This is a genomic window from Streptomyces sp. NPDC032940 (genome assembly GCF_040636935.1).
Classification (GTDB): Bacteria; Actinomycetota; Actinomycetes; order Streptomycetales; family Streptomycetaceae; genus Streptomyces.
In genome coordinates, this window is the sequence record NZ_JBEZVJ010000037.1 from 1 (window position 1) to 50,881 (window position 50,881).

A 50,881-nucleotide genomic window follows, 5' to 3' on the forward strand; every position below is an offset into this window, starting at 1 on the left:
GGTTACATTCCGAACCCGGAAGCTAAGCCTTTCAGCGCCGATGGTACTGCAGGGGGGACCCTGTGGGAGAGTAGGACGCCGCCGAACAATTATTCAAAGGGTTGGACCCCGAACTTCGGTTCCGGGTCCAACCCTTTTTTGTTTTGCGTCACTTGACGTTCACGTACCGCGACGACCATCGTCGGCATGAGTACTGCTGCCATGCTCAGGGCCGCCGGCGTAGGCGTCGGAGACGAGGTCGTCGTGCCCGCCTTCGGGAACGCAGAGGTCGCTGAAACCGTGTCACTGGTCGGCGCGTTGCCGGTCTTCGCCGACATAGATCCGGCGACGTACTGCCTCGACGCGGCCGCCGTGGAAGCGGCGGTGACCTCCCGGACCGCGGCCGTCGTCGCCGTGCACCGCTTCGGCCGGCCGGCCGACATGGCGCGACTGCACGAGGTCGGGCAGCGGCACGGGCTGCTGGTCCTGGAGCACGGGGAGACCGCCGGGCCGTACGACGACATAGCGCGGCGCCGCGAGCGAGCGGCTTACCTCGACGGGAAGTTGAAGGGCGTGCGTACGCCCGACGGGGGCGACGGGCACACCTATCAGCAGTACGTGGTGAGGGTGCCGGGCAACGGGCGGCCCGACCGGGACGCGTTCGCCCGGGCTATACGGGGGAGGGGAGTCGACTGCCGGGTGCCGGTGCGGACACCCGTGCACCGGATGCCCGGGTTCCGGCGTTGCGTGTCCTTGCCGGAAACGGAGCGGGCCGCCGACGAGACGCTCGCGCTGCCGGTGGACGCCTCACTGACGAAGCGGGACATGCAGCGCATCGTGTCCGCGTGCAATGCGCTGGGCGGGCTGCTGCAACCCGCGCACTGAAAGCCGTGTTGGGAGCACACCCGTGTTCGGGGTATGATCTATTCCGTTGCCGCGAGGGAAACCTCGAAAAGGCGACAGGCCCCTATAGCTCAGTCGGTAGAGCGTCTCCATGGTAAGGAGAAGGTCAACGGTTCGATTCCGTTTGGGGGCTCCACCGAAGAAAGGCCCCGCCCAATGGGCGGGGCCTTTCTCATGCCCGGATCCGGTGGGTCAGTCCGCGTGCGGCTCCGGCACCCGCATCGCCAGGATCGCCATGTCGTCGGACGGCGCGTCCGACGCGAAGCGCTCCACCGCGCGCATGATGCGCGCCGCCACCGCGCCCGCCGTCAGGCCCGTGCAGGTGGTCAGCACATCGGCGAGGCCGTCGTCACCCAGCATGCGCGTGCCCTCGCGGCGTTCCGTGACGCCGTCCGTGACGCAGAGCAGGACATCGCCCGGGTCGAGGGTGACCGTCTGCTCGTAGAGCTCCAGGTCCTCCAGGACGCCGAGGAGCGGCTGGGGCTCGGCGGCCGGTTCCACCGTGCCGTCCTGGCGCAGCCGCAGAGGGAGCGGATGGCCGGCGCAGACGACCTTCAGCTCGGCGCTGCCGTCCTCCTGCGGGCGCATCTCGCCGTAGAGGAGGGTGAGGAAGCGGCTGCGGGCGCCCTCGTCGAGGATGGCCGAGTTGAGACGCTCCAGGACCGCGGGGCCGCTGAGACCCTCGCGGGCCAGCAGGCGCAGGGCGTGCCGGGCCAGGCCCGTGACGGCCGCCGCGTTCGGGCCCGTACCGCAGACGTCGCCGATGGCGAAGCCGTAGGCGCCGTCGCTGATGGGGAAGAGGTCGTAGAAGTCGCCGCCGACCTCGTTGCCCTCGCCGGCCGCGCGGTAGATGACCTCCACCTCGACGCCGTCGATCAGGGGGAGCTCCGGCGGCAGCAGGCTGCGCTGGAGGGACTGGCTGATGGCCGTGCGTTCCGAATACAGGCGGGCGTTGTCCAGGGCCAGGGCGGCTCGGCGGGACAGGTCCTCGGCGAGTTCCAGGATCTCCTGGCGGAAGTGCTCGTCGGTGGGCTTGCCGAGGGTGAGCATGCCGATGACGCGGTTGCGGGCGACCAGGGGCAGGACCACCGTCTCGCCGCCGACTGCGGAGGCCGTGGCCAGGGTCGGGCCGATGCCGGAGCTGACCTGCTGCACCGGGCCGCCGCTCAGGCCGAGGCTGCGCATGGAACTGCGCAGCGCCGCCTGGTGGGCGACCTCCGCGGGAGCCGTCCAGACGCGGGCGCCCGGAGTGGGCACCGGGTCCGGTGGGTCGATCTTGGAGAGGAGGGACTTGATGCCGTCGATCAGCTCCTCGTCCTCGTGCAGGACGTACGACAGGTACGGGTCCGAGGCCTGGTCGGCGATCGTGTAGACGGCGCACCAGGTGGCCAGGGTCGGGACCGTCATCTGTGCCATGAGGGCCAGCGTCTGGTCACGGTCCAGGGTGCCGGCGAGGAGGTCGGACGCCTCGACGAGGAAGCTGAGGGAGCCGCGGCGCAGCCGTTCCAGCTCGCCCAGGCGGGCCGACTCGACGGCCAGGGCGATGCGGTCGGCGGCGAACTGGAGCCGCAGCGCCTCCTCGTTGGAGTACCGGCCGGGAGACTCGGCCGCGACGCCGAGGGAGCCGGTGAGGCGGCCCTCGACCTTGAGGGGCACGGTGACGACGGAGCGCATGCCGGTGCCGTTCAGCAGGGGCACGGCGCCGGGAACCGCGGCGAGGTCGTCGTGGACGGCGGGCATGCGCGCCGAGCCGTAGCGGCCGGGGCCCGCCTCGACGGGGACGCGGGCGAAACGCTGGCGGGCGGAGGGCAGGCCGGTGGAGGCGCGGACCTCCAGCTCGGTCTCGTCGTCGGTGGCCAGCAGCAGGAAGGCGGCGTCGGCGTCGAGCATGTCGCGGGCGCGTTCGACCGTGCGCTGGAGGAGGCCGTCGAGGTCGTCCGGAGCGGGAGAGCCGATGAACACCTCGAAGGGGTCGGTGCTCTGGCCCTCGGTGGAACCGCCCGTGTCGGAGGCGGGCACGCGCAGCGGCGTCTGCAGCACGGCACGCTCGTTGTCCCGCACGAGGAGGCAGACCGTGGAGGGCTCGCCGCCGGCGTCCCGGACGCGGAGGTGGGAGGCGTAGACCGGGGTGACGCGGCCGTCGGCGCCCCGGATGCCGTAGCTGCCCTCCCAGCGGGAGAGCTGGAGCGCCTCGACGATGCCCGTGCCGGTGCCCGGGGTGTGCGGCCAGGCGGCGAGGTCGGTCAGCGGCTTGCCGGTGACCTGCTCGGCCGGGTAGCCGAAGAGTTCCTCGGCGTCCTCGTTCCAGGCGGTGACGGCGCCCGTGCGGTCGATCTGGACGACGGCGACGCGAACGCGGCCGTCGGCGACCGGCAGCAGCTCGGCCGGGAGGGCCGGGCCGGCGCTGCGGGTGCCGACCGCGCGGGCCGGCAGGTTGAGCTGGAACCAGACGTTCTTGTGCGTCGGCGTGTACTCGACGCCCCAGTGGCCGGCGAGGGCGGCACAGAGCTGGAGTCCGCGTCCGCCCTCGCGGTCGGGGCTGCCCATGTTGACGGCCGAGCCCTGGATGGGGACCTCGCGCTCGGGGTAGCGGTCGGCCACCTCGATGCGGACGCCGTCGTCGCTGCGCAGGCACACCACGTCGGCGGCGGTACCGGCGTGCACCACGGCGTTGGTCACCAGTTCGCTGGTGAGCACCACCGCGTCGTCGACGATGTCGGCGTGGCCCCAGCCCTGGAGCGTGTCGCGGACGAAGGAACGTGCGCTCGCCACCGATCGTCCGACGGGCTCGAAACTGGCGGCCGCGCGCGCGGTGATCACAGAACTCCTCGACCCTCTCTCCACGTCCACGTGCACATGGACGGCGTCCTGGCCGGCCGGCTCGTGCCGCTGCTGCGGCAGGCCGTCCGTCGGCCCGTGATCCGGAGGCTGCTCCCCCGGGATCAGTCCGGTGGTCATGTCTCCGGCCGCCCCTCCGATGCCCGCTCGTCTCGTGCCACCGCCCAGGCCGGACAGAACCGGCATGGCTGGACAGCCGCATGCAAGGTTACTTACCTTCCATGCCCCCGCGGATGCCGGTCTGCAGTGTTTCCGCCCAGAGGGTGTGCGGACGGTGTGCGAAGCTGCCGAACTGTTATGGCCTGGTTCGGCCGGGGTGAAACACTGGGCAAGCTTGTCGTGTGCGTCCGGGCAGGCCGAATGCCGAGCGGCCTGGATGGGCAGGGGCCCACTCAGCGGCCCGGTGAGCCGGGTCCGAACACCCGGCGGCACAGGAAGCACACGAGAGCAACCGGTCACCGTGGGGTGCACCGGGCACAGCAGTAATGGTCGACCCCTGCGGGAGGGACACAGTGGAGTCTGGCGCAGCGACGCGGGCCACGAAGACGCGCGCGAAAGGCGGACAGTCCCTGAGTAAGCAGGGCAAGACACGAGGCGGTACGACGACGGTCGACACGGCGGCGCTGAACCGGCTGCTCACGGCCCTGGTCGCCATGCGGGAGGGGAACTTCCGCAAGCGGCTCACGGTGTCCGGGGACGGCGTGATGTCGGAGATCGCGGCCGTCTTCAACGAGGTGGCCGACCGCAATCTGCACCTCACGGGCGAGCTGGCGCGGGTGCGGCGCATGGTCGGCCGTGAGGGGAAGCTCACCGAGCGCCTGGAGACGGGGGCCTGCGAAGGCTCCTGGGCGACCGCGATCGACAACTCCAACGCGCTCGTGGACGACCTCGTGCGCCCCGTCTCCGAGGTCAGCCGGGTGCTGTCGGCGGTGGCGGACGGTGACCTGTCGCCGCGCATGGAGCTGCGGACGCAGACCGTGGAGGGCGCCGGGCATCCGCTGCGCGGCGAGTTCCTGAAGGTCGGGCGGACCGTGAACAACCTGGTCGACCAGTTGTCGACGTTCACGGACGAGGTCACCCGCGTGGCCAGTGAGGTCGGTACCGAGGGCAAGCTGGGTGGACAGGCCCAGGTGCGCGGCATGTCCGGTTCGTGGAAGGACCTCACGGACTCCGTCAACACGATGGCCTACCGGCTCACCGCGCAGGTGCGGGACATCGCGCTGGTGACGACGGCGGTGGCGAAGGGCGACCTGTCGCGGAAGGTCACGGTCCACGTGGCCGGCGAGATGCTGGAGCTGAAGAACACCGTCAACACGATGGTGGACCAGCTCTCCGCGTTCTCCTCCGAGGTGACGCGCGTCGCCCGTGAGGTGGGTACCGAGGGCGCGCTGGGCGGTCAGGCGCAGGTGCCGGGCGTGGCCGGGGTGTGGAAGGAGCTCACCGACTCGGTCAACACCATGGCCGGGAACCTGACGGCGCAGGTGCGCGGGATCTCCGAGGTGACGACCGCGGTCGCCAACGGTGACCTGTCGCGGAAGGTGACCGTGCCGGCGCGCGGCGAGGTCGCGCAGCTGGCCGAGACGATCAACCAGATGACCGAGACGCTGCGGATCTTCGCGGACGAGGTCACGAGGGTGGCCAACGAGGTCGGCGGTGAGGGGCAGCTCGGCGGCCAGGCGAACGTGCCGGGTGCGGCGGGGATCTGGAAGGACCTGACCGACTCCGTCAACACCGTCTTCCGCAACCTGACGACCCAGGTGCGGGACATCGCCGCGGTGACCACGGCGGTGGCCAACGGTGACCTGTCGCAGAAGGTCACGGTCGACGTGGCCGGCGAGATGCTGGAGCTGAAGAACACCGTCAACACGATGGTGGACCAGCTGTCCTCCTTCGGTGCCGAGGTCACCCGGGTGGCCCGGGAGGTCGGTGTCGAGGGGGAGCTGGGCGGCCAGGCGCAGGTGCCGGGGGCGGCGGGTACGTGGAAGGACCTCACCGACTCCGTCAACACGGCGTTCCGCAACCTCACCGGTCAGGTGAGGAACATCGCGCAGGTGACGACGGCGGTGGCGAACGGTGACCTGTCGCAGAAGGTCACCGTGGACGTCTCCGGCGAGATGCTCCAGCTGAAGAACACCGTGAACACGATGGTGGACCAGCTCTCCAGCTTCGCCGACCAGGTGACCCGGATGGCGCGGGACGTGGGCACGGAGGGCCGCCTCGGCGGTCAGGCCCGGGTGGACGGTGTGTCGGGTACCTGGAAGGAGCTCACGGACTCCGTCAACTCGATGGCGGGGAACCTGACCTCACAGGTGCGCAACATCGCGCAGGTGACGACGGCGGTGGCCCGGGGTGACCTCTCCCAGAAGATCGACGTCGACGCGCGCGGGGAGATCCTCGAGCTGAAGAACACCATCAACACGATGGTGGACCAGCTCTCCAGCTTCGCCGAGCAGGTCACGCGGGTCGCCCGCGAGGTGGGCACGGAGGGCCGCCTCGGCGGTCAGGCGCAGGTGCCCGGGGTCGCCGGTGTGTGGCGGGACCTGACCGACTCGGTGAACGGCATGGCCGGCAACCTCACCGCGCAGGTCCGCAACATCGCGCAGGTCGCGACGGCGGTGGCCCGCGGTGACCTGTCCCAGAAGATCACCGTGGACGCGCGCGGGGAGATCCTGGAGCTCAAGAACACGCTGAACACGATGGTGGACCAGCTGTCGTCGTTCGCCCAGGAGGTCACGCGCGTCGCGCGCGAGGTGGGTACCGAGGGCATCCTCGGCGGCCAGGCCGAGGTGCAGGGCGTCTCCGGCACCTGGAAGGACCTCACGCAGTCCGTGAACGGCATGGCCAACAACCTGACCATGCAGGTGCGCAACATCGCCGAGGTCACCACCGCCGTGGCCAAGGGCGACCTGTCGAAGAAGATCACCGTCGACGCCAAGGGCGAGATCCTCGAGCTCGTCACCACCGTCAACACCATGGTCGACCAGCTGTCGTCCTTCGCCGAGCAGGTGACCCGGGTGGCGCGCGAGGTGGGTACCGAGGGCATCCTGGGCGGCCAGGCGCACGTGCCCGGTGTGGTGGGCATCTGGAAGGACCTCAGCGACAACGTCAACCTGATGGCGAAGAACCTCACCGTGCAGGTGAGGAACATCTCCCAGGTGGCCGCAGCCGTCGCCAACGGCGACCTGACGCGGACGGTGACGATCGAGGCGCGCGGTGAGGTCGCGCAGCTCGCCGAGACGTTCAACACCATGGTGAAGACGCTGAGCTCGTTCGCGGACCAGGTCACCAAGGTGGCCCGTGAGGTGGGTACGGACGGCATCCTCGGCGGTCAGGCGCACGTGCCGGGTGTGTCCGGTACGTGGAAGGACCTCACCGAGTCGGTGAACCAGATGGCGTCCAACCTGACCGGTCAGGTGCGCAACATCGCCATGGTCACGACGGCCATCGCCAAGGGCGACCTGACCAAGAAGATCGACATCGACGCGCGCGGGGAGATCCTCGAGCTGAAGACGACCATCAACACGATGGTCGACCAGCTGTCGTCCTTCGCCGAGGAGGTGACCCGGGTGGCCCGCGAGGTGGGCACGGAGGGCCAGCTCGGCGGGCAGGCCCGGGTGCGGGACGTGGACGGCACCTGGCGGGACCTGACGGAGTCCGTGAACGAGATGGCCGGGAATCTGACCCGGCAGGTGCGTGCCATCGCGCGCGTGGCGACCGCGGTGACCCGCGGTGACCTCAACCTGAAGATCGACGTGGACGCGTCCGGGGAGATCCAGGAGCTCCAGGACTACATCAACAAGATGATCGCCAACCTGCGCGACACCACGATCGCCAACAAGGAGCAGGACTGGCTCAAGGGCAACCTGGCCCGGATCTCCGGGCTGATGCAGGGCCGCCGTGACCTCCAGGACGTCGCTTCGCTGATCATGAGCGAGCTGACCCCCGTGGTCTCCGCTCAGCACGGCGCGTTCTTCCTCGCGATGCCCCTGGTCGACGGCCAGGAGCAGGCCGGCGCCGACGGCGACCGGTACGAGCTGCGGATGCTCGGGTCGTACGGCTATTCGATGGGGTCCATGCCGACCTCGTTCCGGCCGGGGGAGGCGCTGGTCGGCACGGCCGCCCAGGAGAAGCGCACGATCCTGGTCGAGAACGCGCCGAGCGGCTATCTGAAGATCTCCTCCGGGCTCGGCGAGGCACCGCCCGCGCAAGTGATCGTGTTGCCGGTGCTGTTCGAGGGGCAGGTGCTCGGTGTCATCGAGCTGGCGTCCTTCACGCCCTTCACGCAGATCCAGAAGGACTTCCTCAACCAGATCGCCGAGATGATCGCGACGAGCGTCAACACCATCTCCGTCAACACCAAGACGGAGGTGCTGCTGAAGCAGTCGCAGGAGCTGACCGAGCAACTGCGGGAACGGTCGGAGGAGTTGGAGCAACGGCAGAAGGCGCTGCAGTCCTCCAACGCCGAACTGGAGGAGAAGGCCGAGCTGCTGGCGCAGCAGAACCGCGACATCGAGGTGAAGAACACCGAGATCGAGGAGGCCCGGCAGGTCCTGGAGGAGCGCGCCGAGCAGCTCGCGGTCTCCATGCGCTACAAGAGCGAGTTCCTGGCCAACATGTCGCACGAGCTGCGTACGCCGCTCAACTCCCTGCTGATTCTCGCCAAGTTGCTCGCCGACAACGCCGACGCGAACCTGTCCCCGAAGCAGGTCGAGTTCGCGGAGACGATCCACGGTGCCGGCTCCGACCTGCTCCAGCTCATCAACGACATCCTCGATCTGTCGAAGGTCGAGGCGGGCAAGATGGACGTCTCCCCGACGCGCATCGCGCTCGTGCAGCTCGTCGATTACGTGGAGGCCACGTTCCGTCCGCTGACCGCGGAGAAGGGCCTCGACCTGTCGGTGCGGGTGTCGCCTGAGCTGCCCGCGACCCTGCACACGGATGAGCAGCGGCTGCTCCAGGTGCTGCGCAACCTGCTGTCGAACGCGGTGAAGTTCACCGATTCGGGAGCGGTCGAGCTGGTCATCCGGCCGGCCCGGGACGATGTGCCGCAGGCCATCCGGGAGCAGTTGCTGGAGGCCGGTTCGATGACCGACCCGGACGGGGAGCTGATCGCGTTCTCGGTGAGCGACACCGGTATCGGGATCGCGGCGAGCAAGATGCGGGTGATCTTCGAGGCGTTCAAGCAGGCCGACGGCACCACCAGCCGCAAGTACGGCGGCACGGGTCTCGGACTGTCCATCTCGCGGGAGATCGCGCAGCTGCTGGGCGGTGAGATCCACGCGCAGAGCGAGCCGGGCCGCGGCTCCACGTTCACCCTCTACCTGCCGCTGCACCCGAGCGAACTGCCGCCGAACGGCTACGGGCAGGCTCTGCCGTCCCTCGGGGCGGGCGAGCTGCTGTCCTCCGCGAGCGCCCCGGCCGAGCCGCAGGAGACCGAGGCCGAGACACCGGCCGAGGTGAAGTCGTACCAGGACTCGCAGAACGGTGCGGCCGCGCTGTTCCGGCGTCGCCGCAGGTCCCTGCCGGAGGCCGGGGAGCAGCTCGCGGCGCAGGAGCAGCGGCCTGCCGCCGAGCAGGACGCGGCGCCGCAGTCGCACCGGAACATCAGGTTCGGTGGCCAGAAGGTGCTGATCGTCGACGACGACATCCGCAACGTCTTCGCCCTCACCAGCGTCCTGGAGCAGCACGGCCTGTCCGTGCTGTACGCGGAGAACGGGCGGGAGGGCATCGAGGTGCTGGAGCAGCACGAGGACGTCGCGGTCGTCCTGATGGACATCATGATGCCCGAGATGGACGGGTACGCGACGACCACGGCGATCCGCCGGATGCCGCAGTTCGCCGGGTTGCCGATCATCGCGCTGACCGCCAAGGCGATGAAGGGCGACCGGGAGAAGGCGATCGAGTCGGGCGCCTCCGACTACGTGACGAAGCCGGTCGACCCCGACCATCTGCTGACGGTGATGGAACAGTGGATGCGCCAGGAGTGAGCGGCAGGTCCGGGCGTTGGTGTGCGACCGTGGGGTGTGTCGGCGTGCCGGGGACGGCGGCGTGCACGCCGGGTCGCTGACTCAGCGTGCCCGCGGTCGTGTAGAAGCACGGGATTCGGGGAACCTTCTGGTCTCCCGCCGCGTTTCTGCTACGTACACAGTGACATCGCGGTGACAGGGTGTGGCGACAGGCGGGGTGCGGCTACGATGACCGGCACAAGGACGGGCGACGCAAGGGAGTCGTCCCCTGGGGCGGCGCCCGCCGGTGCTGCCCCAAGTCCTGAGGACAGGGGAGGCCCCACGCCGGGGCGAGGAGGGCGGGCCATGGTGCAGAAGGCCAAGATCCTCCTGGTCGATGACCGGCCGGAGAATCTGCTGGCGCTGGAGGCGATCCTCTCGGCGCTCGATCAGACGCTGGTGCGGGCATCGTCCGGGGAGGAAGCGCTCAAAGCACTGCTGACGGACGACTTCGCGGTCATTCTGCTGGACGTCCAGATGCCGGGCATGGACGGTTTCGAGACAGCCGCGCACATCAAGCGGCGGGAGCGGACCCGGGACATCCCGATCATCTTCCTCACCGCGATCAACCACGGGCCGCACCACACCTTCCGCGGGTACGCGGCGGGGGCGGTGGACTACATCTCCAAGCCGTTCGACCCGTGGGTGCTGCGCGCGAAGGTCTCGGTCTTCGTCGAGCTCTACATGAAGAACTGCCAGCTGCGCGAGCAGGCGGCGCTGCTGCGCCTCCAGTTGGAGGGCGGCGGCAAGAGCGCGGGCGTGGAGACCAAGGAGCCGGCGGGGCTGCTCGCCGAGCTGTCGGCACGGCTCGCGGCCGTCGAGGAGCAGGCCGAGGCGCTCTCCAAGCAGCTGGGCGACGAGTCGACCGATGCGGCGGCGGTGGCCACCGCGGCCCACCTGGAGCGCAAGCTCACGGGCCTGCGCCGTGCCCTGGACGCCCTCGAGCCGGGTTCCTCCGGAGGACAGCCCGCGGTCAACTGAGGCCCTCGGTGGGGCGGTCAGTGAAGGCATGTCAGCGTCCGTACCCACCGCGTCAGTTCCGGTCCCGCGCGCGCACGACACGAACGGGTGAAGCGGTAGGCACACGTGTCGACCGCCGTCTCCCCCGGTAACCTCACACCTATGGCCTCACGTCCCTCCGCAGCCAAGAAGCAGCCCGCCAAGAAGGCGGCGGCTCCCGCGAAGGCTCCGGCGAGGAAGGCCGCCGCGAAAAAGGCACCGGCGAAGAAGGCGCCCGCCAAGAAGGCCGCGGCGAAGAAGCCCGCGCCCGCACCGGTACCCAGTCCCACCAACGGCGTCTACCGGCTCGTACGCGCCCTCTGGCTGGGCGTGGCGCACGCCGTCGGCGCCGTCTTCCGCGGCATAGGCCAGGGCGCGAAGAACCTCGACCCGGCGCACCGCAAGGACGGCGTGGCGCTGCTGCTGCTCGGCTTGGCGCTGATCGTCGCCGCCGGCACCTGGGCCGACCTGAAGGGCCCGGTCGGCGATCTCGTCGAGATCCTGGTGACCGGAGCCTTCGGCCGGCTCGACCTGCTCGTGCCGATCCTGCTCGGCGCCGTCGCCGTGCGGCTGATCCGCCACCCGGAGAAACCCGAGGCCAACGGGCGGATCGTCATCGGCTTGTCCGCCCTGGTCATCGGTGTGCTCGGCCAGGTGCACATCGCCTGCGGCTCACCGGCCCGCAGCGCCGGCATGCAGGCCATAAGGGACGCCGGCGGCCTGATCGGCTGGGGCGCGGCGACCCCGTTGTCGTACACGATGACCGACGTCCTCGCCGTGCCGCTGCTCGTGCTGCTCACGGTCTTCGGGCTGCTGGTCGTCACGGCCACCCCCGTCAACGCCGTCCCGCAGCGGCTGCGGCAGCTCGGCGTGCGGCTGGGGCTGATCGGCGACCCGGAGGCGGAGCAGTTCACCGACGACGACGAGCGGTACGACGAACAGTGGCGCGAGTCGCTGCCCGCACGCCCCCGCCGGCGCGGGGGACCGCCCGCCGAGGAGCCGTACGACCACGACGCCGCCGAGCAGGAGGCCCTGGCCCGGCGCCGTGGCCGGCCCCGCCGGTCCGCCGTGCCGCAGCCGGACGGGCACCGGCCGATGGACGCCGTGGACGTCGCCGCCGCGGCCGCCGCCGCGCTCGACGGTGCCGTCCTGCACGGAATGCCGCCGTCCCCGCTGGTCGCCGACCTCACCCAGGGGGTGAGCACGGGGGAGCGCGAGTCGACGACACCGACCCCCACGCCGGTCCCGGCCGCGCGCCCGCAGCCGGGGAAGCTCAAGAAGGAGCCGGACGGGCAGGACCCGGCCAAGGTGGAGGTCCCCGACCTCACCAAGACCCCGCTGCCGCAGGAGCGCGAGCTGCCGCCGCGCGCCGAACAGCTCCAGCTCTCCGGCGACATCACCTACTCCCTGCCGGGCCTGGACCTCCTCACCCGCGGCGGCCCGGGCAAGTCGCGCAGCGCCGCCAACGACGCCGTCGTGGCCTCGCTGACCACCGTGTTCACCGAGTTCAAGGTCGACGCGGCCGTCACCGGCTTCACGCGCGGCCCGACGGTCACGCGGTACGAGGTCGAACTCGGCCCCGCAGTGAAGGTGGAGCGGATCACCGCCCTCACCAAGAACATCGCGTACGCCGTCGCCAGCCCCGACGTGCGGATCATCAGCCCGATCCCCGGCAAGTCCGCGGTCGGTATCGAGATCCCCAACACCGACCGGGAGATGGTCAACCTCGGCGACGTGCTGCGGCTCGCGGAGTCCGCCGAGGACGACGACCCGATGCTGGTGGCCTTCGGCAAGGACGTCGAGGGCGGCTACGTCATGCACTCGCTGGCGAAGATGCCGCACATGCTGGTCGCCGGCGCCACCGGCTCCGGCAAGTCGTCCTGCATCAACTGCCTGATCACCTCGATCATGATGCGGGCGACCCCGGAGGACGTCCGGATGATCCTGGTCGATCCCAAGCGCGTCGAGCTGACCGCTTACGAGGGCATCCCGCACCTGATCACGCCGATCATCACCAACCCCAAGCGGGCCGCCGAGGCGCTCCAGTGGGTCGTGCGCGAGATGGACCTGCGCTACGACGACCTCGCCGCCTACGGCTACCGGCACATCGACGACTTCAACCGCGCGGTGCGCGAGGGCAAGGTCAAGCCGCCCGAGGGCAGCGAACGCGAACTCCAGCCCTATCCCTACCTGCTGGTGATCGTGGACGAGCTGGCCGACCTGATGATGGTCGCCCCGCGCGACGTCGAGGACGCCATCGTGCGCATCACCCAGCTCGCGCGCGCGGCCGGCATCCACCTGGTGCTCGCCACGCAGCGGCCCTCCGTGGACGTCGTCACCGGCCTGATCAAGGCCAACGTGCCCTCCCGGCTCGCCTTCGCCACCTCCTCGCTGGCCGACTCCCGGGTCATCCTCGACCAGCCCGGCGCGGAGAAGCTCATCGGCAAGGGCGACGGCCTCTTCCTGCCGATGGGCGCGAACAAACCGACCCGTATGCAGGGCGCGTTCGTGACCGAGGAGGAGGTCGCGGTCGTCGTCCAGCACTGCAAGGACCAGATGGCGCCCGTCTTCCGGGACGACGTCGTCGTCGGCACCAAGCAGAAGAAGGAGATCGACGAGGACATCGGCGACGACCTCGACCTGCTGTGCCAGGCGGCCGAGCTGGTCGTCTCCACGCAGTTCGGGTCGACCTCCATGCTCCAGCGCAAGCTGCGCGTCGGCTTCGCCAAGGCCGGACGCCTGATGGACCTGATGGAGTCGCGGAACATCGTCGGACCGAGCGAGGGCTCCAAGGCTCGTGACGTTCTTGTGAAGGCTGACGAGCTGGACGGCGTGCTCGCCGTGATCCGGGGGGAGTCTGAAGGGTAGGGAACGGTACGCGCGGATCCCCTCGCGTGGCGGACCGGGCGGCCGGACGGCCGATCGTGACTCACCCGTTAGGGATCAATGAGCAACCGTTTCCCCAAGGCGTACGTCAAGTTGAGGGAAGCGACAAAGAGGTACACCGCCATCGGGACACGAAGCCATACCGATGGCGTACAAGTCCCGCCGTCCGGTTGCCCCACCCGTTTGTACCCCCCCTAGACTGAACGTCCAGCACAGGCGGCTATACGCTCGAAAGGCGCCCCCGTGTCCATCGGCAACTCCCCTGAAGACGAGCGTCCGATCGAAGGCGTGTCCGAAGACGTTTCTGAGGAAGCCCGCCCCACCGTCGGCCGTGCCCTGCAACAGGCGCGCATCGCCGCCGGGCTGACCGTCGACGACATCAGCAGCGCCACCCGCGTCCGCATCGCCATCGTGCACGCCATCGAGGCGGACGACTTCGCGCCGTGCGGCGGCGACGTCTACGCCCGCGGCCACATCAGGACCCTGGCCAAGGCCGTCCGGCTCGACCCGGCCGAGCTCCTCGCGCGGTACGACGCCGATCACGGCGGACGCCCGGCCCCGACCCCCGCCGCGCCCCTGTTCGAGGCGGAACGCATCCGCCCGGAGCGCCGCGGACCCAACTGGACCGCGGCGATGGTCGCCGCGATCGTCGCCGTGATCGGCTTCGTCGGCTTCACCTTCGTCAAGGGCGGCGACGACGGCGGCTCCGAGGCGAGCGTCGCCGAGGGTGCCCAGCCGACGGCCGGCAAGAGCGCCACGGCGAGCGCCCGGCCCAAGAAGCCGGCCGACCCCAAGCCCACCGACAGCGCCATCGCCGCCGCACCGCGGGACAAGGTGACCGTCAAGGTCAGCGCCACCGACGGCCGCAGCTGGATCTCCGCCAAGGACCACAGCGGCCGGCTGCTCTTCGACGGTCTGCTCAAGCAGGGCGACTCCAAGACCTTCCAGGACAACGAGAAGGTCAACCTCGTCCTCGGCGACGCCGGCGCGATCGAGCTGTTCGTCAACGGCAAGAAGATCGAGGACGACTTCCAGCCGGGCGCGGTGGAGCGGCTGACATACACGAAGGGCGACCCCCAGGCCGGCTGAACGGACCCGGGGGACGAGTCAGTACGGGGTTGGCCAAGATCGGCCAACCCCGTCGACGTGGGCTGTCGGCAGGACGAAGTAGTCTTGAGCCCATGCCTGAAAGCCGTACCGTCGCACTCGTCACCCTTGGCTGCGCCCGTAACGAGGTGGACTCGGAGGAGCTCGCAGGCCGTCTGGAGGCGGACGGCTGGAAGCTCGTCGAGGACGCCGAGGAAGCGGACGTGGCCGTCGTGAACACGTGCGGCTTCGTCGAGGCCGCCAAGAAGGACTCCGTGGACGCCCTCCTGGAGGCCAACGACCTCAAGGGCCACGGCAGAACCCAGGCCGTGGTGGCCGTGGGCTGCATGGCCGAGCGGTACGGCAAGGAGCTCGCCGAGGCCCTGCCCGAGGCCGACGGTGTCCTCGGCTTCGACGACTACGCCGACATCTCCGACCGGCTCCAGACCATCCTCAACGGCGGCATCCACGCCTCCCACACCCCCCGCGACCGGCGCAAGCTGCTGCCGATCAGCCCCGCCGAGCGCCAGGAGGCCGGCGCCGCCGTCGCCCTGCCGGGTCACGGCCCCGCCGACCTCCCGGAGGGCGTCGCCCCGGCCTCCGGACCCCGCGCGCCGCTGCGCCGCCGCCTGGACGGCTCCCCGGTCGCCTCCGTGAAGCTGGCCTCGGGCTGCGACCGGCGCTGCTCCTTCTGCGCCATCCCGTCCTTCCGCGGCTCCTTCATCTCACGCCGCCCCAGCGACGTGCTGAACGAGGCGCGGTGGCTGGCCGAGCAGGGTGTCAAGGAGATCATGCTGGTCTCCGAGAACAACACCTCCTACGGCAAGGACCTCGGCGACATCCGCCTGCTGGAGTCCCTGCTGCCCGAGCTCGCCGAGGTCGACGGCCTCGAGCGGGTCCGTGTCAGCTACCTCCAGCCGGCCGAGATGCGCCCGGGCCTGATCGACGTGCTGACCTCGACGCCCAAGGTCATGCCCTACTTCGACCTGTCCTTCCAGCACTCCGCGCCGAACGTGCTGCGTGCCATGCGCCGCTTCGGTGACACCGACCGCTTCCTGGAGCTGCTGGACACCATCCGGACCAAGGCCCCCGAGGCCGGCGTGCGCTCCAACTTCATCGTCGGCTTCCCCGGCGAGTCCGAGGCCGACCTCGCCGAGCTCGAGCGGTTCCTGAACCACGCGCGACTGGACGCCATCGGGGTCTTCGGCTACTCCGACGAGGAGGGCACCGAGGCGGCGACCTACGAGGACAAGGTCGACGAGGACGTCGTCGCCGAGCGGCTGGCACGCGTGTCCCGGCTGGCCGAGGAACTCGTCTCGCAGCGCGCCGAGGAGCGGGTCGGCTCCACCGTGCGGGTGCTCGTGGAGTCCGTGGACGAGGACGGTGTGTACGGGCGCGCGGCCCACCAGGCGCCCGAGACGGACGGCCAGGTGCTGCTCACGGGCGGCGAAGGTCTCGTCGCCGGTCGTATGGTCGACGCGAAGGTGGTCGGTACGGAGGGTGTCGACCTGGTGGCCGAGCCGCTGCCGGGCTCGCCCGCGTGGAGCGAGGAGGCGGCCAGATGACCGGAGTCCCGGCATCCGCGGCGGGCGGCTCCTCCAGCGCGCACCGGACCGGCCCGCGCGGCGCCTCGGGCGCCGCGCAGGATCCGGCCGAACGCAGGAAGTCGGGGGGCGCCGTGGAGCGGGGTGCGACCGAGGGCGGTGCCGGCGGGCGCGGGGGCAAGATCGCGGCCGCCGCGGTCGACCAGGCGAGCGTCTGGAACGTCGCCAATCTGCTGACGATGTTCCGGCTGGTCCTCGTGCCGGTCTTCGTGGTGCTGATGCTCGGCAACGGCGGATACGACCCGGCCTGGCGCTCCTTCGCCTGGGCGGCCTTCGCCGTCGCCATGTTCACCGACATCTTCGACGGCCATCTGGCCCGCACCTACAACCTCGTCACCGACTTCGGCAAGATCGCCGACCCCATCGCCGACAAGGCGATCATGGGGGCGGCGCTGATCTGCCTCTCCGGCCTGGGAGACCTGCCCTGGTGGGTCACGGCCGTCATCCTGGGCCGGGAACTCGGGATCACCCTGCTGCGTTTCCTGGTCATCCGGTACGGCGTCATCCCGGCGAGCCGCGGCGGCAAGCTGAAGACCCTCACCCAGGGCGTGGCCGTCGGCATGTACGTCCTGGCGCTCACGGGGCCCCTGGCCACCCTGAGGTTCTGGGTGATGGCGGCGGCGGTCGTCCTGACCGTCGCGACCGGACTGGACTATGTGAAGCAGGCCATTGTTCTGCGCCGGCGGGGAATCGCCGAGCGCAGGGCGGCGTTGAAGGAGTCGGAAGGGTGAGTTCCCCGGCCGCCGACGTGGTGCGACTACTCACGGTGAGAGGCGAGAGCCTCGCGATCGCCGAGTCGCTGACCGGTGGCCTGGTGGCGGCCGACGTCACCGCGGTCCCGGGAGCGTCCAAGGTCTTCCGCGGTTCGGTGACCGCCTATGCCACGGACCTGAAGCGGGATCTGCTCGGGGTCGAGGCAGGCTTGCTGGCGGCTCGAGGAGCGGTCGATCCCCAGGTCGCCGCGGAGATGGCGGCCGGCGTGCGCAAGGCGCTGGCAGCCGACTGGGGCATCGCCACGACCGGCGTCGCGGGCCCGGATCCCCAGGACGGACAGCCGGTCGGGACGGTCTACGTGGCCGTGCACGGACCCTTCCCATCGGACGACGGTTCCGCCTCTGGCGGAAAAGTGGAGGCACTGCGGTTGAACGGCGACCGCGCGGAAATTCGTATGGAGAGTGTACGGAGCGTGCTCGCGCTCCTTCTGCGGGAGATCGCGGGCGAACAGACCGGGAACGAGCGGGCACAGGATACGGAACGGAACGGGGGGTTTTGATGTTTGCAGCCCAGAGTGAACACGACATCGCTCCCCGCACGGCCGCGGCGCGAGGCGGTACGGTGGGGCGTGAAGGATGCGGCTACGCGGTCCGAGGAGGGAGCCACCGATGATTCTGCTCCGTCGCCTGCTGGGTGACGTGCTGCGTCGGCAGCGCCAGCGCCAGGGCCGTACTCTGCGCGAAGTCTCCTCGTCCGCCCGAGTCTCACTCGGCTATCTCTCCGAGGTGGAGCGGGGGCAGAAGGAGGCGTCCTCCGAGCTGCTGTCCGCCATCTGCGACGCGCTGGACGTACGGATGTCCGAACTCATGCGAGAAGTGAGCGACGAGCTCGCCCTCGCGGAGCTGGCCCAGTCCGCCGCGGCCACGTCGAGCGAGTCCGTGCCCGCGCCGGTTCGTCCGATGCTCGGTTCCGTCTCGGTGGCGGGTGTGCCACCGGAACGGGTGACCATCAAGGCACCCGCGGAAGCGGTGGACGTCGTCGCCGCCTGAGCTGTCGGCGCGTCGTCGTCCGAGGCCCCGGCCAGGGCCTCTCCGGGAGACCGGAGGGGTGCGGTCGGGGTTTTTGCGTGTCCGGGCGACCGCCGGCCGGGGCGGTTCCGCCGGTTTGCCGGTCCCTGGTGCGGCGGTCATCGTGGAAGGACATGCCGAGGGAGAACCGACGGAGGCGCGGATGTACGTCGTCAAGAGCCCCTTGTCCGACGCGAATCTCAAGGTCGTCTCGGAGGCGCTCCAGGGCGCACTCGTGGACCTGGTGGATCTGGCCCTGGTCGCGAAGCAGATTCACTGGAACGTCGTCGGGCCGCGTTTCCGCTCCGTGCACCTTCAGCTGGACGAGGTCGTCGACACCGCGCGCACGCACTCCGACACCGTGGCCGAGCGTGCCTCTGCGCTCGGTGTCTCTCCGGACGGCCGGGCCGCGACGGTGGCAGTCGGCAGCGGCATCGGGGTGACGCCCGAGGGCTGGGTGGACGACACCACCGCGGTGGGGACGATCGTCGAGGCGCTGGGCGCGGTGATCACGCGGATGCGGGAACGGATCACCGCCACCGGGGACCCGGACCCCGTGAGCCAGGACATCTTCATCCAGATCACGGCCGACCTCGAGAAGCAGCATTGGATGTTCCAGGCCGAGAACGGATGACCCCGGCGACCGTCCGCCGGGCGGCCGCGCTGGGGTTCGGCGCACTGTGGTGCTGGGCCGTGCTGCGGCTCGTGCTGGTGCCCGGGGCCGGTGCGGTCGAGGGGGCGGTCGCGGTCGGCGGATGGGGGCTGAGCGTGCTTCCGGTGCACTGCGTGCCCCGGAACCAGGCGGTCGGGGCCCTCGGTGCAGGGCGGTGGCGGCGGGCCGTGCGGGCGGCGGTACGGGCGCCGGCCTCGCCGCGTTCCGGGAGGCGTGCGGCAAGCGGGTCGCAGGACACGGATGCGGGTGCCTTCGTCCGACGGAGGGCGGTACCGAAGACCTGGAACGACGGGACCGATGACCTGGAAGGACGGGACGGATGACCATCACCAGCCTGGACAAGGACGTCGACCGGCTGACCCTCACCCTGGTCGCCGACTTCGCCGCGCCCGTCGAGCGGGTGTGGCAGCTGTGGGCCGACCCGCGGCGGCTGGAACGCTGGTGGGGGCCGCCGACCTACCCGGCGACCGTGGAGAAGCACGAACTGAGCCCGGGTGGTGACGTCACCTACTTCATGACCGGTCCCGACGGCGAGAGATACCGCGGCTGGTGGCGGGTCACCTCGGTGGAGGCCCCGACGTCGCTGGAGTTCACCGACGGGTTCGCCGACCAGGACGGTGTGCCGAGCACCACCATGCCGACCATGGCGGTACGGGTCCGGCTCGGTGAGCACGGGGTCGGCACCCGGATGGAGATGCGGTCCGTCTTCGACTCCGCGGCGGAGATGGAGCAGCTGGCCGACATGGGCATGGTCGAGGGCCTGCGGCAGGCGGCCGGCCAGATGGACGCGCTGCTGGCCGACTGAGCCACGGGCCCGGTGCGGTCGGGGTGGCGGGCTCGGTCACGTCCTGTTCCGCCGCCGGCCGGCGCCGGTGAAGCCGCCCGGTCGCGGGGCGGGGCCCGCCTGGCAGACGGGGCACCAGTACGTCGGGCGCTCGCGGGAGCCGTCGCCCTGATCGGCCAGACGGACGGACGTACCGCACCGCAGGCACGGGCGGGGCGCGCGACCGTAGACGAACAGGTCCTGGCCGCGCAGGCCCGTCGTGCGACGGACCGGACGGTCGCGGTTGGCCTCCAGGAGCCTCTTGGCGAGACCGGGAAGCCTCGCGGCCCGGTCGGCGGGCAGCTCGCCCACCGGCAGCCACGGGGTGACACCGAGCAGGAAGCACAGCTCGCACTTGTAGACGTTGCCGATCCCGGCGAGATTGCGCTGGTCCAGCAGGGCCTCACCGAGAGGACGGGCGGGGTCCTCGGTGAGGTTGGCCAGGGCGCGCCCGGGGTCCCAGTCGGGGCCCAGCAGGTCGGGGCCGAGGTGTCCGACGGCGCGCTGTTCGTCGGCGGTGCGCAGCAGCTCCAGCACCGGCAGGCGGTAGCCGACGGCCGTGCGGTCGGCGGTGCCGAGGACGACCCGGATCTGGTGCGCCGGGCCGCCGCTCCAGCGCTGACCGGCGGCGAACACCTTCCAGGCGCCGTCCATCCTGAGGTGCGAGTGCAGTGTCAGGCCGCCCTCGATGCGGGTGAGCAGGTGCTTGCCGCGCGGGGTGACGTCCACGACGGCACGGCCGGTGAGGTCGACCGTCGCGTACCGGGGCACGCGGAAGTCGCTGCGGGTCAGCGTCCTGCCGGCCAGTGCGCCGTGCAGCCTGCGCGCGGCCTGCCAGACCGTGTCTCCCTCGGGCATGGGTCAAGGGTGACAGGCTCACGCCCGGATGCGCAGGCCGCGCGGGGTGGCGATGAAGCCGGCCTCTTCGAGGAGGGCGCCGAAGGGCGAGGTCAGAGCCGCGGCGCCGTTGACCCGTTCCACCGTGACCGTGCCGAGGGAACCGGCACGGGCGGACGCGGCGAGGGCCTCCGTGGCGGCACGCAGGGCCGGGTCCTCGGTCGGCGGGCCGTCCGGAGCGGAGGGCCAGAGCAGCAGGGTCTTGCCGCCGCGCTCCATGTAGAGCGCCGGCTCGCCCTCCACCAGCACCACCAGCGAGCCCGCCTTGCGGCCGGCCTTGTGCGTGGCCCCGGCGGGGGGCTCGGGCCAGCTCAGGGCCGCACCGTAGGCGTTGGCCGGATCGGCGGCAGCCAGCACGACCGCCCGGGGGGCGGTGTCGGCTCGGCCGCGCCGACCGGGGAAACCGGCGTCGTACGAGCCGTGCCGGGGGCCGAAGCCACCGTGTGCCCCACCGCCCCGCGGGCCACCGGCACCCGGTTCGGCGTAGTTTCCCGGGGAGACGTGGTCGCCCCGGGAAAACGGCTGGGCGGGGGAGAAGGCGTCGGAGGGACGGTCCGGGTCGCCGGCGTCTCCGGGGCCGCCTGCCGCGAAGTCGTCGAATGAGCCGAAGGGGGAGCCGTCGGAGGCCCAGGGGTCCGGCGCGGAGCCGTCGGGCGCGGTGTGCCCTGCGGGGCCGCCGCTGCCGAGGCCCGCCCCGCCGGCGGGACCCTCACCGCGCTCGCGGGCGTTGGAGACCGCGCGCAACCGGTCCACGGCGCCCTCCATGGCGAACTGCGCGGCGCCGAGTCCCTCCACGACATAGCCGCGCCGGGCCTGCCCGCTCTCCTCGAAGGCGGCCAGGATGCGGTACACCGCTGAGAAGCCGCCCTCGACACCCTCGGCGGCGACGGCACCGCGGGTCACCACGCCGTGCCGGTCGAGGAGTGTCCGCGCCAGGGCGTGGGCGCGCACCGTGGTGTCGGGCTCGCGGGCCGGGAGCAGCGACCAGCGGCCCGCGACCGTCGGCGGGCCGGTCCGGGACGCGGCGCGGGCGGCGGCCGTCAGCGAGCCGTACCGTCCCCGTGGCACCGAGCGTTTGGCACGGTGCGCGGTGGCGCCCGCGGTGCGGCCCGAGCCCAGCAGGGCCCGCAGGGGCGCGAGCGTGTCGTTCGTCAGCCGTCCGGACCAGGCCAGGTCCCACAGGGCGTCGGCCAGCTGCGGGTCCGTGACGTCGGGGTGCGTGGTGGCGCGGACCTGGTCGGCGATCTGCCGGAAGAACAGGCCGTACCCGCCGGAGAGGCTGTCCAGGACTGCCTGATGGAGGGCGGTCGTCTCCAGGGGGTGGGCGGGCGGCAGCAGCAGCGGGGCCGCGTCCGCCAGATAGAGCGAGACCCAGCCGTCCTTGCCGGGGAGTGAGCCGGCGCCCGCCCACACCACCTCGCCGGTGGCGGTGAGCTCGTCCAGCATCGCGGGCGTGTAGTCCGCCACCCGGGACGGCAGGACGAGCTTCTCCAGGGCGGACGCGGGCACGGACGCGCCCTGCAACTGCTCGATGGCCCGCACCAGCCCGTCGATGCCGCGCAGCGCGTGCCCCTTGCCGATGTGCTGCCACTGGGGCAGGAACTGGCCCAGAGCGGCCGGCGGCACCGGCTCCAGCTCGTGCCGCAGGGCGGCCAGGGAACGGCGGCGCAACCGGCGCAGCACCGTCGCGTCGCACCACTCCTGACCGATCCCGGCCGGATGGAACTCGCCCTGCACGACCCGGCCCGCCGCCGCGAGCCGCTGCAGGGCGCCCTCGGTCACCGCGACGCCCAGACCGAAGCGGGCGGCTGCGGTCACCGAGGTGAACGGGCCGTGGGTGCGGGCATGGCGGGCGAGGAGGTCGCCGAGCGGGTCCTTGACGGGCTCGGTGAAGGCCTCGGGCACACCCACGGGCAGGGCCGTGCCCAGCGCGTCGCGCAGTCGGCCCGCGTCCTCGATCGCCGCCCAGTGATCGGCACCGGCGATGCGTACCTTGATGGCGCGCCGGGCGGCGGCCAGCTCCGGCGCCCACTGCGGCTCGGCGCCCCGTTCGGCCAGCTCGGCGTCCGTGAGCGGGCCGAGCATGCGCAGCAGGTCCGCGACGCCCTCCGGATCCTTGATACGCCGGTCGTCGGTGAGCCACTGCAGCTCGCGCTCCAGCTCGGTGAGCACCTCCGCGTCGAGCAGCTCGCGCAGCTCCGCCTGGCCGAGCAGCTCGGCCAGCAGCCGTGAGTCCAGCGACAGGGCGGCGGCCCGGCGCTCGGCGAGCGGGGAGTCGCCCTCGTACAGGAACTGGGCGACGTATCCGAACAGCAGGGAGCGGGCGAACGGGGACGGCTCCGGGGTGGTGACCTCGACCAGGCGCACCTTGCGGGACTCCACGTCGCCCATCAGCTCGACCAGGCCGGGCACGTCGAAGACGTCCTGGAGGCACTCGCGGACCGCTTCCAGGACGATCGGGAACGAGCCGTACTCGCTCGCCACCTCGAGCAGCTGCGCGGCGCGCTGGCGCTGCTGCCACAGCGGGGTGCGCCTGCCCGGATTACGGCGCGGCAGCAGCAGGGCGCGGGCGGCGCACTCCCGGAACCGGGACGCGAACAGGGCCGACCCGCCCACCTGGTCGGTGACGACCCGGTCGACGTCACCCTTGTCGAAGACGACGTCGGCCGCGCCGAGGGGCGCCTGCTCGGCGTCGTACTCCAGGCCGGGCTTCGACGGCTCCTGGTCGAGCAGGTCCAGGCCCATCAGATCCGCGTCCGGCAGGCGCAGCACGATGCCGTCGTCGGCGTGCATGACCTGGGCGTCCATGCCGTACCGCTCGGAGAGGCGGGCGCCGAGCGCGAGGGCCCAGGGGGCGTGGACCTGCGCGCCGAAGGGCGAGTGGACCACGACGCGCCAGTCGCCCAGCTCGTCGCGGAAACGCTCCACGACGATGGTGCGGTCGTCGGGCACATGGCCGCAGGCCTCGCGCTGCTCGTCGAGATACGCCAGCACATTGTCCGCGGCCCAGGCGTCCAGGCCCGCGGCGACCAGACGCAGCCGGGCGTCCTCCTTGCCGAGGGAACCCACCTCGCGCAGGAACGCGCCCAGCGCGCGGCCCAGCTCGAGGGGACGGCCCAGCTGGTCGCCCTTCCAGAACGGCAGTCGCCCCGGCACGCCCGGGGCCGGGGAGACCAGCACACGGTCGCGCGTGATGTCCTCGATGCGCCAGGAGCTGGTGCCGAGCGTGAAGACGTCCCCGACCCGGGACTCGTACACCATCTCCTCGTCGAGCTCGCCGACCCGGCCGCCGCCCTTCTTCGGGTCCGCGCCGGCGAGGAAGACCCCGAAGAGCCCGCGGTCGGGGATCGTCCCGCCCGAGGTGACGGCGAGGCGCTGTGCGCCCGGGCGGCCGGTGACGGTCCCCGCGACGCGGTCCCAGACCACGCGCGGGCGCAGCTCGGCGAAGGCGTCGGAGGGATAGCGGCCCGCGAGCATGTCCAGGACGGCCGTGAACGCCGACTCCGGGAGCGACGCGAAGGGGGCGGCGCGGCGGACGGTGGCGAGGAGGTCGTCGACCTGCCAGGTGTCCAGGGCCGTCATCGCGACCAGCTGCTGGGCCAGGACGTCCAGCGGATTGGCGGGGATCCTCAGCGACTCGATGGCGCCGCTGCGCATCCGCTCGGTGACCACGGCGGCCTGCACCAGGTCCCCGCGGTACTTGGGGAAGACCACGCCCGTGGAGACCGCGCCGACCTGATGGCCCGCGCGGCCGACGCGTTGGAGGCCGGAGGCGACGGACGGCGGCGACTCCACCTGGACCACGAGGTCGACGGCGCCCATGTCGATGCCCAGCTCCAGGCTGGAGGTGGCGACCACGGCGGGCAGGCGCCCCGCCTTGAGGTCCTCCTCGACGAGGGCGCGCTGCTCCTTGGAGACCGACCCGTGGTGGGCGCGGGCGATCACGGCCGGGGCGCCCTGGGCCGCGCCCGATCCGCCCATGAGCTGGGCGGGGGAGTGGTGCTCGTCCAGGGGCTCGCCGGTCGCCCGCTCGTACGCGATCTCGTTGAGCCGGTTGCACAGGCGCTCCGCCAGGCGGCGGGAGTTGGCGAAGACGATGGTGGAGCGGTGCGACTGGACGAGGTCGGTGATCCGCTCTTCGACATGGGGCCAGATCGACGGGCGCTCGGCGCCCTCATTGCCGTCGGCGACCGGAGAGCCGCCGAGCTCGCCCAGGTCCTCCACCGGGACCACGACGGACAGGTCGAACTCCTTGCCCGACTCCGGCTGGACGATCTCCACCTTGCCGCGCGGCGCCAGGAAACGGGCGACCTCGTCCACCGGGCGGACCGTCGCCGAAAGGCCGATCCGGCGGGCCGGCTTGGGCAGCAGCTCGTCCAGCCGCTCCAGGGTGAGTGCGAGATGGGCGCCGCGCTTGGTGCCCGCCACCGCGTGCACCTCGTCGAGGATCACCGTCTCCACGCCCGTCAGCGCGTCGCGGGTGGCCGACGTCAGCATCAGGAACAGGGACTCGGGGGTCGTGATCAGGATGTCCGGCGGGCGGGTGGCCAGGGCCCGGCGCTCGGCGGCCGGGGTGTCGCCCGAACGGATGCCGACCTTCACCTCCGGCTCGGGCAGACCGAGCCGGACGGACTCCTGTCGGATGCCGGTCAGCGGGCTGCGCAGATTGCGCTCGACGTCGACGGCCAGGGCCTTGAGGGGAGAGACGTACAGCACCCGGCAGCGCTTCTTCGGGTCGGCCGGCGGGGGTGTGGAGGCCAGCTGGTCGAGGGCGGCGAGGAAGGCGGCCAGCGTCTTGCCGGAACCGGTGGGCGCGACCACCAGCACGTCCGAGCCCTCCGAGATGGCCTGCCACGCACCGGCCTGGGCGGCGGTGGGCGCGGAGAAGGCCCCCGTGAACCAGCCGCGGGTCGCGGGGGAGAAGCCGTCCAGGGCTCGGTGTGCGGAGCTGACCATGGATCCATCGTGCACCCCGGCACTGACAATCGGCCTGAGCCGGGAGGACGGAGCGCGGGACGGGGTGGGCCGTGTGCGGCTCTGCCAGGGGTACGGGGCGCCGCCGGGCCGCACGGGTGTCGGACAATGGACCCATGGCGGGATCGGGTGAGCGGGCGCGGCACTGGCGGTACGCCGAACTGCCCGGCGTCGACCTGCTCCGCGCCCAGTACATACGGAAGACCTTCGTCCGGCACACCCACGAGCACTTCGTCATAGCCGCCATCGCCGACGGCGTCGAGGTCTTCCACCACGGCGGCAGCGACCAGTACGCCGGCGCCGGATCGCTCGCGCTGGTCAATCCCGACACCCCGCACACGGGCCGGGCCGGCGTGCCCGAGGGCTGGCGCTACGGGGCGGTCTACCCGGCGCCGGACCTCGTGGCCGCGATCGCGGCGGAGACGACCACCCTGCGCGGGACGCCGGGATTCGTCCGCCCGGTGCTCGACGACCCGTACACCGTCGAACTGGTCCACCGGGTGCTGCGGGCCGCCGACGAGGGCAACGCGCTCGCCGCCGACACCCTGCTGCGGGTGGCCGTGACCCGGCTGCTGCGGCTGAACGGCGGACCGCGGCCCCGGCGCGAGGTGCGGACCGCAGGAGCCCGGGTCGCGGCACGCGCGCGTGCCGTGCTGGAGGAGCGGATGGCCGCCCCGCCGAGCCTGGAGACGCTCGCCGCGGAGCTCGGCAGCAGTCCGTTCGCCCTGCTGCGTGCCTTCCGTGACACCTACGGGATGCCGCCTCACACCTGGCTGACCGACGCCCGGGTGCGCCGGGCGCGGCGGATGCTGGACGCCGGGACGGCACCGGCCGACGCCGCCGTCGCCGTGGGCTTCACCGACCAGCCGCACCTGAACCGGCACTTCGCGCGGATCGTGGGCGTACCGCCCGGGGCCTACCAGCGCGAGCGCAAGAACGTACAAGACGCGCGGCGGGGCCTGCTCCTACCGTCCGAGGCGTGACAGAACAGACAGTCGTCCCCGGTACGAGCGCCGCCGAAGGCAAACCCGACGCCGCCGTCGTACGGGACGCCCTCGGAGTGGGAGTCGCCGTCGGACTGTCCGGGTTCGCCTTCGGGGTGACCTCGGCGGGCAGCGGGCTCACGCTGCTCCAGACGTGCGCGCTCAGCCTCCTGGTCTTCACCGGCGCCTCCCAGTTCGCGCTCGTGGGGGCGCTCGCGGCCGGTGGCAACCCGCTCACAGCCGCGGCGGGCGCCTTCTTCCTCGGCGTGCGCAACGCCTTCTACGGGCTGCGGCTGTCGCAGTTGCTGGCCCTCCCGCGCGCGGTGCGGCCCTTCGCCGCCCAGTGGGTCATCGACGAGACGACGGCCGTGGCGCTCGCGCAGCCCACGCGGCGCAGCGTCCGGATCGGGTTCACGGTCACCGGTCTCACCCTGTACGTGCTGTGGAACGTCACCACGCTGCTCGGCGCGCTGGGCGCGGAGGCCATCGGGGACACCGACACCTGGGGCCTCGACGCGGCCGGGCCCGCGGTCTTCCTGGCGCTGCTCGCGCCGATGCTGAGGACCACCACCGAGCGCACGGTCGCCACCCTGGCCGTCGTGCTGGGACTCGGTCTGCTGCCCGCCCTGCCCGCCGGTGTGCCCGTCCTGGTGGCGGCGCTGGCGGCACCGGCCGTCCTGTGGGTGCGGGGACGCCGCCGGGCCGCCGCACCGCGCCACGACGGGGACAACGACGCGCGGGACAGGACACAGAGCCCCGTCGAGGGCTCCGGGCGGGAGGAAGAGCGTTGAGCATCTGGATCGCGATCGGCGTGACCGCACTCGGCTGCTACGCCGTCAAACTCGTCGGACTGCTCGTGCCCGCGGGCGCACTGGAACGGCCGCTGGTCCGGCGGCTCGCCGCCCTGCTGCCCGTCGCCCTCCTCGCCGCGCTCACGGCCCAGCAGACCTTCGCGGACGGGCAGACGCTCGTCCTGGACGCGCGGGCCGCCGGCGTCGCCGCGGCCGCCGTGGCCCTGGTGCTGCGGGCGCCGTTCCTGCTGGTCGTCGGGGCCGCCGTGGTGGTCACCGCGGGGGTGCGGGCGCTGGGCGGCTGAGAACGGAGGGGCCGGTCAGCCGATGGGGCGGCCGTAGGCCCGGAGCGTGCTGAGGGCGTCGAGCGTCACCCGGGGACGTGCCTCCAGCGCGGGTGCCGGTGCCCAGCGGCGCCAGCGGACGGGCCAGCCGCCGTCCTCTTCCTGCTCCGCTGCGAGGAAATCGAGGGAGCGGGTCATCTCGTCGTCCGTGAACCACGCGCGCGCGAGGGAGTGCGGACTCCTCGCGTAGTCGTGCGGGAAGTGGTGCTCGCCCGGGGCGTAGCCGGGGGAGACCGGGCAGGCGTCGCGGGTTTCCGGATCGAGCACCGCGAGGCGCTGTTCGCGCACCAGGCGGCCCAGCCGGTCGGCCGCCGCCTGCGCGCGCGTGCGGTCGGGGGCGGCGTCCAGGAAGGCCACGGCGGCCTCGACCTCGTACGGGTGGGAGGTCCGCACCGACTCGACCGCCCGCCAGCAGAAGTCCGTGGCCCGGAACAGCCAGGCGTGCCAGACCTCGTTGCGGTGCAGCAGACCGACCACCGGCCCGGTGGCGAGCAGCTCCCCGGGAGGGTCGTCCACCACGGGCACGAAGGGGGCGGCCGGGTAACCGCGCTGGCTGGGATGGACCGCGGGCAGGGCCCCGTCGGCTGTCGAGACGGAGGTCAGATAGCGGCACACCCGCTCCACGCGCTGCCCGCCGCACTGCCCGACGGCGTCCAGGACGCGCAACGCCTGCGCGGTGTGCAGCGGCTGGCTCACGGGCCCGCGCAGATCGGGCTCCAGGGCGTGACCGTACCCGCCGTCCTCGTTGCGGTAGGCGTCCAGCGCCGCCTCCACCGGCGCGGCGGCGCCGTCGCGGAAGCGGAACGCGAACAGGCGCTGCTCCAGCACGCGCGCGGTGAGCCAGACGAAGCGCTCCGCGCGCGCGAGCGGAGTGCGCGCGGGGAGCGTCGGGGGGAGTGGGGAAGCTCCGTTTTCGGCCATGCGTCAGACCGTAGGGCGGAAAGCGGTCCCAGCACGCCGTCCCGGCTCAGGGCCCACTCTCAGGGGCGGGATACTGGGGGCATGCGGTTGACGGTCTTCTGGGAGCGGATGACGGAGCACTTCGGTCCGGGGTACGCCGACACCTTCGCGCGCGATCACGTGATGACGGAGCTCGGCGGTCGTACGGTGCACGAGGCGCTGGACGCCGGCTGGGACGCCAAGGACGTGTGGCGGGTGGTCTGCACCGTCATGAACGTGCCACAGGAGCAGCGCTGACCGGTCACGAAGATCACGGGCCGTGCGTCCGCTGTCGGTGGCGTGGGCGAGACTTGGTCCGTGGCATCCACTGACGAGACCGGGCAGGCGGCCCGGCAGACCCCTCCGCCCGGCACGACGCCGCCCGCCCAGCCCCCCGTCGGCGGCAGCGCCGGGCCGGGCGCCCGCATGCCGCGCTGGCTGCCGCGGGCCATGGTGCTGGCCCTTGCTCTGATCGCCGTCTTCCAGCTGGGCAGCTGGGCCTTCCACCAGCTCACCGGGCTGCTGATCAACATCCTCATCGCGTTCTTCCTGGCGCTCGCCATCGAGCCCGCGGTGAGCTGGATGTCCGGGCGCGGCGTGCGCCGGGGGCTGGCCACGTTCCTCGTCTTCCTCGCCGTGCTGATCGCCGCCGCGGGGTTCGTGACGCTGCTCGGCTCCATGCTGGCGGGCCAGATCGTCAAGATGGTCGAGGACTTCCCCGACTACCTCGACTCCGTGATCAACTGGGTCAACAGCCACTTCCACACCGAGTTCAGAAGAGTGGACGTCCAGGAGGGCCTCCTCCGCTCCGACTGGCTGCGCAACTACGTGCAGAACAGCGCCTCCGGCGTCCTGGACGTGTCCGCCCAGGTCCTCGGCGGTCTCTTCCAGCTGCTGACGATCCTGCTGTTCTCGTTCTACTTCGCCGCCGACGGCCCCCGGCTGCGGCGCGGGCTCTGCTCCGTCCTGCCGCCCGCCCGGCAGGCCGAGGTCCTGCGCGCGTGGGAGATCGCCGTGGACAAGACCGGCGGCTACCTCTACTCGCGCGGTCTGATGGCGCTGATCTCCGGCATCGCGCACTACATCCTGCTGGAGATCCTGGAGGTGCCCTACGCGCCGGCGCTCGCCGTGTGGGTGGGCCTGGTGTCGCAGTTCATCCCCACCATCGGCACCTATCTCGCGGGCGCCCTGCCCATGCTGATCGCCTTCACGGTCAACCCCTGGTACGCGTTGTGGGTCCTGGGCTTCGTGGTGGTCTACCAGCAGTTCGAGAACTACGTGCTGCAGCCCAAGCTGACGTCGAAGACCGTGGACATCCACCCCGCGGTCGCCTTCGGCTCGGTCATCGCGGGCACCGCCCTGCTGGGCGCCGTCGGCGCGCTGATCGCCATCCCGGCGGTCGCCACGCTGCAGGCGTTCCTCGGGGCGTACGTCAAGCGGTACGACGTCACGGACGACCCCCGTGTCCACGGGCACCGCGACCGCCGCGGGGCGGGGTCCGGGGGGTTCACGCGCATACGGAAACTGTGGGCCAGGCGACCGGACACGGCGCCTCCCGCGCAGCGCCGTCCCGGGGACGGCGGACCCGGGCGCGGTGGGCCCGGGCACGGGGGCCCTGAGGACGGGAGCTCCGGAGGAGGCGGCACCGTCTGAGGCGCCGGGCGGCCGGTTCAGTACGTCAGGGCGGCCCACACTCCGGTGGCGACGACGGCGGCCGCGTAGCAGCCGGCCGCCACGGCCACGAGCCGTCGCCGCACCGCCGCGTCCCACGAAGTAAGGGGGAGCAGCCGGGCCAGCACCGGCAGCACCAGGACGGCGTGCAGGCTCACCCCGTGCAGCGGCTTGAGCGGCGCCGTGGAGTCATACGCCGCCTCCTGGTGACCGGTCCGGGTGAGGACCACGCCGCGCGCGATCATCGCGGCTCCCGAGGCGAGCCCGACGAGGAGGACCGCGAACCCGGACCGCACCGCGAGCGGCATGCCCGCCGGTCCCGTGGGCCGGTGGCGGAACGACACGAGGGCGAACACGGTCAGCAGTACCACCAGCACGCCACCGCCCACCGCGAGGGACATCGACACGGCCGTGTCGAACGGCGTCTCCATGTCGAGGTGCGAGGGCACTCCGCGCCACGCCTGCAGGGTGATGCCGGCCACCTCGAGGACACAGTCGGCCGCGAACACGGCGAGCAGCAGGCTGCGCCGTCCCGGCCGCAGGCGCAGGTACGAGGTGATCCAGGTGACCGCGATCAGCGTGCTGCCGAAGGACAGTCCGAAGGTCACCGGCTTGCGCCAGGAGACGGGCCCGTCCCAGGGGCCGCCGTCCACGGCGAACACCACCAGGTGCCCGAGGCCGGAGAGGATCAGGAGAGCGCCGGTCGCGTGGCAGGCGCGCGCCGCCGGGGACCGGCCGGGCGGCAGGCCGTCCGCGGGTGGCGGGTCCGGTGCGGTGTGGTGGGCGGTTCGGGCGGCGGTGCGGGCGGTCCCCTCGTTCTGCATGCGACGAGCCTGGCCCGGGGACCGCCGCCGGTCGTCGTCCGTCCGGAGACACCTGGCCTACGCCCCGAGACGTACGCTCGGAAGTGCCGCGTGGTGCGCTTGACACGAAAATCGAACATCCATTCTTATGGAGGCTCCGGCGGGGCTCGGGACGGGCGATTCGACTGGGTTTGGGCGGAGAAGTTCCCGAGTTATCCACAGGCCGGACCCGCACCGAGGCGCATTGTCAGTGGCAGGCATTAGCGTCTTTGACGTGAAGCGATCGAATCAAGCAAACCGGGTGGAACCCATGGCAGGAACCGACCGCGAGAAGGCCCTGGACGCCGCGCTCGCACAGATTGAACGGCAATTCGGCAAGGGCGCGGTCATGCGCATGGGCGAGCGGTCGATGGAGCCCATCGAGGTCATCCCGACCGGATCGACCGCGCTCGACGTGGCCCTCGGCGTCGGCGGTCTCCCGCGCGGCCGGGTCGTGGAGATCTACGGCCCCGAGTCCTCGGGCAAGACGACCCTGACCCTGCACGCCGTGGCGAACGCGCAGAAGGCCGGTGGCCAGGTCGCGTTCGTGGACGCGGAGCACGCCCTCGACCCCGAGTACGCGAAGAAGCTCGGCGTCGACATCGACAACCTGATCCTCTCCCAGCCGGACAACGGCGAGCAGGCCCTGGAGATCGTGGACATGCTGGTCCGCTCCGGTGCCCTCGACCTGATCGTCATCGACTCCGTCGCCGCGCTCGTCCCGCGCGCGGAGATCGAGGGCGAGATGGGCGACAGCCACGTGGGTCTCCAGGCCCGGCTGATGAGCCAGGCCCTGCGGAAGATCACCAGCGCGCTCAACCAGTCCAAGACCACCGCGATCTTCATCAACCAGCTCCGCGAGAAGATCGGCGTGATGTTCGGCTCCCCCGAGACCACGACCGGTGGCCGGGCGCTCAAGTTCTACGCCTCCGTGCGCATCGACATCCGCCGCATCGAGACGCTGAAGGACGGCACGGAGGCGGTCGGCAACCGCACCCGCTGCAAGGTCGTCAAGAACAAGGTCGCGCCGCCCTTCAAGCAGGCCGAGTTCGACATCCTCTACGGCCAGGGCATCAGCCGCGAGGGCGGCCTGATCGACATGGGCGTGGAGCACGGCTTCGTCCGCAAGGCCGGCGCCTGGTACACGTACGAGGGCGACCAGCTCGGCCAGGGCAAGGAGAACGCGCGCAACTTCCTGAAGGACAACCCCGACCTGGCCAACGAGATCGAGAAGAAGATCAAGGAGAAGCTGGGCGTCGGCGTGCGTCCCGAGGAGCCGGCCACCGAGCCGGGCACGGACGCCGCGGTCTCCGCCGCCCCGGCCGGTGCCGCACCGGCGGTGCCCGCTCCCGCGACGGCCAAGGCCACCAAGTCCAAGGCCGCGGCAGCCAAGAGCTGATCCGTGACACGACGAACCGACTGGGCCGAGTACGACGCGGGCTCCGCCGGGACGGACGACGGCATGCACGGCACGCATGGGGCGGGGGACCCTGCGGCCGTGCCGTCCGGTGAGGGCGGGAGGCGTCGCAGAGGCGGGCGGCGGAGACGGCGCGAGGGCGCGGAGCCGTTCGCCGAGGACGGAGGTGCCACTTCCTCGTCGAGGGCCGAGAAGGAGGAGCCTCCGCGGGACCCGGTGGAGCAGGCCCGGGCGATCTGCCTGCGCCTGCTCACCGGGACCCCGCGCACCCGCAAGCAACTCGCCGACGCCCTGCGTAAACGGGAGATCCCGGACGAGGCCGCGGAGGAGGTGCTGTCCAGGTTCGAGGAGGTCGGCCTGATCGACGACAGTGCCTTCGCCGATGCCTGGGTCGAGTCCCGGCATCACGGCCGCGGACTGGCCCGGCGCGCTCTCGCCCGCGAACTGCGGACCAAGGGCGTCGACTCCACCCTCATCGACGCGGCGGTCTCCCAGCTGGACCCCGAGCAGGAGGAGGAGACCGCACGGGAACTCGTCGCCCGCAAACTCCGTGCCACCCGAGGCCTCGACCGCGACAAGAGGCTGCGCCGCCTCGCCGGCCTGCTGGCCCGCAAGGGCTACCCCGAGGGCATGGCCCTACGGGTGGTTCGCCAGGCCCTGGAAGAGGAGGGCGAGGACACCGAGTTCTTGGGTGACGAAGGCTGACGAGGGCTGACGACCGGCTGACGAGAGCTTCTGACCGGACGCGACGCCGCCTACGGGGGTGGGGGCGTCGCCTCTGAGCGACATGAGCGCGCAGGATTACCTTGCGCTCCCGGCGGGGTGAAGACCTTCCCGTACGGCTGTACCGTCTGCGCCGTCGCGCGGCTGTCCGAGCCGCGTCCGCCGCGTCCGCCGCGTCCACCGCGCGCGTACGCCGCCCCCGGAGACCGGCCGGCGAACGGGCCGCACCGACGAAGCCACGGTACGTCCAGAATGGCGGCCCAGCCATGCCTCTGCCCGCGCGCCCCCGAAGAGCGACGCCCGCTCTGCTCCTCGGTGCCGGCCTGCTCCTGAGCGGCTGCGGTCTGGGCACGGCCGACGCCGGCCCGGCGAAGGACGGCCCGCTCGTCCTCGGGTTCGTCAACGGAGGCGACAGCCAGTTCCACACCTGCCTTCAGCGGTCCGTGGAGATCACGGCCAAGAACAACTTCGCCAAGCTCGTCACGGCCAACTCCGGGCAGGACGCGGCGACGGAGCCGTCCAACATCGAGGACATGATCGGGCGCAAGGTCGACGCGATCATCCTGCAGACCGTCAGCGCGGACGCCCTCGAGAGCGACCTCGCCAGGGCCCGGCGGGCCGGCATCCGCGTCTTCCTGACCTCCGTGAGCGCCGACCCGGACGACATCCTCGGGGCGGTGGTCGTCGACCTGAAGGCCGTCGGACGCCTGGACGCCCAGTGGATCACCGACGACGCGGCGGGCAAGGACGTACAGGTCGGTGTGCTCGCGGGGGCACCGGGAGCCGCGTCCGACCTGCTCGTCGACGGCTTCGCCGAGGCGTTGCCGGCCAACGCCGAGGTGGTCGCCGACCAGCCCGGCATGTTCGACGCCGCCACGGCCGGGAAGGTCGCCACGGCCATGGCCCGGGCCCACCCCGGCCTGGACTACGCCTTCGTCGCCAACGAGCAGATGGCCTTCGCCGCACGCAAGGCCTTCGACGCGGCCGGAGTTGGCCAGGTGAAGATCGTGACGGTGAACGGCACCGACGAAGCCCTCGCCGCGCTCAAGGACGGACGGTTCTCCGCGACGGTCTCCAACTCGGCCGGGAACACCGGTGAGCTGGCCGTCCAGAACACCATCGCCCTGCTGCGGGACCGGAAGACCGAGAAGATCGACAACACCCCGATCCGCCTGGTGACCAAGGGGAACGCGGACACGGCACCCCTGTACTGCCCCTCCGACCTCTGACCGGGGGCACGCGCTAAGGCACGGTCACGGGCAGTCCCGCCGCCCGCCACGCCTGGAACCCGCCGACCAGGTCGGTGGCCCGATGCAGGCCCAGGCGGTGCAGGGACTCCGCGGCGAGGCTGGAGGCGTAGCCCTCGTTGCACACGACCACGACGCGCAGGTCGTGACCCCTGGCCTCGGGAAGGCGGTGGCTGCCCTGCGGATCCAGGCGCCACTCCAGTTCGTTGCGTTCGATCACCAGGGCGCCCGGGATCAGGCCGTCCGCATCGCGCAGGGCGGCGTACCGGATGTCGACCAGCAACGCCTCACCAGCCTCGGCCGCCTCGTGCGCCGCGCGCGGCTCGATGCGCGTGTAGCCCCGGCGTACCCGCTCCAGCACGGCGTCGATCCCGTTCGGCTCGCTCACTGCCAGTCCTCCGGGCGCTCGACGTCCTCCAGGCGCAGGACCTGGCCGCTGCGACTGTAGCGACGGATCCGCGGCAGGGGCGGGTAATAGGCGTGGACGGAGATCGCGTGGCGGTCGGGGGACTCGTTGAGCACCTCGTGGACGTGGTGCCGCCCGAAGGCGCGCCCCTTCCCGGCGGGCAGCCGACGCTCACGGTCCACCCCGTCGGTGAGCTCCAGGGTCTTCCAGCCGTCGGTGGGCAGCCGGGCGGCGAGCGCGTTCTCCCTGAGCTCGCCTGCCGCGGTGACGAAGGCGCCCACCGACTCGGCATGGTCGTGCCAGCCGGTGCCCGTGCCGGGCGGCCAGCCGATCAGCCAGGCCTCGCTGCCGCCGGGCCCCTCCAGTCGCACCCAGGTACGGCCCTCGGGGTCGAGGGGAAGCGAGGCGATCAGGTCGGCGTCGGCGGCGATGCGCCGGACGAAGGAGAGGAGCTCGGCCTGGGTCGGCGCGGGCGCGCCCGTGGCCGTCGGGGAAAGGGAAGAGGAGGACGCAGGGGCGGGGAAGGACACAGACACGGGAACCGTCCTGGGAGTTCGCGAGGAGACGCGCGGCGGCACGGCGAAGCCGGGGCGCGCGAGAAAGTGAGGCGAATTCAGCAGGAGGGACGACACACGCAACCCGCATAGCGGACGAGGTCCATATGGACCCTCCGCCACAGGCGCACGTCGGTGTCGGTCACGTTCGGGAGTGAACCACGACGGCGTGGGACGGTCAACTCACCGGCACCATGTGGACGAGGACGGCGGGCGATCGCTCAACGGACCCCGGCTCCGGCTTCCGCCCCGGCTTCCGCCTTCGCGGCCGCCCTTCTCGCCCCGCCCAGCGCCGCCTCCGCCGCCGTGTAGAGGTCGGCCGGGCGCACCCCGTTCAGCGCGGTGACCAGGCTCCCGTCGGGCCGCACCAGCAGCACCGTGTGGGCCGCGGCCCCCGGGTAACTCTCGGCGACCAGCAGCTCGGCGTGGTGCGGCAGCGCCGTCACCGCCGCCGCCAGCCGGGGCATGACACCGGCGGTCACCCAGTGCTTGCGGTCCCACACCCCCGTGCCCGGCGCGATCAGCACCACCAGCAGCGCACCGCGCCCCAGCCTGTCCCGCAGCCGCACGAACGTGCCGTCCTCCGCCGTGACCCGCACGTCGGTGACGGGCGTTCCGGGCGCCGTGCCGACGGCCACCTCGCCCTCGAGGGGCGGCGGCATGAGCGGTGAGTCGGCACAGGTTCCCGGCGCTCCGAGTGTCCCGCGCCCCAGATGACCGTCGGCGAGCAGCGCGTCGTGCCCCCGGCCCGAGCCGGGGACGTAGGAGCGCAGGCCCCCGCCGCCGCGCAGCAGCGGCAGCACCTGGTCGGCGGCGCGCAGCCGTGCGGCGACGGCCGTGCGCCGCTCCTTCTGGTAGCTGTCGAGCAGCGCCTCGTGGGGCCCGTGGTGCCAGGCCAGGGCGAGCTTCCAGGCCAGGTTGTCGGCGTCCCGCAGCCCCTCGTCGAGCCCCTGCGTGCCCAGCGCGCCCAGCAGATGCGCCGCGTCCCCGGCGAGGAACACCCGGCCCACCCGCCAGCGGCGGGCCAGCCGATGGTGGACCGTGTGGACGCCGGTGTCGAGGAGTTCGTAGACCGGAGTGGCCCCGGACCGCCAGCCGGTGAGGGTCTCCCGGACCCGGTTCACCAGCAGCTCGGGCGTGACGAGGTCCTTGCCGGGCGGCAGCAGCCAGTCCAGACGCCACACGCCGTCCGGCAGCGGGCGGCCGACGACCTCGCCGGCCGAGGGCCCGGTCGTCCGCCACGGCGGCGCCCGGTGGAGCAGTGCCTCGTCGGTCCAGGGAAGTTCAGTGCGCAGCGCGGCGACGGCGTACCGTTCCACCGCCGTACGGCCGGGAAAGCGGATGTCCTGGAGCTTGCGCACGGTCGAACGGGGGCCGTCGCAGCCGACCAGGTAACTGCCGCGCCACCAGGTGCCCTTGGGGCCGCGCGTGTGGGCGGTGACGCCGGACGTCTCCTGTTCGATGCCGTCCAGTCGGCTGTCCACGGCGATCTTCACGAAGGGCTCGTGGTCCAGGGCGACGCGCAGGGCACCGGTCAGCTTGTGCTGGGCGATGTGCAGCGGCGCCGGCTCGGCGTCGTCGAACGCGACCTCGCGCGTCACCTGCTTGCGCCGCATCGACCGCCATCCGGCCCAACGGAAACCGGCCTCGTCCAACGAGGTGCCGGTGAGTCTCTCGACGAGTGCGACGACGTCCTCGCGCAGGACGACGGTGCGCGCGGGGCGGGGTTCGTCCTTGCCCGGACCCTCGTCGAGGACGACGCAGGGCACCTCCTGACGCGCCAGCGCCAGGGCGAGCGTGAGCCCGACGGGCCCAGCTCCAGCGATGATCACCGGGTCCACGGTGCGATGCCCCCTGCCTGTGACGGCGTCCCGGGGGACGTGGGTGAACAGGAAGTTGGAGCAGGGTGCACGGTCACAGAACGTATGCAACCTATTGCCGGTGCTTGCGTCAAGCGACGGAGGCCGTGGCGATCATGCCACGGCCTCCGTGATGGTCATACGAGGTGACCAAGTGTCAGGTCAGGTCTCCACCGCCGCCAGCGGCTGCCCCCGCGTTCGGCTGGTCGTCCGCCTTGAGCACCGCACCGGTCGACTTCTTGGCCCGCCGCAGTCGCCGCTCCAGCCAGCTCGCGAAGCTCGTCAGGGCGAAGTTGAGCCCGATGTAGATGACTGCCACCACGGTGAAGCTGGCGATGGTGTTGGCGCCGTAGTAGCTGCTCATCGTGTTGGCCGAGGCGAGCAGCTCGGAGAAGGTGAGCACCGCGCCGCCGAGTGCCGTGTCCTTGAGGATCACGACGAGCTGGCTCACGATGGCCGGCAGCATCGCGGTGACCGCCTGCGGCAGCAGGATGAGCCGCATGACCTGGCCCTTGCGCAGGCCGATCGCCATCGCGCCTTCCGCCTGCCCCTTGGGCAGGGCGAGAATGCCGGAGCGGACGATCTCCGCGAGGACGGAGGCGTTGTACAGGACGAGACCCGTGACCACCGCGTACAGCGGGCGGTCGTCGGAGCTGACGCTGGTGTACTCGGCGAACAGGGCGAGGCCGAAGATCATCAGGACCAGCACGGGGATGGACCGGAAGAACTCGACGACGATCGCGGCGGGCACACGGACCCAGGCGTGGTCCGAGAGCCGCGCGATACCGAGCACGGCGCCGAGCGGCAGCGCGATGACGACCGAGAGCGCGGCGGCCTTAAGGGTGTTCTGCAGACCCGGCCAGATGTACGTCGACCAGGGCTCGCTGCTGGTGAAGAACATCTCCCACTTGGCCCAGTCCAGCTGGCCCTTCTCGTCGAGAGCGCTGTACACCCACCACACGAGGGCCGCGAAGGCGACCAGGAAGACGACCGTGAGCAGCACATTGCGCCGCTTGGCGCGGGGGCCCTGGGCGTCGTAGAGAACGGAGCTCATCGCTTCACCGCCACCTTCTTGCCCACCCAGCCGAGGATCAGGCCGGTCGGCAGTGTCAGAACCACGAAACCGAAGGCGATGATCGCGGAGATCAGCAGCAGCTGTGCCTCGTTCTCGATCATGTCCTTCATCAGCGCCGCCGCTTCGGCGACACCGATGGCGGCGGCCACGGTGGTGTTCTTGATGAGCGCGATCAGCACGTTCGCGAGGGGGACGACCGAGGAACGGAACGCCTGCGGCAGCACGACCAAGCGCAGTACCTGGCCGAAGCTGAGACCGATCGCACGGGCCGCCTCCGCCTGGCCGACCGGCACCGTGTTGATGCCGGACCGCAGTGCCTCGCACACGAAGGACGACGTGTAGAGGATCAGCCCGAGGACGGCGAGCCGGAAGTTGATCGTCTCGAACTCGTCGGCGCCGAGGCTGACGCCCAGCGTCTGGTTCAGGCCCAGCGACGCGAACAGGATGATGACGGTCAGGGGGATGTTCCGCACGATGTTCACGTACGCGGTTCCGAAGCCGCGCATCAGCGGCACCGGGCCGACCCGCATGGCGGCCAGGATGGTGCCCCAGATCAGGGAGCCGACGGCCGAGAGCACAGCGAGCTGCACCGTCGTCCAGAAGGCTCCCAGCAGGTCGTAATCCTCAAGAAAGTCGAACACGATCTCCCGCGCTTTCGCGTGTAGGGAAGCCCGCCCCGGTGCGCCGCCCCTTCCGGAGGGCGGCGCACCCTGTCAGGCGCTGCCTCAGCTCTTGACGTCGCCGATCTTCGGCGCGGGCTCGTTCTTGTAGTTGGCCGGACCGAGGTTCGCGTCCACGGCCTTCTGCCACGAGCCGTCGGCCACCATGGCCTCCAGCGCGTCGTTGATCTTCGCCTTGAGGTCGCTGCCCTTCTTGACGCCGATGCCGTAGTTCTCGTTGGTCATCTTGAAGCCGCCGAGCTTGAACTTGCCCTTGAACTGCGACTGCGAGGCGTAGCCGGCGAGGATCGAGTCGTCCGTCGTCAGGGCGTCGATGGCGCCGTTCTGCAGGCCGGTCAGGCAGGCGGAGTACGTCGGGTACTTCTGCAGATTGGCCTTGGGGGCCAGCTTGTCCTTGACGTTCTGGGCCGAGGTCGAGCCGGTGACCGAGCAGAGCTTGGCGTCGTTGAGGTCCTCCGGCGCCTTGATCTTGTCGTCGTCGGCGCGCAGCAGCACGTCCTGGTGGGCGAGCAGGTACGGGCCGGCGAAGTCGACCTTGTCCTCGCGCTTGGGCGTGATCGAGTACGTGGCGGCGATGAAGTCGACGTCGCCGCGCTGCAGCATGGTCTCGCGGTCGGCGCTCTTCGACTCCTTCCACTCGATCTGGTCCTCGGTGTAGCCGAGCTTCTTCGCGACGTACGTGGCGACGTCGACGTCGAAGCCGGTGTACCCGTCCGGGGTCTTCTGGCCGAGGCCCGGCTGGTCGAACTTGATGCCGATGGTGATCTTCTTGCCACCACCGGAACCGCTGTCGCTGCTGTCGTCGTCGCCGCCGCACGCCGTGGCGGTCAGCGCGAGGGCAAGGACGGTGGCCGAGGCGGCGGTGACCTTGAGGAGCTTCATGGTGAACATCCTTTGACTGTGATCAGACGATCAGATGCGAGGGGCTGCCGGCTGGAGCGGAGCGCCGAAGCGGGCGTCGGAGCCGTGCTGCGTCAGTGGTGGAGGATCTTCGACAGGAAGTCCTTGGCCCGGTCGCTGCGCGGATTGCTGAAGAACTGCTCCGGCGCCGCCTCCTCGACGATGCGGCCGTCCGCCATGAACACCACGCGGTTGGCGGCGGAGCGGGCGAAGCCCATCTCGTGCGTGACCACGATCATGGTCATGCCGTCCTGGGCGAGCTGGCGCATGACCTCCAGGACCTCATTGATCATCTCCGGGTCGAGAGCCGACGTGGGCTCGTCGAAGAGCATGACCTTCGGGTCCATGGCCAGGGCCCGCGCGATGGCGACGCGCTGCTGCTGGCCGCCGGAGAGCTGGGCGGGGTACTTGTCCGCCTGGGCGCCCACGCCGACCCGGTCGAGCAGGGCCCGGGCCTTCTCCTCGGCCTTCTTGGCGTCGACCTTGCGGACCTTGACCTGGCCCAGGGTGACGTTCTCGAGCACCGTCTTGTGCGCGAAGAGGTTGAAGGACTGGAAGACCATGCCGACGTCGGCGCGGAGCCGGGCCAGTTCCCTGCCCTCGGCGGGGAGCGGCTTGCCGTCGATCGCGATCGTGCCGGAGTCGATGGTCTCCAGGCGGTTGATGGTGCGGCACAGCGTGGACTTACCGGACCCGGAGGGGCCGATGACCACGACGACCTCGCCGCGGGTGATCGTCAGGTCGATGTCCTGGAGCACGTGCAGCGCACCGAAGTGCTTGTTGACATTCCTCAGCACGACCAGTTCGCCGGTCGCGGCCACATCTTCCTTGGCCACCGATACTTCGGTCATCGCTTTCGGGCTCCGTCCTCCTCGGTTTCGGAGGACAGTAGTAACGCCAAACGACCTGCGTCTCTACATCTGAGGGGAATCTGAGCATCACGATCCGATAGCAATCGGACACCCGTCGTAGCTCGGGTGAGCAGGGAGCATATCGGCCGGATAACTTCGAGCAGCCGCAACCGGAACCCCCTTGACGCCGTCCCCTTCCATCGGCGTCACTGCACAGGGCACGCGCGCGCGTGCACAAGCCGTGCATCCGATCTTTTTACCCGTCCCGATCGTACGGCCGATGAACCGAAGGAGGCCCGGATGAGACTGCTGCTCGTCGAGGACGACAATCACGTCGCCGCCGCCCTGTCCGCGGTCCTGGCCCGGCACGGCTTCGACGTCACCCACGCGCGCAACGGCGAGGAGGCGCTCCAGGCGCTCGTCCCCGAGGTCGACGGATTCGGGGTCGTGCTGCTCGACCTCGGCCTGCCCGACCAGGACGGATACGAGGTCTGCGGCAAGATCCGCAAGCGCACCAGCACGCCGGTGATCATGGTCACCGCCCGCTCCGACGTCCGCTCCCGCATCCACGGCCTGAACCTCGGCGCGGACGACTACGTGGTCAAGCCGTACGACACCGGCGAACTGCTCGCCCGGATCCACGCCGTCAGCCGGCGCACCGCCCACGAGGAGGCGACGGGCAGCACCGAGACCGTGGTGCGCCTCGGTGCCGTGCGCATCGAGCTGCCGACCCGCCAGGTCAGCGTGGACGGCGCGCCCGTCCAGCTCACCCGCAAGGAGTTCGACCTCCTCGCCCTGCTCGCGCAGCGTCCCGGCGTGGTCTTCCGCCGCGAGCAGATCATCAGCGAGGTCTGGCGCACCAGCTGGGAGGGGACCGGGCGCACCCTGGAGGTGCACGTCGCCTCGCTGCGCGCCAAGCTGCGCATGCCCGCGCTCATCGAGACCGTCCGCGGCGTCGGCTACCGCCTCGTCGCCCCCACCGCGTAGCGGGGCCGGGTGCGCACACGTCTGCTTCCGCTGCTCATCGTGCTGATGGCGGCCGTGCTGCTCGCCCTCGGAGTGCCGCTCGCCGTCAGCGTCGCCCGCGCCGAACAGCAGCGGGTCGTCGTCGACCGCATCGACGACACGGCACGCTTCGCGGCGCTCGCCCAGTTCGTCACCGAGTCCGCGCCCGGAGGCTCCCGCCCGGTCACGACGGACGAACGCCTGGAGACCCTGCAGACCGAGCTGACCAGCTACTACGAGGTCTACGACATCCGGGCGGGCGTCTTCTACCGCAATCAGGTCCCCATGGCCAACGCGCCGACGACCTGGTTCCTCCCTCAGACCGGTGAGGTCCGCGAGGCCTTCGGCGAGGCACTGCTCAGCCGCCGCAGCCACGATCCGCAGCAGGTGTGGCCGTGGCAGGACGGCCGGCTGGTGGTGGCCTCGCCGGTCATCCGGGACGGAGACGTCGTCGCGGTCGTGGTCACCGACTCGCCGACCGGCGCGATGCGCGCCCGGACCCTGCGCGGCTGGCTCGTCATCGGGGCCGGTGAGATCGCCGCCATGCTGCTCGCCGTGGGCGCCGCGCTCCGGCTGACCGGCTGGGTGCTCAAGCCGGTGCGCGTCCTCGACGCCACCACCCACGACATCGCGACCGGACGGCTGAAGTCCCGGGTCGCACCGTCCGGAGGGCCGCCGGAACTCAGGCGGCTGGCCGCATCGTTCAACGAGATGGCGGACCACGTCGAGGACGTGCTGGAGCAGCAGCGTGCCTTCGTCGCCGACGCCTCGCACCAGCTGCGCAACCCCCTGTCCGCGTTGCTGCTGCGCATCGAACTGCTCGCGTTCGAGCTGCCCGAGGGCAACGAGGAGATCGCCTCCGTCCAGGCCGAGGGCAAACGCCTGGCCCGGGTCCTGGACGACCTGCTCGACCTGGCGCTGGCCGAGCACAGCGAGGCCGACCTCAAGGTCACCGACATCGGCGCGCTGGCCGCCGAGCGGGTGGCCGCCTGGTCACCGGCCGCCGAGGCCAAGGGCGTACGGCTGGAGGGGGAATGTCCGCCCACCACCGGCTGGGCCGACCCCGTGACGCTCTCCAGCGCCCTGGACGCGGTCATCGACAACGCGGTGAAGTTCACGCCGCCAGACGAGACGGTCCGGGTCACGGTCGCCTCCGGCGGCAGCACCGCCACCGTCCGGGTCACCGACAACGGGCCCGGTCTGACCGACGAGGAGCTCGCCCGGGTCGGCGACCGCTTCTGGCGCAGCGGCCGGCACCAGAACGTCAAGGGCTCGGGGCTCGGCCTGTCCATCTGCCGCGCGCTGCTCGCGGCGGGCGACGGCTCGATCTCCTTCGGCCACCACGAACCGCACGGACTGACCGTGACGGTCACGGTGCCGAGGACGGGGCACGCGCGCCGCCCCGACGCCCCCTAGGGCTTCACCGACCGGTAGTACCGCCGGGCGCCCTCGTGCAGTTCCAGCGGGTCGGTGTAGATCGCCGTACGGACGTCCACCAGTTGGGCGGAGTGCACGTGCGCGCCGATGCCGTCCCGGCTGTCGAGGACCGCCCTGGTCAGCCACTCGGTGATCCGCGGATCCATGTCGGCGCGGGTGATGAGCAGGTTGGACACCGCCATCGTCGGGACCACCGCACCGTTCTGGACGGCGGGGTACGCCGACTCCGGGATGTTGGTGGAGCGGTAGTAGCGGGTCGCGCCGCCGGCCTCGTGCAGCTTGGCGACGAGGTCGTCGCCTATCGGCACGAACCGGAAGGCGGACGTACGGGCTATCTCCTTGAGCCCGTCCGTCGGCAGCCCGCCCGACCAGAAGAACGCGTCGATCTCGTGGCCCAGCCGCCCCGGACCGGTGTCGATGCCGTCCGACCGGGGCGTGATCTCCCGCTCCGGATCGATGCCCGCCGCGCGCAGCAGCCGGGTGGCGATCAGCCGCACCCCGGAGTTCGGCAGACCGATCGCCACCCGCTTGCCCCGCAGATCGGCGACGGAGCGGATGTCCGAGCCGGTCGGGACGACGAGCTGCACGTAGTCGTCGTAGAGCCGGGTGACCCCGCGCAGCCGCTCGGCACCGGCCCGGTCGGCGATCTTGTACGTCTCCACCGCGTCGGCCGCGGCGATGGTGAAGTCGGCCTCCCCGGATGCCACCCGCTCGACGTTCTCCTGCGATCCGGCACTGGTCATCAGCCGCACCTTCAGGCCCGGCATGTCCTTGCGCAGCTCGGTGCGCAGCAGCTCGCCGTACTTCTGGTACACCCCCGCGCGCGTGCCCGTGCTGAAGGTGATCGTCCCGCTCGGCGGTTTCTCGCCCAGGGGCAGCAGCCACCACAGCAGCAGCGCCAGGGCGACGACACCGGCGGCCACGCCGGCGAGGGCCCGGCGGCCGCCGGCACGGGAGAGCATCGTGGACATGCGCGCGATCCTGCCAGCCCGCATCGCCACTGACCAGGGCCGGGCTCACACGGCGGGGCCGCGCGGGCGGGCCGGGGCGGTGTCGGTTCCGCTCGCTACAGTCGTCGGCATGAGCAGTTCCTCGCCCGCCGACCTGGTCCGCGCCTTCCACCTCGCCTTCGGTCTGGACGCCCGCAGCACGCCCACGGAGGTCGAGCCGGCCCTGGCCGCCCAGCGGGGGGCGCTGCTCGCCGAGGAGGCCGCGGAGGTCGCGGAAGTGTCGGTGTCCGGCCCGCTCGACCGGCTCGCGCACGAACTGGCCGATGTGGTCTACGTCGCCTACGGCACGGCCCTCGTCCACGGCATCGACCTGGACGCGGTGATCGCCGAGGTCCACCGCTCCAACATGACCAAGCTGGGCCCCGACGGCCGCGTGAGCCGCAGAGCCGACGGCAAGGTGCTCAAGGGCGAGCACTACGAGGCCCCGGACGTGACGGGCGTACTGCGCCGGCAGGGATGGGAGCCCGGGGCACCGGACGGGACGCCGGACGCCTGACCGCCGGCCCTCCGACAGCCCTCCGACAGCCCTCCGTCGGCCCCTCTCAGTCGCCCACCGACGCCTCCGCCCCCGCGGGCCGAGGCACCCCGTCGGACACCTCGGCGGGCCGGTCGGGGTCGTAGCGGCGCCGGAACAGACGCATCGCCAGCGGCTCGGTGAAGCGGGCGGTGAGGGGCCCGAGCACGACCAGGATGAGGACGTAGGCCGTGGCCAGTGGGCCCAGGGACGGTTCGATCCCGGCCGACACCGCCAGTCCGGCGATGACGATGGAGAACTCGCCGCGCGCCACCAGCGCCCCGCCCGCGCGCCAGCGGCCCTTGACGGAGATCCCGGCGCGCCGCGACGCCCAGTACCCCGTCGCGATCTTCGTCACCGCGGTCAGCAGGGCCAGCGCCAGCGCGGGCAGCAGCACCGGCGGGATGCTGGCGGGATCGGTGTGCAGTCCGAAGAAGACGAAGAAGACGGCGGCGAACAGATCCCGCAGTGGGCTCAGCAGCGTGTGCGCGCCCTCCGCCACCTCACCGGAGAGCGCGATGCCCACCAGGAACGCCCCGACCGCCGCCGACACCTGGAGCTGCTGGGCGACCCCCGCGACCAGGATGGTCAGGCCCAGTACCACGAGGAGCAGCTTCTCCGGGTCGTCGCTGGAGACGAACCGGGAGATCAGCCGGCCGTAGCGGACCGCCACGAACAGGACCAGTCCGGCGGCGGCGAGCGCCACCGCGAGCGTGATGCTGCCCGTCATCAGCCCGGCGCCCGCCACCAGCGCGGTGACGATCGGCAGGTACACCGCCATCGCCAGGTCCTCCAGGACCAGCACGCTCAGGATCACCGGGGTCTCCCGGTTGCCGACCCGGCCCAGATCGCCGAGCACCTTCGCGATGACACCGGACGACGAGATCCACGTGACGCCGGCCAGGACGACGGCGGCCACCGGGCCCCAGCCCAGCAGCAGCGCGGCCACCGCACCGGGCACCGCGTTGAGCGCGCAGTCGACCAGACCGGCGGGGTAGTGCGACTTCAGGTTGGTGACCAGGTCACCGGCCGTGTACTCCAGGCCGAGCATCAGCAGCAGCAGGATGACGCCGATCTCGGCGCCGGTCGCCACGAACTCCTCGCTCGCACCGAGCGGCAGCAGCCCGCCCTCGCCGAAGGCCAGGCCGGCCAGCAGGTACAGCGGGATGGGGGAGAGGCGGTAGCGGCCGGCGAACCGGCCGAGCAGCCCGAGCCCCAGGATGATGGACCCGAACTCGATCAGCAGAACCGCGGAGTGCACGGGCTCACTCCTGCCCGAGGATCGCCGCGGCGGAGTCGACGCCCTCACGGGTGCCGATGACGATCAGGATGTCACCACCGGACAGCCTGAAGTCGGGCGCGGGCGACGGAATCGCCTCGGCCCGGCGCAGCACCGCCACGATCGACGCGCCCGTGTCGGTGCGCATCCGGGTGTCGCCCAGCACCCGCCCGTTCCAGCGGGACGTCGCGGCCACCTCGATCCGCTCGGCCACCAGCCCCAGGTCAGTGGTGTACAGCAGGCTCGCACTGTGGTGGGACGGCTTCAGCGTGTCGATCAGCGCGTCCGCCTCCTGCCCGGTCAGCCGCAGCGAGTGGGCACAGGAGTCGGGATCGTCGGCCCGGTACATGTTGATGGTGCGGGCGCCGTCGCGGTGCGCCACCACCGACAGATGACGGTGTTCCCGGGTCACCAGGTCGTACTGGACCCCTATCCCCGGTAGCGGCGTCGCCCTCAGGCGTGGAGCGGACACGAGTCTTCCCCTCAGTCGTCCTGCATGTCGTGCATGCGTGCGTGCGGTGCCGCGCGTTTCCGCACGTCCGTGACGTGCGCGCGGCCTCGCCATGCTGTCACCCGCACGTACCGTGGCGGTATGGGTGTCGTGACGGATATACGCGGCCGGTCGTGGGCGGCCAGACTGATTCCGGCCGTGTTGCGTGCGAGGGCCGGGAGGAGCGGAAAGCGGACCGTGTCGCTGTTCTGGCGGATCTTCTCGCTCAATGCCGTGGGCCTGGTCGTGGCCACCGCGCTGCTGCTGGGACCGGTCACCGTCTCGACCCCGGTTCTCGCCCACGAGGCCCTGATCCTGCTCGCCGGCCTCACCGCCCTGCTGGCCGGCAACGCCGTCGTCCTGCGCCTCGGACTCACCCCGCTGCACCGGCTGGGCCGCGCCATGAGCACCGCCGACCTGCTGGTGCCCGGCGCCCGCCCGGAGGTCGCCGGGCCGGCCGAGGCCGCCGAGCTGATCGCGACGTACAACACGATGCTCGACCGGCTCCAGGCCGAGCGTGCAGCCGGTGCCGGACGCGCGCTCAACGCCCAGGAACGCGAGCGCCACCGCATCGCCCGCGAACTGCACGACGAGGTGGGACAGACCCTCACCGCCGTTCTCCTCCAGCTCAAGCGTGTCGCGGACCGGGTCCCCGGCGAGCTGCGCGAGGAGGTGTCCCTCGCGCAGGAGGCCACGCGCGCCGGTCTGGACGAGATCCGCCGCATCGCGCGCCGGCTGCGCCCCGGCGTCCTGGAGGAACTCGGCCTGGCCAGCGCCCTGCGCGCGCTCGCCGCCGAGTTCACGCACCACGGGCTCACCGTCGTCCACCACGTCCCCGGTGACCTGCCGCCGCTCACCCCGGAGGCCGAACTCGTGATCTACCGGGTCGCCCAGGAGGGCCTGACCAACACCGCGCGCCACGCCGCCGCCGACCGCGCCGACGTCACCCTGCGCCCGCTGCCGGACGCCGTCGAACTCCTCGTCCGCGACAACGGCACCGGCCTCGGCGGGGCGACCGAGGGCGCCGGCATCCGCGGCATGCGCGAACGGGCCCTGCTGATCGGAGCCGAGATCCACCTCGAACCCGCCCCCGGCCGGGGCACCCACGTGCGCCTGCGCATCCCGGTCCCGGCAGCCAGCCCGGCCACGGGACCAGTCGCGAGCCCGGCCACAGGACCAGTCGCCTCGGCCACAGGACCAGTCGCCTCGGCCACGGGACCAGTCGCCTCGGCCACAGAGCCAGTCACCGCCCCGGCCACAGAGCCAGCTGCCACCCCGGCCACAGAGCCAGCTGCCGCCCCGGCCACGGACCGCGTCACCGACCACACCCCAAGCCAGCACCCCACAGCCCCCACCGCAGACCGCCCCGGAGACCGCCCCTGATGTCCGCACGGCCCCCGATCCGCGTCCTGCTCGCGGACGACCACACCCTCGTCCGCCGCGGAGTGCGCCTCATCCTGGACGGCGAACCGGACCTCACGGTCGTCGCCGAGGCGGGGGACGGCGCCGAGGCCGTCGCCGCGGCGCGGTCCACCGAGGTCGACCTCGCCGTCCTGGACGTCGCCATGCCCCGCATGACCGGCCTCCAGGCGGCCCGCGAGCTCTCCCGCCGCCTGCCCGGGCTGCGCATCCTCATCCTGACCATGTACGACAACGAGCAGTACTTCTTCGAGGCCCTCAAGGCCGGGGCCTGCGGATACGTCCTCAAGTCCGTCGCCGACCGCGACCTGGTCGAGGCGTGCCGGGCGGCGGTGCGCGACGAGCCCTTCATCTACCCGGGCGCGGAGCGGGCCCTCGTCCGCTCCTACCTGGACCGCCTGCACGGCGGTGGCGGCCTGCCCGAGCGGCCCATCACCGAGCGCGAGGAGGAGATCCTCAAGCTCGTCGCCGAGGGCCACACCTCCAAGGAGATCGGTGAGCTGCTGTTCATCAGCGCCAAGACCGTCGAACGCCACCGCGCCAACCTCCTCCAGAAGCTCGGCGTCCGCGACCGTCTGGAACTCACCCGGTACGCGATCCGCGCGGGCCTCATCGAGCCCTGACCAGCCCTGATCCACCGCCGGCCCCGGTTGTCCACAGGCGGCCCGGGCCACCGTCGCGGACCGCCTACCCTTATTGCCATGAGCAGCATCGACCGGAGCCAGTCAGTGGGCGGCACGCGCACCTACGAAGTACGCACCTACGGGTGCCAGATGAACGTCCACGACTCCGAGCGATTGTCCGGACTGCTGGAGGACGCGGGCTACGTCCGCGCTCCCGAGGACGCCGACGGCGACGCGGACGTCGTCGTCTTCAACACCTGCGCGGTGCGGGAGAACGCCGACAACAAGCTGTACGGCAACCTCGGCCACCTCGCCCCGAAGAAGGCGAGCCGGCCCGGGATGCAGATCGCGGTCGGCGGCTGCCTGGCGCAGAAGGACCGCGACACCATCGTGAAGCGGGCGCCCTGGGTCGACGTCGTCTTCGGCACCCACAACATCGGCAAGCTCCCGGTGCTGCTGGAGCGCGCCCGCGTCCAGGAGGAGGCGCAGGTCGAGATCGCCGAGTCCCTGGAGGCGTTCCCGTCCACGCTGCCCACCCGGCGCGAGAGCGCATACGCGGCGTGGGTCTCCATCTCCGTCGGCTGCAACAACACCTGCACCTTCTGCATCGTCCCGGCGCTGCGCGGCAAGGAGAAGGACCGTCGCCCCGGCGACATCCTCGCCGAGGTCGAGGCCCTGGTCGCCGAGGGCGTCTCCGAGATCACCCTCCTCGGCCAGAACGTGAACGCGTACGGCTCCGACATCGGCGACCGCGAGGCCTTCAGCAAGCTGCTGCGCGCCTGCGGGAGCATCGAGGGCCTGGAGCGCGTCCGCTTCACCTCCCCCCACCCGCGCGACTTCACGGACGACGTCATCGCCGCGATGGCCGAGACGCCGAACGTGATGCCGCAGCTGCACATGCCGCTCCAGTCCGGCTCGGACCCGGTGCTGAAGGCGATGCGCCGCTCGTACCGCCAGGAGCGATACCTCGGGATCATCGAGAAGGTGCGGGCGGCCATCCCGCACGCGGCGATCACCACCGACATCATCGTGGGCTTCCCCGGTGAGACCGAGGAGGACTTCCAGCAGACCCTGCACGTGGTGCGCGAGGCCCGCTTCGCCCAGGCCTTCACCTTCCAGTACTCGAAGCGTCCCGGCACCCCGGCCGCCGAGATGGACGACCAGATCCCCAAGGCGGTCGTGCAGGAGCGGTACGAGCGCCTCGTCGCCCTCCAGGAGGAGATCTCCTGGGAGGAGAACAAGAAGCAGGTCGGCCGCACCCTGGAGCTGATGGTCGCCGAGGGCGAGGGCCGCAAGGACGGCACCACCCACCGACTCTCCGGCCGCGCCCCCGACAACCGCCTCGTGCACTTCACCAAGCCCGAGCAGGAGGTCCGCCCCGGCGACGTGGTGACCGTCGAGATCACCTACGCCGCCCCGCACCACCTCCTGGCCGAGGGCGCGGTGCTCGACGTGCGCCGTACGCGCGCGGGCGACGCCTGGGAGAAGCGCAACGCCGCCGAGCGGGCCAAGCCCGCCGGCGTCATGCTGGGCCTGCCCAAGATCGGCGTGCCCGAGCCCCAGCCCGCGGTGGCGAGCGGCTGCGGCTGCGACTGACCACAGGGCGCGGTGCCCGACGGCGTTCTGCCGGGGTTACGCTGCGGATCATGCTTGTCGCCGCCGCAGTCTGCCCCTGCCCGCCGCTCCTCGTGCCGGAGGTCGCCGCGGGTGCCGCCCCCGAGCTGGACGGCGCGCGCGCCGCGTGCACGGACGCGCTGGGCGTGCTCGCCGCCGCCCGGCCCGACCGGCTCGTGGTCGTCGGCCCCGCGCCGGACGCCGGGCCCGAGACCTACCCGGCGGGCACGCGCGGCTCGTTCCGGGGCTTCGGCGTGGAGCTGGACGTAGCCCTCGGCCGGGGCGGGGCACAGGACGAGGCTCCGGACGAGGAGGCGCGGCCCGGCGGGCGCGAGCTGCCGTACGGGCTCGCCGTCGGCGCCTGGCTGCTGCGGCGGACCGGCTGGGCCGACGCCCCCGTCGAGGGACTGGGCGTCGGCGAGCACCTCCCGGCCGCACGGTGCGCCGCCCTGGGCCGGGACATCGCCGCACGGGCACCGCGGGTGGCGCTGCTGGTGCTGGGCGACGCCAGCGCGTGCCGCACGCTCAAGGCCCCCGGATACCTGGACGAGAGGGCGGCACCTTTCGACGCGGCGGCCGGACGTGCCCTGGGGACGGCGGACGTGGCCGCCCTCGCGGCGCTGGACGCCGGACTGGCCCGGGAGCTGAAGGTGTCCGGGCGGGCGCCGCCGGACGTCATCCCCGTCCAGGGCCTGATCACCGCGACCAAGATCGCGTGACCGGCCGGCCCCGGACCCCTTGCGCACACCCTGCCTGACCG

Annotated in this window: 43 protein-coding genes, 1 tRNA gene and 1 rRNA gene; 29 read left to right on the forward strand and 16 right to left on the reverse strand. The window is 71.8% G+C overall.

Translation table 11 applies throughout. The features are described 5' to 3' along the window. The 3 genes from rrf to AB0E77_RS30445 all read left to right on the forward strand — a co-directional run. A 5S ribosomal RNA gene (gene rrf / locus AB0E77_RS30435) occupies positions 1 to 87 on the forward strand; the annotation flags it as partial. Between the two features lie 114 nt (positions 88 to 201). Beyond that, on the forward strand, positions 202 to 864 hold the full coding sequence (locus AB0E77_RS30440; protein ID WP_361577120.1) for a DegT/DnrJ/EryC1/StrS family aminotransferase: 663 nt from the start codon (positions 202 to 204) through the stop codon (positions 862 to 864). A 78-nt stretch (positions 865 to 942) separates the two neighbouring features. Next, positions 943 to 1,018: transfer RNA gene (locus tag AB0E77_RS30445), tRNA-Thr, on the forward strand. A 56-nt stretch (positions 1,019 to 1,074) separates the two neighbouring features. Here AB0E77_RS30445 and AB0E77_RS30450 read toward each other — a convergent pair. Next, positions 1,075 to 3,840 (reverse strand): SpoIIE family protein phosphatase, encoded by a 2,766-nt coding sequence (locus AB0E77_RS30450; protein ID WP_361577005.1) that lies wholly within the window; start codon positions 3,838 to 3,840, stop codon positions 1,075 to 1,077. Positions 3,841 to 4,232: 392 nt separating this feature from the next. On the opposite strand from AB0E77_RS30450, the gene AB0E77_RS30455 reads away from it, so the two are divergent. The 11 genes from AB0E77_RS30455 to AB0E77_RS30505 all read left to right on the forward strand — a co-directional run bounded on the left by AB0E77_RS30455 (position 4,233) and on the right by AB0E77_RS30505 (position 19,559). After that, a complete protein-coding gene (locus AB0E77_RS30455; RefSeq protein ID WP_361577008.1) occupies positions 4,233 to 9,707 on the forward strand; it encodes a HAMP domain-containing protein in 5,475 nt (1,824 codons plus the stop codon). 324 nt (positions 9,708 to 10,031) lie between these two features. Further along, entirely contained in the window at positions 10,032 to 10,706 is a 675-nt protein-coding gene (locus AB0E77_RS30460; RefSeq protein ID WP_161164852.1) for a response regulator, read from the forward strand. A 141-nt stretch (positions 10,707 to 10,847) separates the two neighbouring features. After that, positions 10,848 to 13,592 carry a DNA translocase FtsK gene (locus AB0E77_RS30465; protein WP_361577020.1) on the forward strand — a complete coding sequence of 915 codons (2,745 nt, stop codon included), beginning with the start codon at positions 10,848 to 10,850 and terminating at the stop codon, positions 13,590 to 13,592. Between the two features lie 261 nt (positions 13,593 to 13,853). Further along, complete coding sequence (locus AB0E77_RS30470) at positions 13,854 to 14,699, forward strand: RodZ domain-containing protein (RefSeq protein WP_361577023.1); 846 nt, start codon at positions 13,854 to 13,856, stop codon at positions 14,697 to 14,699. Positions 14,700 to 14,791: 92 nt separating this feature from the next. Next, entirely contained in the window at positions 14,792 to 16,261 is a 1,470-nt protein-coding gene (gene rimO / locus AB0E77_RS30475; protein WP_361577026.1) for a 30S ribosomal protein S12 methylthiotransferase RimO, read from the forward strand. Beyond that, on the forward strand, positions 16,258 to 17,031 hold the full coding sequence (pgsA, locus tag AB0E77_RS30480; protein WP_361577029.1) for a CDP-diacylglycerol--glycerol-3-phosphate 3-phosphatidyltransferase: 774 nt from the start codon (positions 16,258 to 16,260) through the stop codon (positions 17,029 to 17,031). Before rimO ends, pgsA begins: the two co-directional genes overlap by 4 nt. Continuing rightward, the gene (locus tag AB0E77_RS30485) at positions 17,028 to 17,573 is read left to right on the forward strand and encodes a CinA family protein (RefSeq protein WP_361577032.1); all 546 of its coding nucleotides are present in this window, start codon (positions 17,028 to 17,030) and stop codon (positions 17,571 to 17,573) included. Before pgsA ends, AB0E77_RS30485 begins: the two co-directional genes overlap by 4 nt. Before the next feature lie 109 nt (positions 17,574 to 17,682). Beyond that, positions 17,683 to 18,063, forward strand: coding sequence for a helix-turn-helix transcriptional regulator (locus AB0E77_RS30490; protein WP_161164858.1), 381 nt, complete (start codon positions 17,683 to 17,685; stop codon positions 18,061 to 18,063). Positions 18,064 to 18,244: 181 nt separating this feature from the next. Then, positions 18,245 to 18,715, forward strand: coding sequence for a DNA starvation/stationary phase protection protein (locus tag AB0E77_RS30495; protein ID WP_361577035.1), 471 nt, complete (start codon positions 18,245 to 18,247; stop codon positions 18,713 to 18,715). Next, positions 18,712 to 19,077: a hypothetical protein gene (locus AB0E77_RS30500; RefSeq protein WP_361577038.1), complete on the forward strand. Its 366-nt coding sequence runs from the start codon at positions 18,712 to 18,714 to the stop codon at positions 19,075 to 19,077. Before AB0E77_RS30495 ends, AB0E77_RS30500 begins: the two co-directional genes overlap by 4 nt. After that, on the forward strand, positions 19,074 to 19,559 hold the full coding sequence (locus AB0E77_RS30505; protein ID WP_361577041.1) for an SRPBCC domain-containing protein: 486 nt from the start codon (positions 19,074 to 19,076) through the stop codon (positions 19,557 to 19,559). The genes AB0E77_RS30500 and AB0E77_RS30505 overlap by 4 nt, the downstream gene beginning before the upstream one ends. 36 nt (positions 19,560 to 19,595) lie before the next feature. Here the strand turns inward: AB0E77_RS30505 and AB0E77_RS30510 are convergent, their stop codons facing one another. Both AB0E77_RS30510 and AB0E77_RS30515 read right to left on the reverse strand, forming a co-directional pair. Next, on the reverse strand, positions 19,596 to 20,435 hold the full coding sequence (locus AB0E77_RS30510) for a DNA-formamidopyrimidine glycosylase family protein (RefSeq protein ID WP_361577044.1): 840 nt from the start codon (positions 20,433 to 20,435) through the stop codon (positions 19,596 to 19,598). Between the two features lie 18 nt (positions 20,436 to 20,453). Next, positions 20,454 to 25,430, reverse strand: a complete 4,977-nt coding sequence (locus AB0E77_RS30515) for an ATP-dependent helicase (protein ID WP_361577047.1) — start codon at positions 25,428 to 25,430, stop codon at positions 20,454 to 20,456. Between the two features lie 134 nt (positions 25,431 to 25,564). Between AB0E77_RS30515 and AB0E77_RS30520 the strand changes: the two genes are divergently transcribed. The 3 genes from AB0E77_RS30520 to AB0E77_RS30530 are packed head-to-tail and all read left to right on the forward strand — an operon-like array spanning position 25,565 to position 27,527. Continuing rightward, a complete protein-coding gene (locus tag AB0E77_RS30520) occupies positions 25,565 to 26,431 on the forward strand; it encodes an AraC family transcriptional regulator (protein ID WP_361577050.1) in 867 nt (288 codons plus the stop codon). Then, on the forward strand, positions 26,428 to 27,222 hold the full coding sequence (locus AB0E77_RS30525) for an AzlC family ABC transporter permease (RefSeq protein WP_361577053.1): 795 nt from the start codon (positions 26,428 to 26,430) through the stop codon (positions 27,220 to 27,222). Before AB0E77_RS30520 ends, AB0E77_RS30525 begins: the two co-directional genes overlap by 4 nt. Beyond that, positions 27,219 to 27,527 (forward strand): AzlD domain-containing protein, encoded by a 309-nt coding sequence (locus AB0E77_RS30530; protein ID WP_361577056.1) that lies wholly within the window; start codon positions 27,219 to 27,221, stop codon positions 27,525 to 27,527. Before AB0E77_RS30525 ends, AB0E77_RS30530 begins: the two co-directional genes overlap by 4 nt. 15 nt (positions 27,528 to 27,542) lie before the next feature. Here the strand turns inward: AB0E77_RS30530 and AB0E77_RS30535 are convergent, their stop codons facing one another. Beyond that, positions 27,543 to 28,487 (reverse strand): hypothetical protein, encoded by a 945-nt coding sequence (locus tag AB0E77_RS30535; RefSeq protein ID WP_361577059.1) that lies wholly within the window; start codon positions 28,485 to 28,487, stop codon positions 27,543 to 27,545. An 81-nt stretch (positions 28,488 to 28,568) separates the two neighbouring features. Here AB0E77_RS30535 and AB0E77_RS30540 point away from each other — a divergent pair, with 81 nt between their 5' ends. Beyond that, positions 28,569 to 28,763 (forward strand): DUF3046 domain-containing protein, encoded by a 195-nt coding sequence (locus AB0E77_RS30540; protein ID WP_189231775.1) that lies wholly within the window; start codon positions 28,569 to 28,571, stop codon positions 28,761 to 28,763. 60 nt (positions 28,764 to 28,823) lie between these two features. Beyond that, entirely contained in the window at positions 28,824 to 30,158 is a 1,335-nt protein-coding gene (locus tag AB0E77_RS30545) for an AI-2E family transporter (RefSeq protein ID WP_361577062.1), read from the forward strand. 17 nt (positions 30,159 to 30,175) lie between these two features. On the opposite strand, the gene AB0E77_RS30550 is transcribed toward AB0E77_RS30545, so the two are convergent. Next, complete coding sequence (locus AB0E77_RS30550; protein ID WP_361577065.1) at positions 30,176 to 31,000, reverse strand: hypothetical protein; 825 nt, start codon at positions 30,998 to 31,000, stop codon at positions 30,176 to 30,178. 289 nt (positions 31,001 to 31,289) lie between these two features. On the opposite strand from AB0E77_RS30550, the gene recA reads away from it, so the two are divergent. The 3 genes from recA to AB0E77_RS30565 all read left to right on the forward strand — a co-directional run bounded on the left by recA (position 31,290) and on the right by AB0E77_RS30565 (position 34,387). Further along, complete coding sequence (gene recA, locus AB0E77_RS30555; RefSeq protein WP_361577068.1) at positions 31,290 to 32,417, forward strand: recombinase RecA; 1,128 nt, start codon at positions 31,290 to 31,292, stop codon at positions 32,415 to 32,417. Positions 32,418 to 32,420: 3 nt separating this feature from the next. Next, positions 32,421 to 33,140 carry a recombination regulator RecX gene (gene recX, locus AB0E77_RS30560; RefSeq protein ID WP_361577071.1) on the forward strand — a complete coding sequence of 240 codons (720 nt, stop codon included), beginning with the start codon at positions 32,421 to 32,423 and terminating at the stop codon, positions 33,138 to 33,140. A 284-nt stretch (positions 33,141 to 33,424) separates the two neighbouring features. Further along, the gene (locus AB0E77_RS30565) at positions 33,425 to 34,387 is read left to right on the forward strand and encodes a substrate-binding domain-containing protein (RefSeq protein WP_361577074.1); all 963 of its coding nucleotides are present in this window, start codon (positions 33,425 to 33,427) and stop codon (positions 34,385 to 34,387) included. 13 nt (positions 34,388 to 34,400) lie between these two features. Here the strand turns inward: AB0E77_RS30565 and AB0E77_RS30570 are convergent, their stop codons facing one another. The 8 genes from AB0E77_RS30570 to AB0E77_RS30605 form a co-directional block, all read right to left on the reverse strand. Continuing rightward, positions 34,401 to 34,793: a rhodanese-like domain-containing protein gene (locus AB0E77_RS30570; protein ID WP_361577077.1), complete on the reverse strand. Its 393-nt coding sequence runs from the start codon at positions 34,791 to 34,793 to the stop codon at positions 34,401 to 34,403. Continuing rightward, complete coding sequence (locus tag AB0E77_RS30575) at positions 34,790 to 35,341, reverse strand: cysteine dioxygenase (RefSeq protein ID WP_361577123.1); 552 nt, start codon at positions 35,339 to 35,341, stop codon at positions 34,790 to 34,792. Before AB0E77_RS30575 ends, AB0E77_RS30570 begins: the two co-directional genes overlap by 4 nt. A gap of 83 nt (positions 35,342 to 35,424) precedes the next feature. Next, entirely contained in the window at positions 35,425 to 35,511 is an 87-nt protein-coding gene (locus AB0E77_RS30580) for a putative leader peptide (RefSeq protein ID WP_311605579.1), read from the reverse strand. Positions 35,512 to 35,586: 75 nt separating this feature from the next. Next, positions 35,587 to 37,206, reverse strand: coding sequence for an FAD-dependent monooxygenase (locus AB0E77_RS30585; RefSeq protein WP_361577080.1), 1,620 nt, complete (start codon positions 37,204 to 37,206; stop codon positions 35,587 to 35,589). Positions 37,207 to 37,381: 175 nt separating this feature from the next. Beyond that, the gene (locus AB0E77_RS30590; RefSeq protein WP_361577083.1) at positions 37,382 to 38,278 is read right to left on the reverse strand and encodes an amino acid ABC transporter permease; all 897 of its coding nucleotides are present in this window, start codon (positions 38,276 to 38,278) and stop codon (positions 37,382 to 37,384) included. Beyond that, the gene (locus AB0E77_RS30595; protein ID WP_361577086.1) at positions 38,275 to 38,940 is read right to left on the reverse strand and encodes an amino acid ABC transporter permease; all 666 of its coding nucleotides are present in this window, start codon (positions 38,938 to 38,940) and stop codon (positions 38,275 to 38,277) included. Before AB0E77_RS30595 ends, AB0E77_RS30590 begins: the two co-directional genes overlap by 4 nt. 84 nt (positions 38,941 to 39,024) lie before the next feature. Continuing rightward, positions 39,025 to 39,861, reverse strand: a complete 837-nt coding sequence (locus AB0E77_RS30600; protein ID WP_361577126.1) for a glutamate ABC transporter substrate-binding protein — start codon at positions 39,859 to 39,861, stop codon at positions 39,025 to 39,027. 92 nt (positions 39,862 to 39,953) lie between these two features. Beyond that, the gene (locus AB0E77_RS30605; protein ID WP_361577089.1) at positions 39,954 to 40,730 is read right to left on the reverse strand and encodes an amino acid ABC transporter ATP-binding protein; all 777 of its coding nucleotides are present in this window, start codon (positions 40,728 to 40,730) and stop codon (positions 39,954 to 39,956) included. A 300-nt stretch (positions 40,731 to 41,030) separates the two neighbouring features. Between AB0E77_RS30605 and AB0E77_RS30610 the strand changes: the two genes are divergently transcribed. Beyond that, positions 41,031 to 41,717, forward strand: a complete 687-nt coding sequence (locus AB0E77_RS30610) for a response regulator transcription factor (protein WP_361577092.1) — start codon at positions 41,031 to 41,033, stop codon at positions 41,715 to 41,717. Positions 41,718 to 41,726: 9 nt separating this feature from the next. Then, entirely contained in the window at positions 41,727 to 43,151 is a 1,425-nt protein-coding gene (locus AB0E77_RS30615) for a HAMP domain-containing sensor histidine kinase (RefSeq protein ID WP_361577095.1), read from the forward strand. Here the strand turns inward: AB0E77_RS30615 and AB0E77_RS30620 are convergent. Beyond that, on the reverse strand, positions 43,148 to 44,143 hold the full coding sequence (locus AB0E77_RS30620; protein WP_361577098.1) for a TAXI family TRAP transporter solute-binding subunit: 996 nt from the start codon (positions 44,141 to 44,143) through the stop codon (positions 43,148 to 43,150). The two genes, AB0E77_RS30615 and AB0E77_RS30620, sit on opposite strands and share 4 nt — an antisense overlap. A gap of 109 nt (positions 44,144 to 44,252) precedes the next feature. Between AB0E77_RS30620 and AB0E77_RS30625 the strand changes: the two genes are divergently transcribed. Beyond that, positions 44,253 to 44,678 carry a MazG nucleotide pyrophosphohydrolase domain-containing protein gene (locus AB0E77_RS30625; RefSeq protein ID WP_361577100.1) on the forward strand — a complete coding sequence of 142 codons (426 nt, stop codon included), beginning with the start codon at positions 44,253 to 44,255 and terminating at the stop codon, positions 44,676 to 44,678. 46 nt (positions 44,679 to 44,724) lie between these two features. On the opposite strand, the gene AB0E77_RS30630 is transcribed toward AB0E77_RS30625, so the two are convergent. Further along, a complete protein-coding gene (locus AB0E77_RS30630) occupies positions 44,725 to 45,957 on the reverse strand; it encodes a cation:proton antiporter (RefSeq protein WP_361577102.1) in 1,233 nt (410 codons plus the stop codon). Between the two features lie 4 nt (positions 45,958 to 45,961). Continuing rightward, positions 45,962 to 46,447, reverse strand: coding sequence for a TrkA C-terminal domain-containing protein (locus tag AB0E77_RS30635; RefSeq protein ID WP_361577105.1), 486 nt, complete (start codon positions 46,445 to 46,447; stop codon positions 45,962 to 45,964). A gap of 216 nt (positions 46,448 to 46,663) precedes the next feature. Here AB0E77_RS30635 and AB0E77_RS30640 point away from each other — a divergent pair, with 216 nt between their 5' ends. The 4 genes from AB0E77_RS30640 to AB0E77_RS30655 all read left to right on the forward strand — a co-directional run bounded on the left by AB0E77_RS30640 (position 46,664) and on the right by AB0E77_RS30655 (position 50,840). After that, the gene (locus AB0E77_RS30640; protein ID WP_361577108.1) at positions 46,664 to 47,848 is read left to right on the forward strand and encodes a HAMP domain-containing sensor histidine kinase; all 1,185 of its coding nucleotides are present in this window, start codon (positions 46,664 to 46,666) and stop codon (positions 47,846 to 47,848) included. Next, complete coding sequence (locus AB0E77_RS30645) at positions 47,848 to 48,507, forward strand: response regulator transcription factor (RefSeq protein WP_361577111.1); 660 nt, start codon at positions 47,848 to 47,850, stop codon at positions 48,505 to 48,507. Before AB0E77_RS30640 ends, AB0E77_RS30645 begins: the two co-directional genes overlap by 1 nt. A 78-nt stretch (positions 48,508 to 48,585) precedes the next feature. Next, the gene (gene miaB, locus AB0E77_RS30650; RefSeq protein WP_361577114.1) at positions 48,586 to 50,103 is read left to right on the forward strand and encodes a tRNA (N6-isopentenyl adenosine(37)-C2)-methylthiotransferase MiaB; all 1,518 of its coding nucleotides are present in this window, start codon (positions 48,586 to 48,588) and stop codon (positions 50,101 to 50,103) included. Between the two features lie 50 nt (positions 50,104 to 50,153). Further along, entirely contained in the window at positions 50,154 to 50,840 is a 687-nt protein-coding gene (locus AB0E77_RS30655; RefSeq protein ID WP_361577117.1) for a hypothetical protein, read from the forward strand. Positions 50,841 to 50,881: the final 41 nt, after the last annotated feature.

Bases quoted from the DNA above. Each gene is read 5' to 3' on its own strand.
- AB0E77_RS30565 (WP_361577074.1), top strand. From the start codon at position 33,425: ATGCCTCTGCCCGCGCGCCCCCGAAGAGCGACGCCCGCTCTGCTCCTC.
- AB0E77_RS30645 (WP_361577111.1), top strand. From the start codon at position 47,848: ATGTCCGCACGGCCCCCGATCCGCGTCCTGCTCGCGGACGACCACACC.
- AB0E77_RS30535 (WP_361577059.1), bottom strand. From the start codon at position 28,487: ATGGCCGAAAACGGAGCTTCCCCACTCCCCCCGACGCTCCCCGCGCGC.
- AB0E77_RS30620 (WP_361577098.1), bottom strand. From the start codon at position 44,143: ATGTCCACGATGCTCTCCCGTGCCGGCGGCCGCCGGGCCCTCGCCGGC.
- AB0E77_RS30510 (WP_361577044.1), bottom strand. From the start codon at position 20,435: ATGCCCGAGGGAGACACGGTCTGGCAGGCCGCGCGCAGGCTGCACGGC.
- AB0E77_RS30605 (WP_361577089.1), bottom strand. From the start codon at position 40,730: ATGACCGAAGTATCGGTGGCCAAGGAAGATGTGGCCGCGACCGGCGAA.
- AB0E77_RS30540 (WP_189231775.1), top strand. From the start codon at position 28,569: ATGCGGTTGACGGTCTTCTGGGAGCGGATGACGGAGCACTTCGGTCCG.
- AB0E77_RS30515 (WP_361577047.1), bottom strand. From the start codon at position 25,430: ATGGTCAGCTCCGCACACCGAGCCCTGGACGGCTTCTCCCCCGCGACC.
- AB0E77_RS30465 (WP_361577020.1), top strand. From the start codon at position 10,848: ATGGCCTCACGTCCCTCCGCAGCCAAGAAGCAGCCCGCCAAGAAGGCG.
- AB0E77_RS30550 (WP_361577065.1), bottom strand. From the start codon at position 31,000: ATGCAGAACGAGGGGACCGCCCGCACCGCCGCCCGAACCGCCCACCAC.
- miaB (WP_361577114.1), top strand. From the start codon at position 48,586: ATGAGCAGCATCGACCGGAGCCAGTCAGTGGGCGGCACGCGCACCTAC.
- AB0E77_RS30655 (WP_361577117.1), top strand. From the start codon at position 50,154: ATGCTTGTCGCCGCCGCAGTCTGCCCCTGCCCGCCGCTCCTCGTGCCG.
- AB0E77_RS30625 (WP_361577100.1), top strand. From the start codon at position 44,253: ATGAGCAGTTCCTCGCCCGCCGACCTGGTCCGCGCCTTCCACCTCGCC.
- AB0E77_RS30610 (WP_361577092.1), top strand. From the start codon at position 41,031: ATGAGACTGCTGCTCGTCGAGGACGACAATCACGTCGCCGCCGCCCTG.
- AB0E77_RS30590 (WP_361577083.1), bottom strand. From the start codon at position 38,278: ATGAGCTCCGTTCTCTACGACGCCCAGGGCCCCCGCGCCAAGCGGCGC.
- AB0E77_RS30500 (WP_361577038.1), top strand. From the start codon at position 18,712: ATGACCCCGGCGACCGTCCGCCGGGCGGCCGCGCTGGGGTTCGGCGCA.
- AB0E77_RS30520 (WP_361577050.1), top strand. From the start codon at position 25,565: ATGGCGGGATCGGGTGAGCGGGCGCGGCACTGGCGGTACGCCGAACTG.
- AB0E77_RS30495 (WP_361577035.1), top strand. From the start codon at position 18,245: ATGTACGTCGTCAAGAGCCCCTTGTCCGACGCGAATCTCAAGGTCGTC.
- AB0E77_RS30440 (WP_361577120.1), top strand. From the start codon at position 202: ATGCTCAGGGCCGCCGGCGTAGGCGTCGGAGACGAGGTCGTCGTGCCC.
- AB0E77_RS30450 (WP_361577005.1), bottom strand. From the start codon at position 3,840: ATGACCACCGGACTGATCCCGGGGGAGCAGCCTCCGGATCACGGGCCG.
- AB0E77_RS30460 (WP_161164852.1), top strand. From the start codon at position 10,032: ATGGTGCAGAAGGCCAAGATCCTCCTGGTCGATGACCGGCCGGAGAAT.
- AB0E77_RS30490 (WP_161164858.1), top strand. From the start codon at position 17,683: ATGATTCTGCTCCGTCGCCTGCTGGGTGACGTGCTGCGTCGGCAGCGC.
- rimO (WP_361577026.1), top strand. From the start codon at position 14,792: ATGCCTGAAAGCCGTACCGTCGCACTCGTCACCCTTGGCTGCGCCCGT.
- AB0E77_RS30505 (WP_361577041.1), top strand. From the start codon at position 19,074: ATGACCATCACCAGCCTGGACAAGGACGTCGACCGGCTGACCCTCACC.
- recA (WP_361577068.1), top strand. From the start codon at position 31,290: ATGGCAGGAACCGACCGCGAGAAGGCCCTGGACGCCGCGCTCGCACAG.
- pgsA (WP_361577029.1), top strand. From the start codon at position 16,258: ATGACCGGAGTCCCGGCATCCGCGGCGGGCGGCTCCTCCAGCGCGCAC.
- AB0E77_RS30600 (WP_361577126.1), bottom strand. From the start codon at position 39,861: ATGAAGCTCCTCAAGGTCACCGCCGCCTCGGCCACCGTCCTTGCCCTC.